Consider the following 57671-nt stretch of genomic DNA (forward strand, 5'->3'; position numbering starts at 1 on the left):
GTGATGCGTGACGAGGTGCTCGCGCAAGGCGTCGCGATCGCCCGATCGTTCGAGCAGGATCGCCTCGGCGAGGGCGGCACGACCGAGCGCTTGCGGCAGGGCGTCGGGGCTTCCGCGGACGACGTCGATGTCCTCGCGCGCGCCCGCGCGATCGCCGCTCGCGGCGCGCAAGAAGGCGCGGATGGCGCGGGCCGCCGCGATCTGGATCCGGATCTGCGCGCGGTGGAGGACGCCGTGCGGGGTCGCGATGGCTCGATCGAGCGCGGCGAGCGCCGCCGGGATGTCGCCCCTGCGCATGCCGATGAGGCCACGCTGCACGGCAGCGACGCATGTCATGAGGGGAGCGGGGCGGCCCTGCTCGACGAGATCGAGGTGCGCCTCGGCCTCGGCGAGGCGGCCGCGGTTGATGAGGTCGAACGAGGTGTTGACGACCTGCACCCCCGCGCCGACCCGGCGACCGACGAGACCGAAGAAGGCGAACACCCCGCCGAGCACGGCGCAGACCGAGACGAGGATCATGCTCCCCGCGGAAGGCAGCCCGGACAGGACGAACAGCGCGAGGCTCAAGACGCCCAGGAGCAGGAGGAGCCCGCCCATGACGACGAGCATCGTGTGGTAGCCATGGGTCGCATGGCGGGGCACGTTTTTCGGGGCAGGTGCGCTCATCGTGGAGGTCGGGCCGGCCGCGGCACTGCCCGCGGCGCGCCTTTGGCTCCATCCTAAGCCGAGATGCGCCCCGCGATGTGCACGATCCTCGACGGACCGATGGGAACGGAGCTCGCCGCGCGCGGCGTGCCCACGCCCGCGCCGCTCTGGAGCGCGCTCGCGCTCGATCGCGCGCCTGAGGTCGTGGCTGCGATCCATCGCGACTACGCGGCGGCGGGCGCGACGGTGCACACGGCGAACACGTTCCGGACCAAGCGGAGGAGCGCGGGCGAGCGCTGGGAGGAGCTCGCGCGGAGGGCGGTCGTGATCGCGCGGGAGAGCGTGCCGCCGGGGCATCGGATCGCGGGGAGCGTGGCGCCGCTCGAGGATTGTTACAGGCCGGATCTCTCCCCGACGAACCCTCGTCCCGAGCACCGTGAGCTTTGCGAGGTGCTCGCGGATGCGGGGGTGGATCTGATCCTCTGCGAGACGTTCCCGCACGTCGGCGAGGCGCTCATAGCGGTGGAGGAGGCTTTGCGGACGGGTTTGCCCGTGTGGGTGGCGTTCACCGCGGGGCCGGATGCGGATTTGCTGACGCCGGCGGAGGTCCTCGCGGGCGCGCGGGAAGCCGCGGAGCGGGGGGCGAGCGCCGTGCTCATCAATTGCACGAAGGCGACCCGGACCTTGCCGTACGTGGAAAAACTCGCCGAGGTGGGGATTCCTTTCGGTGTTTATGCGAATGCGGGCGCCGTGCAGGAGGGCATTGGTTGGGGGGAGGCTGCGCGCGGAGCGGAGCTTTATGCGGAGCTCGCGGAAGCGTGGATCCAGGCAGGGGCGACGATCGTCGGCGGGTGCTGCGGGACGGGCCCGCAGCACGTGCGGGCGATCGCGGATCGAATGCGGGCGAAAGGCTGAACCTCAGACCCGTTCGAGGATCGTGGCGATGCCCTGACCGCCGCCGATGCACAAGGTCACGAGCGCGGTTTGCGCGTCGCGACGCTCGAGCTCGTCGAGGGCGGTGCCGAGCAGCATCGCGCCGGTCGCGCCGAGCGGGTGGCCGAGCGCGATGGAGCCGCCGTTGACGTTCACGCGATCCGGGTCGATCCCGAGCGCGCGCGTCGTTTGCAACGCGACGCCCGCGAAGGCCTCGTTGATCTCCCACAGGTCGATGTCACGCGCCTCCATGCCCGCGGCGCGCAGCGCTTTCAGGCTCGCCGGCGTGGGCGCCGTGAGCATGATGAGCGGCTCGGTCCCGACGGTCGCCATCGAACGGATCCGGGCGCGTGGCTTCACGCCTTTCGCCTTCACGTACTGCTCCGAGGCGAGCACCACCGCCGCGGCCCCGTCGACGATGCCGCTCGAATTGCCCGCCGTATGGAAGTGCCGGATCTCCTTCGCCTGCGGGTATGCGGCCAGCGCGATCTGATCGAGCGTCTCGCCGTTCGGACCGGCCCCCGCGCTGCCGAGCGCGACGAACGAGGGCTCGAGCGCGGCGAGCCCCTCGGCCGTCGTGTTCGGCCGGGGAAACTCGTCCTGCACGAGGAGCGTCGCGCCCGTCTTCGGATCCGTCACCGGGATCAGCGATTTCGCGAATCGCTTCTCCTGGATGGCGCGCGCCGCGTTCTTTTGAGAACGCAAGGCCACGGCGTCGATGTCCTCACGCGTAAAACCTTCCAGCGTGGCGATCAGATCGGCGCTGATGCCCTGGGGGACCTGGAAGACGCGCTTGCGGAGCTCGAGGTTGCCGCCGTCCTGCCCGCCGCCGTCGGAGCCCATGGGGACACGCGACATGCTCTCCACGCCGCCGGCGACGACGAGGTCCATCGCGCCCGAGCCGACCGCCATGGCGCCGAAGTTCACCGCCTGGAGGCCCGAGCCGCAGAAGCGGTTGAGCGACACGCCTGGTATCTCCTCAGGCCACCCTGCTGCGAGCACCGCGTTGCGGGCGAGGTTCGCGCCTTGTTCGCCGACCTGCGAGACGATGCCCGCCATCACGTCTTCGACCTCGCGAGGATCAAATCCGGTACGCTGCGGAAGCGCCCGGAGCACCTGCGCGAGCAGTTCCTGCGGGTGGACGCCCGAAAGCGCCCCCTTCCCAGCCTTGCCGCGCCCTCGCGGCGTCCGTGCGGTGTCGATGATGTAGCTCGTTCCCATGTGGTCGCTCCCTTCGTATGACGTTCATCATATGATAATCATCATGTGTCCTGTCAAGGCGGCGTCGACGACGCCGTGCGGACCTCTTGCCTTGGAGACGTCGCGATGAAGCTCTTTCGTGCTCTCGTTTTGTCCCTCCCGCTGCTCGCCGCGCCCGTCCTTCGCGCGGGTGATGCAGAGGCTTGCGGCGGCTGCATCATCAGCCAATCCGAGTCCACGCAGGTCTCGAGCCACCGGATGATCCTCTCGATCTCCCAGCAGCAGACGACCCTCTGGGATCAGATCACCTACGCAGGCGAACCCTCGTCCTTCGCGTGGGTGCTGCCCATCAAGGGTGAGGTCGAGGTCGGGCTCTCGTCGGACGCCCTGTTCGGGATGCTCGATCAGTGGACGCGCGTGGAGATCCTCTCGCCCACCATCACCTGCACGCTGCCGCCGGGTTGCTTCGGCGGCTTCGACGGGGGCGTGGGCTTCGCGAGCAGCAGCAGCACGGGCGGCGGCGGCGTCGTGGTCATCGCCGAGGAGGTCGTGGGGCCTTACGCGACCGTACAGCTCAAGTCGCAAGACCCGAACGCGCTGACGAACTGGCTCACGATGAACGGCTACAACATCCCGCCCGACATCGCGCCGATCATCAACGCGTACGTGCAGGAGGGGTTCGACTTCCTCGCGCTCAAGCTCGTGCCCGGCCAGGGCGTCAACGCGATGCGCCCCGTGCGTGTCACCGGGCCCGGCGCGTCGCTCTCTCTGCCGCTGCGCATGGTCGCCGCGGGGACGGGTGCCACGACCCCGATCTCCCTCTGGGTGATGGGCGAAGGCCGGTACGAGCCGAAGAACTTCCCGCGCTTCGAGATCGGCGTCTCGGATCTCGTGTGGAACTGGGACACGGAATCGAGCAACTACAAAGAGCTCCGGCAAAACAACTTCGACGCGTCCGGCGGCAAGGCGTGGCTGATCGAGACGGCCGCGCCCTTCTCGAAGTACTTCGCCGAGGGCCTCCTCAACACGGCCCAAAACGACCCGGCGAACAGCGGATACGGGGACGATCCCGCAGGGCCGACCGCGCTGGAGGAGTGCCAGGCCGACCTCGACAAACTGTACGGCACGATCGACGACCAGAATCTGTGGGTGACGCGCATGTACGCGGAGCTCTCGCGTCCGGCGCTCGCGGCCGATCTCGTCGTGGGCGCGGCGGCGGAGCAGGTGAACGTCGAACGTTACCTTCAGGTTTCGAAGACCGCGGGTACGCCCCCGCCCTGCCCGCCGCCGCCACCGGGGTGCGAGGGCGCAGGAGGCGCAGGAGGGGCCGCGGGTGCAGGCGGAAACGGGAGCGGAAACGGGAACGGAAACGGGGACAGCGGCGGAGGATGCGCCGTCAGCGGCGCGTCGAGCTTGCCCGGAGCGCTCGCCCTCCTCGGCGGCGCGGCGCTCGTGTCCGCCGTGCGCCGCCGCCGCCGCCCTTGACGGCCGCTCGCTCGGTTCCTGCCCGCGAGGTTGACATGATGAATGTCATATGACATTCATCATGCATGAAGAAGGAGCCCCTCTCCAAGGCCGATCGCTGGGAGCGCACGCACGAGACGTTGCGGCTCACGGCGGCGCGTCTTTTGCGCACGCGAGGCCTCAGGCTGCCGTCGGTGGCCGACGTCATGAAGGGCGCGAAGCTCACGGTCGGCGGCTTTTACGGGCACTGGGAGAGCAAGGAGGCGCTCTTCGAGGAAGCCCTGCGCGACGCGCTGCGGAACAACTGGTCCGAGCTCGTACAAGAGTCGCGCGGGGAGACGGCGAAGGAACGGCTCACGTGGATCCTGCGCCGCTACCTCTCCCGCTCGCACCGTGACAACCCCGAGGCCGGTTGCCCGCTGCCCGCCACGCTCAGCGACATCTCCGTGCTCGGCGCGCCTTATCAGAAGGCGTTCGCCGAGGAGGTCGAGTCGCTCGCCGCGGAGCTCGGCGAGGTGGCCGGGCCGATCGGCGGCAAGCAGCTCGCGCTCGGGCTCTTCGCTTTGATGGTCGGCGGCCTGAGCCTCGCCCGCGCCACGGAGGGGACGCCCCTTTCGGACGCCATTCTCACCGCGAGCCGCGCGCTCGCCTACGCCGCCCTCGATCGCGCCGAGCAAAAGGCCTCGGAGAAGGACGAATCATGACGACGACCGAAGAGACCCCCTGGATGAAGAAGATGCGGGCGATCCTGAAGGGCGCCGAGCCGCCGCCGATCGCCAAGCTGATCGGCTTCGAGCTCGTCGACGTGGGCGCAGGCTCGGCGGTCTTCACGCTGGTCGGCGATCCGAGCAAACACGCGAATCCGATGGGCACGATGCACGGCGGCGTGCTGGTCGATCTCGGCGACGCCGCGATGGGCTTCGCCATGGCGAGCACGCTCGCGGAGGGCGAGAGCTTCACGACGGTGGAGCTCAAAGCGAATTATTTCAAGCCCGTATGGAAATCGCGCCTGCGCGCCGAGGCGCGGATGGTGAAGCGGTCGCGGTCGCTCGGGTACATCGAATGCGACATCGTCGACGAGGAGAAGGCGCTCGTATGCCGGCTGGCCAGCACGTGCATGGTGCTGCGCGGCGAAGCGGCTCAGGGTCGCTGAGCCGGTCCGCCTATTGGCAACCGATGCGGGTCGTGGCGAGGGCGACGTCGTCGAACCAGAGATTCATGTCCTGGCCGGCGTAGCTCTCCCATCCGAGCTTCAAATCCGTGACGTTCGGCTTCCAGTTCGGCTTCTGCGTGAGCCATTGCTGGTCCACGTCGGGCGTCGGGGTCCCGTCGATCACGAGGCCCGGGACCTCGGCGCCGTCGACCCAGGTCCGGATCGCGCCCGCGGCGCCGTCGACCTGGAACTCGATGCAGCGCCATTGATTCGCCGTGAGCGCGACGCTCATGCCGATGCCCGTGGGGCTGAGCGAGGGCAAGGTCGCGTCGTCGGATTCGCGGTTCCACATGAGGATCTTGCTCTGGCCGCCCATGCGGAGATCCTTGGGGCCGTCGTTCTCGTCGCGCATGGCCATGAACGTCGTGTGGCCGTCGCCCTGCGCGTCCGACATGCGCAGGTAGAAGCGGCCATAGACCACGTCGCCGAGCTCCGCGAACGCCGCGGTATGCGCGATGAAGACGTGATTGCAATAACCGCCCTTGCCCGTCACGAGCACGGAGTTCTTGCCGCTGTGCGCCTGGGTCGCGTCGACGGCGGCCGTGCCGGAGCCCATGCAGTTCGGCATGACGACCGCCCAGCGTGCCGGATCCGGCGCTTCGCCTGCTGTGGCGGCCTCGAAATCGTCGCAAAGGGGCAGATTCGAGCAATCGAACGCGGCGCCGCCCGCGCCGCCCGCGCCACCGGTGCCGCCCGCGCCGCCCGATCCGCCGCTCGCGGAGCTCGAGCTCGACGTGGACATGCCGCCCGCCCCGCCCTGCCCACCGCTACCGCCTTGGCCGCCGCTGCCACCCTGGCCACCGCCGCCCGCGCCGGTTCCACTTCCGCCTTCGTCGCAGGCGACGACCGGGACGGCGAGGACGAGGAACAGAAATACGTGAGGAAGGATCGTTCGTAGGTTCATCAGGGCTGCCTACCAGGGTTTCCCCTGGCAAGCGAGGCCGCCGGACGTACTGAACATTTGCTCATTGCCAACGGTAGGACCGTCGTTTACCTTGGCCCGGCTTGATCGGCGAGACTCTGGGCCAGAAGTACAAGCTCATTTCCCTGCTCGGACGAGGGGGGATGGGCGCCGTCTACGAAGCCGCGCACACCGAGACGGGCGCGCGGGTCGCCGTGAAGGTGCTCCATCACCACCTCGCCGAAGGGGAAGGGCTGCGCCGCTTTCGTCGGGAAGCACAGGCGGTCTCGCGCATCCAGAGTCCGCACATCGTCCGTATCCTCGATACTGGGACCGACGAACCGAGCAGAAACCTTTATTTCGTGACGGAGCTGCTCGAAGGCGAGGACCTGCAGCGGCTCATCGACCGGATCGGCACGCTTTCGCTGCGCGGCGCCCTCGGTATCGCGAGCCAGGTCCTCCGCGGGCTCGCCGCGGCCCACGCGGCGCGCGTGGTGCATCGGGACATCAAGCCGGCAAACCTTTTCCTCGCCCGCGAGCCGAATGGCACGCTGACCGTAAAAATCCTCGATTTCGGCATCGCGAAGGTCCGCGCCGAGCCACTCGGCCTCGGGCAGACGACGGACCTGACGGCCACGGGAAACCTGCTCGGCTCGCCGCTCTACATGTCGCCCGAGCAGGTGCAAAACAGCCGCGATGTGGATCATCGGACGGATCTGTGGTCGCTCGGGTGCGTGCTTTATGCGGCGCTCGCCGGACGGGCGCCCCATCAGCATCTTTCGTCGATCGGGCAGCTCCTCGTGGCCATTTGCGTGACGCCGGCGAGGTCGCTCGTGGAGGTCGCGCCGTGGGTGCCCGCGGATGTGGCCGCGGTCGTCGAGCGCGCACTCGCGATTCCCGCGGAATCGCGGCCCCAGAGCGCCGAGGAGATGCTTTCGGAGCTCGCGAGATTCGTTTCGCCCGGCGAGGTGCTGCGGGAGGATTTGCTGGCGACGGGAGACCGAGCCCGCGGGGTCGTGGGTTCGAGCACGCCGCCGAGCCCGCCTTCGTCGATGTCAACGCCGCGGTTCGTCGTGCCGCCCTCCTCGGAACGGCCGATTCGAGGGGACGAGCCAACGGCATGGGCGGGATCGATCACGGAGATGGCGCCCTCGGAGGGGCCGCGGTCGGCCGCGCGATCGGCGGTGCCAAAACTTCCGACGCGGGTGGCCGGGCGGCACGTGACGGTGGATCCACGCCGATTCCTCGGGGAGCAGAGCGAGCTCTGGACGTTCTCGCTCGACGTGCACACGCACCTTTCGAGTCTGATCGCGCGAATCTGGAAGGCATTACGCCGCGCAGGCGCGAAGGTGCCTCCGATGACGTACGGGACCGAATGGATCCTGTTCGAGCCGCGGACGAAGCGGTTCGTCGAGGACGACCCATGCGAGGGCGGAGAACGTTTGTCCCTGGAGGCCGCGGGGATCCGGCCAGGAGCGGTGCTCTGGGTGATGACGCCCGCCGAGCGCGGTACGGCTTGATCCGAAAGCCCGCTCGTCCGTGCGGCCGGCGAGGCAGGCGGGGCGTCTGTCCCGGCGGGAGCACGGCCTGCTCGGCAAGCGCTCGCTACTTGGTTCCCCGCTCCGAAGCCCCCATGCGTCGATGCGCGAAAAAACGTCCGAGGCGCGCGGTGCTCGGTCGTGGGGGCCGTGCTACCGCTGTCCCGCGTGAGTAAGCCCCGCGATATCGTCGTCGCCACGCACGGCCACTGCTTCGACGGCATGGCGAGCGCCGCCGTGTTCACCCACCTCGCGCGCTCCCTCGCCCCCAGGCAGCCGCTCTCGTTCCGGTACCGCTCGTGCGGCTACGGCCCCGGCATGCAGACGATCCCGGAAGGGTGGCTCGACGGCGAGGAGAACGCGATCCTGGATTTTCGCTACACGAAGAGCACGCGCCTCACGTGGTACTTCGATCACCACATCACCGCGTTCGGCTCGGCCGAGGAGCAACGCGAGGCGCTCGCCTCGGAGGACGCGTCGCACCACGTGTTCTACGAGCCCACGTACGGTTCGTGCACGAAGCTCATCGCAGACGTGGCGAGCAGCCGGTTCGGCATCCGGAGCGAGGCGCTCACGCCGCTCGTCGCCTGGGCCGACGTGATCGACGCGGCCCGTTTTCCCTCGGCGGAAGCGGCAGTCGATCGCGAAGAACCCGTGCTCAAGCTGGCGTCGGTCGTGGAGCACCACGGCGACGGGCCGTTCCTGAAGGACATCGTGCCGCGGCTGCTCGAACGGCCGCTCGAGGAGGTGGCGCGCGGAACGGACATCGCCGAGCTCTTCCGCCCGCTCGGAGCGGCGCGCGAGACGTTCATCCGCCGCGTGAAGCAGGTCGGGACGATGATGGGAAGCGTGGTGTTCGTGGATCTCAGCGACGCGCCGATCGACGCGGCGGCGAAGTTCGTCACGTACGCCCTCTTCCCCGAGGCCGTCTACTCCGTGACGCTCACGCGCCAGAAGCAGCACTGCAAGGTGTCGGTCGGGTACAACCCCTGGTGCGGCAAGGAGCGGCGGCACGACATCGCAGCGATCTGCCGGCGTTACGACGGCGGCGGGCATCCGGTCGTGGGGGCGGCGTCGTTCCCGCTGTCGGAGATCACGCGTGCACGCACCGTGGCGCTCTCGATCGCGCGGGAGCTCGACACGTGAGGTCGCGCGGCGCCCTCGCCTTCCGGCGCGCGAACGGGCGGCCACCGCTCGTGTACGGGCACCGCGGCGTACGCGGGGCGCGGCCGGAGAACACGCTCGCGGCCTTCGAGCTCGCCGCGGAGGAGGGCGCGGACGGGATCGAGCTCGACGTGCGCGTCGATCGGGACGGCGAGCTCGTCGTGCTGCACGATCCGACATTCGAGCGCGTGACGAGCGGCGCGGACACGCGGGCCGCGGCGGATCTGCCATACGAGGAGATCCGGCGGATCGACGTGGGGAGCGGGGAGCGCGCGCCACGGCTCACGGAGGTGCTCGCGCTGGCGCAGGCGCGCAAGCTCTGCGTCAACGTGGAGATGAAGCACGACGTGCCGGATCGAGCGGCCGTGGTGCGAGCAACGGCGCGCAAGCTCGGGGCCTTCGATCCACGCGTGCCGGTGATCGTGTCGTCGTTCGATCCGCGCATGGTCGCGGCGCTCGGCACGCTCGCGCCGCGGATCCCGCGGGCGCTCCTGGTGCATCGCACGCGCTGGTCGCGGGCCGCGCTCGAGCTCGCCCGGGGCCTCGCGCAGGCAGCGCACGTGGAGCGGATCCTCACGCAAGGCAGCACGGTGCGGCGGCTCTTGCAGAGCGGGCTCGTGGTGAACGTGTGGACGGTGAACGACACGCGCGAGGCGATGGATCTCGCAGCGCTCGGCGTCGACGGGATCATCACGGACGTGCCGGGGCTCGTCCGCGGGGCGCTTGGGTAGCCGCGTGGTCTACTTGTCGCAGGTGACGTAGAGCTTGCGCACGCCGCCGGGCTCGGTCTGCTGAAAGGCACCGGGCACGAGAGGCGGGTTCCACCGCGCTTCTTTGTACTGGAAGATCACGTCTTCCTCGGTGTGCGGGACGCGCATGCGGATCGAGCGCGGCAGCTCCGCGTCGCAGGCGCCGCCGATGGGCTGGATCGGGTCCTCGATGCCGTCGGGATCAACCCGCGGCGGCGCAGTGCGGGCGGCCTCGTGGTTCGAGAGCTCGGCCTGGTAGAGGTCGACGCCGCGCTGCGAGACGAGGACGGAGAGGACACGCACGCGCTGCTGAGACCAGGGTTTGTCCCAGTCCTCGGGCCGGATGCCGAGGTGAATCTCCTGCTGCGCGTCACGCGTGCTCGGCACGAGGACACGGTAAAACCCCTTGTCAGTGTCCCAGTTGATCGTGGGGGCGCCGGGCTGGTGCAGGAGGACGGGCGCCTCGCCGCGGAGGAGCGATACGAGCGCGTGCCCGGGGATGGGGACGCGGGTCATGCGCGCGAGGTTGCAGGGGCTCGCCGGGCCAAAGAGGAATTGCTTCTCCTTCACGTCGAGCATCTGGAAGCGTTCGCCGTCAGCCGTGAGGGTGTAGAGCATGGCCCCGAAGGGGCTGACCACGTCGAAACGGACGCGGTCGGGGTTCACGGCAAAGAGGTGGACCTCGCCGCGGACGCGGCCTTCAGGGGCGAAGCGGTCGATCTTGGCCTGGCCTTGGACGCCGTTGACGCACGCGTAGGTGGCCTTCATCCGGCCGAGCGCGTCGTCTCCCGTGGGAAAAACGGACGGAGGCGGACGCGTGCCGCACGCCGTGGCGAGGAGGGTGGCCGTGATGAGGGAAAACCGTGCGACGTGGGCGCGCATGCGGGCTGGACCGTTGCAGGAAAGTCCGAGCCCGTCAACGTGGCGGGGTTCCACAGCGTAGCGCCGGGGTTTCACCCCGGACCCCGACCAGGGGTTGTTCACCCCTGGACCCGAACCAGCGCAAGCGCTGGACCCGGGGTCGATGAACTGCGCGATGCGCAGTTCATCGAACAGGCCAGGTCAAGACCAGCGATGAGGAGCGCTGCTGTCTTGGCTGGCAAGATCGTGGAGGGTCTTGTCGCGGGCCCGTCCGAGAAACCGCGCATCGCGCGGTTTCTCGGCCCTCGGTCCAGGCCGTGCCTGGTCCGGGGTGAAGGGGGCGGACAGCCCCCTTCTGGGGTACGGGGCAAAGCCCCGCGACCGGCCCCCCACCCAGGGTCAGGAGGCGCGCAGCGCGTCGAGCAAATCGACGTCCGGAATCGCGATCGGCAGCCGCGCCCGGATCACCGCCACGTCGTTGTCCTCGCACAGACGCGCCACCGCGAGGCCGTCGTAGAGCGCGATCGGCGCCGTCCCCGGAACGGACGCTTCTTCCCGCGCGCCGGACAGCGTTTGCCCGGCCGTGAAGATCCATCCGACCGTGGCCGGCCCGTAGTGGTGGAGCGAGCCGCGCAGCTCCGTCACCCGCTCGCGACCGACCTCGCGGCCGTCGCGGCGGATCACGATCGCCACCCGGATCTCGTCGTTGCCCATGCGCAGGACGCCCGAGAAATGCGACTCACCGCCGGGCGCGCCGGCGCGGCGCACCGCGCGGAGCTGGCCGACGCCCATGCGCTCGAGCGCAAGGACGCAAACCTCGATGAACGCGTGGCCGGGCAGCTCGCCGAGCTTGCGGGCGAAGGCGCGGCGGGCCGCGTCGCGGTAGCGCTCCACCGCGGCGAGGGCCTCCTGCTCCAGGCGCGCGAGATCGCCGCCGAGCAGCCAGTCTGTCAGGGCCACGCGGCCGCCGGCGAAGCGGAAGCGCGGGCGCTGACCGGCCGCGATCCGGCGGGCGTTGTCGGCGCGCACGGCGGCGGCCACCTGCGACTGCACGAGCTGCGCGTCGCCCGAGAGGCGGCCGCGGCGCTGCGCCGTCTCGGCGATCTGCCGCAGGGACACGGCGCCGGCGTTGCGATCAAACGTCGACAGGATCGCGGCCACCGCGTCGGCGAGCTCGCGCCCGGCGAGATCGTCGAGCGCCGGATGACCTTCACCCGGGGTCAGCTCGATGACCTGCGGGCCGCGGTAGACGGCCTCGGTCGGCGCCACCTCGCGCACGATCTCGCGATCGCGGCCGATGTCCCGATCGCGGTCGCGGTCGCGGCCGATGTCGCGGTCCCGATCGCGGCCGACGTCGCGGTCGCGATCGCGATCACGTCCGTCGCGACGAACTTCGAACGCGGGCGTCGCCGTGTACGAGGGCAGCCCGCCACCGCTCGTGGGCAGGGCCTGGGCCTCGCCGTTCGTGCTGCGACCGCGGCGACGGCGGCGACGACGACGGCGGCCTTCTCCTCCGGGCTCGGCAGCGCCGCCACCGGCGCGCTCGTCGCCACCGCCGAGGATCGGCTGGTCGTCGTCTTCTTCCTCGTCGAACATCTCGGCGGCGCCGGCGGCGGCTTCCGCGCGCATCACGTCGTCGGGGCCGGCGGGGCCTGCGTCGATCTCGTCCTCTTCCTCCGCGCGTGCGTAGGATGGAGCCGAGGGACGGGGCATGGGCGGAGACAGCTTGGCGGGGACCGGGGACACGAGCGTCTCGTCGTCCTCATCGGCCTCTTCCTCGGCGGCGGGGGCGACCTCGGCGGGGGCGACGGGGGCGGCCGCGATCTCCTCGGGCGCCTCTTCCGTCTCGGCCTCCGCGGCCTCCGTCTCGGCCTCCGCCTCTTCTTCCTCGGCGACCTCCGGGGCGGCCTCTTCCTCGACCTCGTGCCGGGCGGCCTTGGCGGGCTCTTGCTTGCCGCCGCGCTTGCCCTTCTTGCCGTCGAGACCTGCGCGCAGCGTCTTCTCGTCCCACTCCCGCAGCGCGAAGACGCCGGGCTTGACCCGGATGAGCGGCGTGTCGGACGAGTCCTTCTTGAGCATCGCGGCGAGCCGGGCGCCCATCGTGACCTCGGGGCTCTTCCCGACGTGGCTGAGCAAGTTCTTCTCTATCGCGATATCGGTGATCTCTTTGTAGTGGAGCGGCCTGCCGACGAGGCGAAGCACCTCGGCCGCTGCATCGGTAAACGTCATCTTTTGTCCAGCCCTTCGGGCGCTCCCATCACTTGGGCGCTCCTCTTGGTGCGCGTCGCACGTGCCGTCCTAGTTTCGACGCCACGCGCTGGGCCTCTGCCCGCCACGACCGGGAAGCGCACATTCGCTCCCACTCGGCCGGACACGCTACTGAACAGCCGCATAACACGGGACGATCGACGAGTCAACCGCGGCAGCCCGAACGAACGTCCCGACCCGCACGAATACGACCCGTGCGAACACCCTGGACGGACTTTTTCCCGACGAACATGCGCCGCCCGCTTGCTACCGCTACGGCCGGTAGGTCTTCGGGGTCGCGAGCTTGCCCGGCAACCAGCGGAAAAAGTCGAGGATCGTGGACGAATCGAAGATGCCGTCCGACGAGTCCCACACGATGAACTCCACCGTCGCGATCTCGCCGGGAACGATCGGCGCCTCGGTGGTCAACCATCCCGTGCTCCCGCCGATGGAGCTCGGCGTGTTGTTGCAGGGCGAGTCGAAGTCGTCGTAGCCCGTGCCCGCGAGCTCGGATTTGCCCCCGGAGCAGAAATTGAAGCCCGGCGTGCCGAAGCAACCTGTCGGGCCGGCCACGCAACGATCGAAGAAATTCAGGTTCACGGAGCCGGGCGTGCCCTGGCCGTCGAACACCACGTTGCGGTTGTTCGCGATTCCCGACGCGTTCGTCTTCAACAGCACGACCCAGAGGTCGTTGAACGGCGAGCAGGCATACTCCGGGTACTCCGAGGACCAGTACGCATGATCAAACGCGAAACTGTTCGCGTTTGTAGGCGTACGCACCTGAATCTTGAGGTTGACCGGGTCGAACGCGGTGGACGCGTCGGGGACCGGGCATCCGGATTTGTTGGTCGGGAAGCCGGGGGGCGTGGCCGACTGCGTGTTGTTGTTCGTGCCGCCCTGCGGCGTGCCGAACTGGAAGTAAGGCTGGCTCGGCGTGGCCGCGAGGCCCGTCGAGAGGAAGACGAAGTTCTGGTTCGCCCGCGGGCCGAGCACGTTGCCCATCGAAGTGATGATCGCGTGCGACTGCGGAAACGGCGTGCCCGTGCCGTCCGCGAGCCGAAGCTCCGCAGAAATCACGCCCCAGCGCTTGTTCGCCCCGGTCGCATTCAGCGTCGTCGTCTGGCAAAGCTCGATCGACTTCGCGTAGTCGAGCGGATCCTGCGAGGTGTACGAAAGGCCCGTGCCGCATGCGATGTTCGGGTTGTCGCTCACGCCGTCGCAGTCGTCGTCCTTGCCGTTCGGGAACTCGAATGCGCCCGGGTTCACCAGCGGATCAGCGTCGTTGCAGTCGCCGTCGCAGACCGAGTAGCCATCCCCGTCGGCGTCCGGGCAGGGTCCGTCGGGCGTCACATCGACGGGGACGTCTTGCGGCACGTCCTCGGGCACATCGAGCGGAACATCCACCGGCACGTCTTCGGGCACGTCCTCGGGAACGTCTTCGGGCACGTCCTCGGGAACGTCTTCGGGAACGTCGATCAGCACATCCTCGATCACGTCGATCGGCACGTCCTCGATCACGTCGTTCGGCGCGTCCTCGACGATCTCCTCGATCACGTCGAACACGACATCCGGCGACACATCGGGCTCCGCGTCGGATCCGTCGGGCGAGACGTCGGGCTGCGCGTCTTCGTCGAGCGCGTCGGGGCCGGCGTCGTCTTCGTCCTCGTCCAGGGTGTCTTCGTCCTCGATGTCGGTGCGCGCGCCGCAGCCCGGCCCGAGCCAGACGGCCGGCGCGGCGAGCGCAACCAGAACGAGACCCCAGCGAAACGAAAAGCGCACGACCCAAGCCTCCCGAGAACACCCCCGGCGACGACACACACCGCCGCCGATCCGGAGAGTATCAGGAAACGCAGGAAACGTACGCCGTCCGCCTCGAACGGGAGTACGCTCGGGGGATGGAGCTCGGGCGGCTCCTCCAGGAGCTCATCCACGCCGCACGCAAAGCGGGTATCACCGTGCGCTCCGAGTCCTTCGACCCCTCGCTCTCCGACGGCGGCAAGAAGTGGCGCGGAGGGCTCTGTGTCATCCGCGGCAAACGGTTCATCCTCGTGGACGAACGCGCCCCGCTCGTCGACCGCATCGCCACCGTCGCCGCCTCGCTCGCCAGCGTCGACCTCGAGCACGTCTTCCTTCCCCCGATCGTCCGAGCGACCATCGGCGCTTACCAGCGCGAGTCCCCCGAGCGCCCCGTCCCGAATGCGACCGTCCCGCTGCCGCCCGTGCGCGCGCGGCTCCGCCGCCCCGACGACGAAGACCCCTGAATCCCACGCGGCGTCCACGCGCACGCTGAGCCAAAAGCGCCTCAATCGCCGGCGCGTGCAGGACGGCACGATCACGCTCCGGACCGCCGGGCGCGAAATCCACGGTCTCCGCGTCGCCACGATTGCGCGAAAAAGGAACGATTCCAGGATGGCACACGCGTTGCTCCGCAATGACGCGCGCCTCGGGCGCGTCGGGGGAGCTTGGGGGCCCGCCTCCTCCCGTACCCTTTTCGGGCCCAACGACGCTCTTCGCGCTTACTTCCCATGACGCAATCCCCTCCAAGGGTCACGCCTCCGCGGGCCACGCCAGCCCCCGAGAGACCCCATCGGCCCGATTCCACGCAGATGCCCACGCCCGGCGCGAACCGCCGTCCGCCGAGCGTGCCCCCGAGCGCCGAACCCGCGCGCACGAAGCGCCCCTCGTCGAGCGTGCCGCCACCCGCGCCCGGCCTCTCCGACGCCGCCGCCGCACTCTCCGGCGCCGCCGCCGCGCTCCATGATGCCGCCACCACGCTCGAAGGCGCGGCCGCCCGACTCGCGGCGATTCGACCCCGCGCGCGCACGAGCACGTTCTCGGGTACGACGCCCCCGGTTCCTGGCACACCGCCGGACCGCGATCGAACGTAGTGGACGTACTTTCGGCGTCTTGACGCGCACTTCCTTCCCCGTTCTCCTTCCGCCTCTTAGGAGGTCGGAAGATGCGGAGAACGATGAAGGCACTTGGAGCCATTCTGATCCTGGCCCTCGGAAGCGCGGCCGGTTGCAGCGGCGGAGGCACGGAGCCGACGGGTTCCGGCGCGAGCTCGGGCACGGCGGGCTCGGGGGGAATGGGTGGTGCCGGGGGCGGAACGGGCGGCGACGCTGGGACGGGCGGCGTGTTCGTGCCGGGATGCCCGTCCGGAATCGTCTGCGGCGCCGGCGATTGCTGCGCCGTGGGCTCGGAGTGCGTGATCGACGCCTGCCTGCCGGCCTGCGCCACGAACGTCCGTTGCGGCGCCGATCTCTCCGTTTGCTGCGGGCAAGGCGAGGTCTGCGTGGCGGACAAATGCGAGCAACCCGGCGGCAATTGCCTCGACTGGGCCGATTGCGCCGAGGGCGAGTTCTGCGAATCGACGCTCGGCGTGTGCTTGCCGCAGCCGCCCCCGGGCTCCGCGACCTGCGAATACAAGCCGCCGCCCGGCCCGCTCACGCCGGTGCTCGAATGGTCCTGGACGGAGAGTCCCATCTTCCCGGAGTTCCGCCAGGTCATCAACATGCCCGTCGTCGTCGACCTGGAGAACGACGGCACCCCGGACGTGGTGATCGTGACGTCCAACAACTTCAACGCAAGCCAGACGGCCTACCTGCGCGCCTTGAATGGCAAGGACGGCGTCGAGAAATGGGACGCGAACGTGGACGTGTACGCCGACGCGAACCGCGTGCAGCCGCGCGTGACGCCGGCGGCGGCGGACATCGACGGCGACGGGTTCGTGGAAATCGTGACCGGCAAGGCGGGCGGCGGGCTCATCGCGTTCGAGCACGACGGCAAGGTCAAGTGGACGTCCAAGCAAACGGACGGCACCACGGCCTGGAACGTCGGCCTCGACTCGGCCACGGTGGCGATCGCGGACCTCGAGGGCGACGGCAAACCCGAAATCGTCGTCGGCGGCGCGGTCTTCGATGCGGCGGGCGTCCTCCGATTCAACGGCGGCGCGTTCTTCGGGGCAAACACCGGCACCTACGGCGCCGTCAGCATCATCGCCGACCTCGACGGCGTGATGCCGCAGGAAATCGTGGGCGGCAAGAAAGCGCTCCGGGCCGACGGCACCACGTACTGGGAGCAAGCCGCGCTCGTCGACGGTTATCCCGCCATTGCGGATCTCGACCTCGATGGCAAGCCCGAGCTCGTCGTCATCGCGCAAGGCACCGTGCGCGTCCAGAACCCGACGACCGGCGCGGTCATCGCCACCGTCGCGATGCCCGGGACCGGCCTCGGCGGCCCTCCGACCATCGCCGATTTCGACGCCGACGGCTTGCCCGAGATCGCCGCGGCGAACGGCACGGCGTACTCCGTCTTCGAGTTCGAGGCCGGCGAGACGGCTACGCTGTCCGTGAAATGGCAAAAGACGACGCAGGACGGCTCGTCGAACCGCACGGGATCGAGCGTCTTCGATTTCCAGGGCGACGGCGCGGCCGAGGTCGTCTACAACGACGAATGCTATTTCCGCGTCTATGACGGCGCGACCGGGGATACGCTCTACGAGGAAAAGAACCCGTCGGCGACCATTCACGAGTACCCGGTCGTCGTGGACGTCGACGGCGACAACAACACCGAGGTCGTGCTCGCGGCGAACGACCTCAATAGCCAGAACAGCTGCCCCTACGGCATGAACGGCCTGCGGCACGGCGTCTACGTCTACGGCGACGCGGGCGACAACTGGGTCCGGACGCGCAAGATCTGGAACCAGCACGCCTATCACCTCACGAACGTGAACGCGAACGGCAGCGTGCCCTCCCCCGAGCCCGCGAGCTGGATCGGCCCCTTCGGCCTCAACAACTACCGCCAGTCGAACCAGGGCGCCGGCGTCTTCAATGCGCCCGACCTGCAGGTCAGCCTCGAAGCGTCGCTCGCCCCCTGCACGGACGGCTTCGTGGATCTCCGGGCGTTCGTGCAAAACAAGGGCACGAACGGCGTCCCGCCCGGCGTGAAGGTGAGGTTTTACCGAGGCGATGGCCCGAGCGGCACGTTCATCGGCGAGGCGACCACCACGAAGGCGCTCCTGCCCGGCCAGTACGAGCTCGTCACCGTGCAATACAAGCTGATGCCGAGCGACATCGTCATGTCGTTCTACGTCGAGGTCGACAAGGACGAGGGCGGGCAGAGCGGCCTGAACGAGTGCCTCGAGGACAACAACGGCACCACGCTCGGCGGCGTCGAGTGCGACAGCGCGAACTGATATCCCCTGCCTGAAATGAAAAGGGCGGACCCGCGTGGGCCCGCCCTTTTCATTTCAACGCGGGCCCTCTCCGGGCCCGCGCCTTTTCACGCGACCTTGCGCCGCCGCCCGAGCACAAGGCCGAGCGCGCCGAGCACCACGAGGAGCGATCCCGCGTGGCCCTCATCCGCACCAGGCGCCGTCCGGCAGCCGCAGCCGCCGTCGTCGGTCACGCCGCCGCCCGCGCCGGCCGAACCGCCATCGCCGCCGGCGCCACCGTCGCCGCCCGCGCCGCCTGCGCCGCCGGCACCACCCGCGCCGCCTGCGCCGCCTGCGCCGCCGCCTGCGCCGCCGCCGCCGCCCGCGCCGCCCTGGCCCTCATCGGCGCACGACGCGCTGCAACCGTCGCCGTCCGCCTGATTGCCGTCGTCGCACTCCTCGACGCCCGATTGCGCGAACCCGTCGCCGCAGCTCGCGTTCTCGCACGTCGACAGGCACGTGTCCGTGTCCTCGTCATTGCCGTCATCGCACGCCTCGCCCGCCTGCACCACGCCGTCGCCGCACGTCGGCAACGAGCAGTCGTTCTTGCAGCCGTCCGTGTCGTCCTGGTTGCCGTCGTCGCAGGCCTCGACGCCGTCCTCGACGAACCCGTCGCCGCAGCTCGCCTTCTTGCAACCCGAAACGCAACCGTCGGTGTCGTTCGTGTTTGCGTCGTCGCATTGCTCGACGCCCGATTGCACGAACCCGTCGCCGCAGCTCGCCGAGAGGCACGTGCCGAGGCACGCGTCCGTGTTCGACATGTTGCCGTCGTCGCAGGCCTCGCCCGGCCCGACGATGCCATCGCCGCAGCCCGGCAGCGAGCAATTGTTCCGGCAGGCGTCGTCATCGACCATGTTGCCATCGTCGCAGGCCTCGACGCCCGATTGCACGAAGCCGTCCCCGCAGCTCGCCGCCTTGCAGCCGACGAGGCACGCGTCCGTATCGTTCGCATTGCCATCGTCGCAAGGCTCGACGCCCATCTGGACGAACCCGTCGCCGCAGGTCGCCTGCACGCACTGATTCAGGCACGCGTCCGTGTTGCTCGCGTTGCCGTCGTCGCATTGCTCCACGCCGGCCTGCAAGAAGCCGTCGCCGCAGCTCGCCTGCACGCAGGTGCTCAGGCATGCGTCCGTGTTCGAAACGTTGCCGTCGTCGCATTGCTCGACGCCGGTCTGCGTTTGCCCGTCGCCGCACTTCGCGGTGACGCACGTGTTCAAGCACGCGTCGTTGCTGCTCTGGTTGCCGTCGTCGCACTGCTCGAAGCCCGCGCGGACGACGCCGTCGCCGCACTTCGCTTGCACGCAGGAGTTCAGACAGGCATCCGTGTTCACCATGTTGCCGTCGTCGCACTGCTCGACGCCCGTCTGCACGTACCCGTCGCCGCATTTCGCGGTCGTGCACGAGTTCAGGCAGCCGTCGTCGTTGTTCATGTTGCCGTCGTCGCACTGCTCGACGCCCATTTGCACGACGCCGTCGCCGCACTTCGGGGCCTGGCACGTGCTCAGGCAGGCATCATTGTCGTTCTGGTTGCCGTCGTCGCACGTCTCGACGCCGGCCTGCACGTAGCCGTCACCGCAACCGGCGTTCTTGCAGCCCATGACGCAGGCGTCGGTGTTCATCATGTTCCCGTCGTCGCACTGCTCGACGCCGGTCTGCACGTAGCCGTCGCCGCAGCTCGGATTCGTGCAGGCGTTCAGGCAAGCGTCGTTGTTCGACGTGTTCCCGTCGTCGCATTGCTCGCCTGCCTGCACGTAACCGTCGCCGCAGGCCGCGGGCTTGCAGGTGTTCGTGCACACGTCGATGTTCGACATGTTCCCGTCGTCGCATTGCTCGACGCCGGCCTGCACGTAGCCGTCGCCGCAGGCCGCGGTCTTGCAGCCCATGACGCAGCCGTCGGTGTTCGACGCGTTCCCGTCGTCGCATTGCTCGACGCCCGTTCGGACGAACCCATCGCCGCAGGCCGCCGCCATGCACGTCGCGAGACAGGCGTCGTTGTTCGACGCGTTTCCGTCGTCGCATTGCTCCGGCCCGTTCGTCAGGCCGTCGCCGCAATACGGTCCGGGGCCCGAGCAGTCGGCCTTGCACTTGCCGTATTGCCCGTTCGCCACCCCGTCGTCGCACATCTCGCCCGCGCCGAGCGCCCCGTCGCCGCAGACCGAGGCGGGCGCGTATTCGTAGGCGCCCATGTCGAACTCGGCGCCATTCAGGCCGTCACCGTTGAGCGGCCGGATCGTGCCCTCGATGTCCTTGTTCGGCGCGCCCATCGCCGTGCCCACGTCGATGCAGAAGCTCGACGGCTGGAGCTTCAGGTTCGTCGGCGCCCCGACATAGAGCGGGTTCGTGCTGATGCAGCCCGTCCCCGCCGTCACGCTCGAGTAATTCGTCGAGTTCCCCCACACGTTGGAATACGTGACGCCGGCGGTCGTCGTGCCCTGCCCCGTCTGCCGGTACACGCCCGTCGAATTGTTCGTCACGATCGAGTTCTTGACGTTCAACGTCGCGCTCGACCCCGTCGCCGCGTACACGCTGGCTGCGGTGCCGTTCCCGTTCATCGTCGCGTTTGTCACGTTCACCGTGACGGACGAGGAGTTCGACGTGTCCACCCGTACGCCGTCGTACGAGTTGTTCCGGACAATCGCATTCGTGAGCGAACCGCTGCCCTTCTGGACGAAGTAGGCGCCGTAATAGTTCGTGTGCAGCGTGATACCGTCGATCGCTTGCGTCCCATCCGGGATCCACAGGCCGTAAAACGCCTCCGTGATCACCGCGTTCGACAGCACGTTCCCCGTCGACGACGCGAACAGATGCACGCCCCACCATTGCGCCGTGCCCGTCGACGACGACTCCAGCAGCACCGGCTGCGCGGTCGTCCCGCCGGCCTTCAGCGTGCCCTTCACGAGCAGCTCGACCTCCGTCGTGTCGGTCCCCGCCCCCATCGCGTCCGTCGTCGCGAACCGCACCACGACGCCGGGCTCGATCGTCAACGTCACCCCGGGCGCCACCGTCAGATCGCCCGTCGCCGAATACGGCGAGCCCGCCAGGTTCAGCGTCGTATTCGTCCACAAGGTTCCGAGCAGCCCGCTCGTCGGGTCACTCGTGTACGGCAGCGCGCCGATGTCACCGCCCATCTCACCGGCGAAGCGGCACGGCGAGTTCGACGTGATCCGCAGGTTCGACGGCGCCGACGTATACAGCGGGTTGCTGCTGAACGCCCCCGTCCCCGCCGTCACGCTCGAATAATTCGTCGAGTTCCCCCACACGTTGGAATACGTGACCACGGCGTTCGTCGCGCCCTGCCCCGTCTGCCGGTACACGCCCGTCGAATTGTTCGTCACGATCGAGTTCTTGACGTTCAACGTCGCGCTCGACCCCGTCGCCGCGTACACGCTGGCTGCGGTGCCGTTCCCGTTCATCGTCGTGTTCGTCACGTTCACCGTGACGGTCGAGGAGTTCGACGTGTCCACTCGCACGCCGTCGTACGAGTTGTTCCGGACAATCGAATTCGTGAGCGAACCGCTGCCCTTCTGGACGAAGTAGGCGCCGTAATAGTTCGTGTGCAGCGTGATACCGTCGATCGCTTGCGTCCCGTCCGGGATCCACAGGCCGTAAAACGCCTCCGTGATCACCGCGTTCGACAGCACGTTCCCCGTCGACGACGCGAACAGATGCACGCCCCACCATTGCGCCGTGCCCGTCGACGACGACTCCAGCAGCACCGGCTGCGCGACCGTCCCGCCGGCCTTCAGCGTGCCCTTCACGAGCAGTTCCACTTCCGTCGTGTCGGCCCCCGCCCCCATCGCGTCCGTCGTCGCGAACCGCACCACGACGCCGGGCTCGATCGTCAACGTCACCCCGGGCGCCACCGTCAGATCGCCCGTCGCCGAATACGGCGACCCCGCCAGGTTCAGCGTCGTATTCGTCCACAAGGTTCCGAGCAGCCCGCTCGTCGGGTCACTCGTGTACGGCAGCGCGCCGATGTCACCGCCCATCTCACCGGCGAAGCGGCACGGCGAGTTCGACGTGATTCGCAGGTTCGACGGCGCCGACGTATACAGCGGGTTGCTGCTGAACGCCCCCGTCCCCGCCGTCACGCTCGAATAATTCGTCGAGTTCCCCCACACGTTGGAATACGTGACCACGGCGTTCGTCGTGCCCTGCCCCGTCTGCCGGTACACGCCCGTCGAATTGTTCGTCACGATCGAGTTCTTGACGTTCAACGTCGCGCTCGACCCCGTCGCCGCGTACACGCTGGCTGCGGTGCCGTTCCCGTTCATCGTCGTGTTCGTCACGTCCACCGTGACGGTCGAGGAGTTCGACGTGTCCACCCGCACGCCGTCGTACGAGTTGTTGCGGATGATGGCGTCGACCAGGCTCCCGCTGCCCTTGTTGAGGAAATAGACGCCGTAATAGTTCGTGTGCGCCGTGAGGCCGTTCAACGTGAGCGCGCCGTCGCTCACGCGGATGCCGTACGACGCGTTCTGCACGACGAGCCCCGTCGTCGTCAAGACGGCCCCGGCCGTGTCGACGACAACGCCGTACCACTGCGCCGTACCCGTCGTCGTGGACCGAAAGTTCACCGGGTTCGCCGCGGTCCCCTGCACCTCCAGCGTGCCGCGGATCGTCATCTCGACTTCGGTGGAGTCGATGCCCGTCATCAGGCCGTCGGTCGTGGCGAACTGCACTTCGACGCCGGCCTGGATCGTGAGCTTCGAGCTCGCAGGGACGATGATGTCTCCCTGCACGAGGTAGGGGCTTCCGGCCACGGTCCACGTCTGGTTGACGATGTTGCCGCCCGGGATCGTCGTCGCGGCCTGGGCGGCGCGTGGACACGCGAGCAAAATCACGGCCCATAAAAGGGCGATCAAGGGAAATACGAGCGCTATCGGGCGCTTCATGACTGGCTCCTCGCAGGAACGTTCGCGCGGGCGCGGGGCACTTTCCCCCTCCAGCCCGACGGTCCCGCGACGCTACCCCAAGCAGTTCTCCGACTCAACGACCTCCATCGATCCCCGACTTGCCTCCGGGCCGCTTCCGTGCCCCAATGATCTTGAAGCGATGCGCGCAGAAGACGACGAGGAGCCCGGGGAAGAGACGGGCACATTTGGTCCCCTTTTCGACAACCGCGGCACGATGGCCGTTCTCGCCGCGTCCGACGAAAACCTCCCCGCGCCGCCGCCCCGCGCCGCGTTCCTCGTCGCCTACGACCGGCTCGCCGAGCTCGCCTCCGCGGCGCGAAAGCCCTCGTTCGCCGTCGCGCTCGTCGACCCTCGCGCGCGCCTCGTCGGCGCCGTCCTCTGCGAGGCGGGCTCGCCGCTCACCATCGGCCGGCACACGAAATGCCGCTTGCAAGTGCCCTCGTCCGCGATCTCGCTGCGCCACATGGCCGGGCTCGTGCTCGCCGACGGCGGCGCGCCGAAGCTGCAGGTCTGGGACCTCAACACGAAGCTCCCGTTCCGCGCCGAAGACGGGCAGGAAAGCGGCGCGCTCTCCTCCGACGGCCCCACGTATCTCTCGATCGGCGCATACGCGCTCTGGTTCTTGCCATGCTCGCCGGCCGTCCCGTGGCCCGCGCGCGCGGGCGACGCGTGGACCTCGATGCCGCCGCGTACGTTCGTCGATCGACGCGCCCCGACCGCGGCCGACAAACGCGCCGGCGTCGACGCATTGCCCCCGCCGCGCCTCCGCGGCGGCCCGTATCGAGGCCTCGAGGAGCCCTCGCGTGTCACCACGCAGGCCTCGCCGCTCCTGCTCGGCGACGACGAGGAGCCCGAGATCGCCTGGGGCACGATCCGCCTGCAGGCCGGCATGGCGAAGGCGAAGCGGCGCGTCTCGGCGGAGCGGCTCGAACAAGGCCTGCTCATCGGCCGCTACGAGCGCTGTGGCCTCTCGCTCGGCGAGATCGACAGAAACGTCTCCCGCGTGCATTTTCTCCTCGTCCGCATCGGCGCCGACGTCTGGGCGATCGACACGGGCAGCACGAACGGCGTGCGCCGGAACGGCCGCGCGATCGAGGCCGAGGTGCTGGCCGACGTGGATCGCCTGGAGTTCGGCTCGCGCATGATCCTCGACTGGCAGCGGCTCGAGCATCCGGAGGCGTGATGACCGAAGGCATCTCCGCCGTCCCGATCGTGGACCTCGATCCGCTCGTGCGAGGTGGCCCAGACAAACTCATCGCGGCGCGGGCGATCGACCAGGCTTGCCGCGGCTCGGGGTTCTTTTACGTCGTGGGCCACGGCGTGGACGAGGCCCTCGCAGCGCGCCTCGACGCGCTCTGCCGGTCGTTTTTCGCGCAGGATCTCGATCGCAAGATGGAGATCCGCATGGAGAAGGCGGGCCGCGCGTGGCGGGGGTATTTCCCTGTCGGCGGCGAGCTCACCTCGGGCAAACCCGACCTCAAAGAGGGCATTTATTTCGGCGCCGAGCACGGAGGCGACCACCCGCGCGTCCGCGCCCGCGTCCCCCTGCACGGGACAAACCTCTTCCCCGACCTCCCCGGGTTCCGCGAGGCTGTGCTCGCGTGGATGGCCGAAATGACCCGCCTCGGGCACGTCATCCTCGAAGGAATGGCCCTCGGCCTCGGCCTGCCCGCTTCGTATTTCGCGGATCGTGTCGCGGCGGATCCCACGATCCTCTTCCGGGCCTTCCATTACCCGCCTCCGGAGGGCGACGCCGAGAGCTGGGGCGTCGGGGAGCATACCGATTACGGGCTCCTCACGATCCTGCGGCAGGACGACGCCGGGGGATTGCAGGTGAAATCGGGCGGCCGCTGGATCGAGGCGCCGCCCGTGCCCGGATCCTTCGTATGCAACATCGGCGACATGCTCGATCGAATGACGGGCGGGCTTTATCGATCCACGCCGCACCGGGTCCACAATCGCTCGGGGAGAAACCGGCTCAGCTTGCCGTTTTTCTTCGATCCAGGCTGGGACGCGGAGATCCAGGCGATCGATACGAGCCGTGCGGACGGCCGAGCGGACGAGCGGTGGGACCGGCAAAACGTGCACGAATTTCGAGGAACCTACGGGCAATGGCTCCTCGGCAAGGTCGCGAAGGTTTTCCCGGATCTCGGGCACGCGGCGGGTGTGACATGAAATTCTTCTCGCCTCGCCCCGATTTCCAGAGCTTCCCGGCCCCCCTCGCGGCGAACGCAGAATGCAAGCAAGAGGCCAGGACCGTAAAATTCCGCGTCCTCTCGCGATGTCCCAGCGTTCGTGCTATCCGGTAGGGCCTTCGAGAACCACGACCGCATGCGCGCCCGACGCCCTCACATCGCGGAACTCACGACCCAGACCCTGCAATCCCTGCTCACGGGTCCCACGCCGCCCGTCGTGCTCGTCCCGGTCGGCTCCGTCGAGCCGCACGGCCCGCACCTGCCTCTCGGGACGGACACGATGATCGGCGACGCAGTGGCCGATCGCGCCGTTTCTTTGCTCGAAGCGCGAGGGACGGTCGCCCTGATCGGGCCGAGTGTGCCTTATGGAGTCACGCGTTTCGCCGAGGGTTTCGCCGGCGCCGTCACGGTCACGGAGGAGGCGCTCCGTGCGTTTCTGCGCGCCGTGATCGAGGGATATCTGAAAGCCGGGTTTTGCCATGTTTGCCTGGTTTCCAATCACCTCGAGCCCGCGCACGACGCCGCGGTGAGGGCATCGATCGAAGGGCTGCCCGCGGGAAGCGCCTCCGTGGCCTCGCCGCTCTCGCGCCGCTGGGCGCGCACGCTGTCGGCGGAGTTCAAGAGCGGCGCCTGTCATGCGGGGCGGTACGAGACGTCCATCCTGCTCGCGGCTGCCCCGGACACGGTCGACGAGGCCCGCATGGCGGAGCTCCCTGCGCTCGGAATCAGCCTCTCGGACGGTATCCGTCAGGGCAAGACGAGCTTTCTCGCCATGGGGATCACGGACGCGTATACGGGCGCGCCTGCCGAGGCCACGGCCGAGGAGGGGCGCGATTCGATCGAGCGCCTGGCGACGATGGTCGTCGGCGAAGTGGAAGACGGTCTCGCCGCGAAGGCCCTCGGGGGCGAAGCTTCGCGGAGTCCATGAAGTACCAATAGGGGGGGAAATGACGAAAGCACAGGAGTCCGGCGGCGACGACCGCTGGCAGCGGACGCTCGTCCAGATGATGCAGGGGCAGGCTTACCGCGAGCTCGCCGCGGCGCACCTTTTCGGCCACGGCCTGCAATTCGTCCCGGAGATGCGCTGGCGCAAGCTCTTCACCTGGCACATCCGCGAGGAGCTCGAGCACTACGAGGCCGTGGCGCGCATGTACCAGGATTTCACGGGCGAGAGCGTCGAGCCCGTCGTGAATGCGCGCCTCGCCGAGCGCCCCGTGCCCCTCGCCGCGAGCTTCTACGAGCTCGCGATGGCGCAGTTCCTTTACGACCGCGGCGGCTTCTGGCAGCTCCGCGAGTACGAGGAATGCAGCTTCGAGCCATACCGCAAGGTGGTCCGCAAGATCGTCGAGGAGGAGCGTGGACACCAGGCGCTCGGCGAGCGGCTCGTCGTGGAATTGACGCGCACGGGGCGATACGACGCGGACAAACAGATGATTTTCGAGCGATGGCTCAGGCAGGGGCTCCTCTCGTTTGGCCGGCCGGGCAGCGAGGGGGCGCGATACGCCATCACGATGGGGCTGAAAAAGCGTGATCCCGCGGAGGTGATGCAGGACTTCCTCGACGACATCACCTCGGCGATGCGCCTGTGCGGCCTCGTGCTCCCGCCGCTCGCCACGCTCGGGATCGAGGGTCCGGAGAAGGTGCACGCGCCTCCGCCGTCGGGGCCCGTGAGCGCCATGCCGCGGACCGAACGCAGCGCGGGCCAGCCCCCGGTCTAGCCTCTCCGGCGACGACGGCGGCGCGAATCCGCTGCCATTCCCGATTTGCGCGATTCCGCGCACCGAATACCACAATACCATTCGCCCGCGGCATGCGAATGCCTCCACCGAGGACGGCGTGCGGCCGCGCAAAACCCGATTCTCTCGGCGTACCCGCGCGGGGCCGGGTTCCAGCGCAACGTCGGGCTCCTCCACCGCATCATCCTTTGCGTGCTCGGACCCGTCCTCTTGCCGTTCGAGATCGTCTCCGCTCTGGCGGCGATGGTGTTCGTCGGCCGTCCGGCATCGCGTGTCGTCGCATTCGTGGGTACGTCCACGCGCGTGGCCCCGAATGCGACGTCGAATGGAGAGGTGGTAACAAAAATCTCCAGTGCGGCTTGCTTGTCCGAGGTCGCTTGGTAACACTTAATGCATAGGAGCTGCTGACGAGAAGGCGCTCCTGAATGACGCAGTTCGCTTCGGATCGGAGCGCCCCGCGGAGATGCATTGCGCAGCTCCTCGAAGGCGAGCCAAGTAGCAATAGCTAACGACACACCTGCTTCGATACGGGGGAAAGAAACACACCATGAAGAAGCTGCTTTCGTTTGCGTTCGCCGCCGCGATGATCGCGCCCTCCAGCGCCGCCATGGCCCTCTCGGAGGGAGCCGCGTTCGAGGTCTACGTCAACGACGACTTCGCGGGGACGATTTATCCCTACCTTTACAAGGACGCGGGGAAGGCGTGCCTCTACGTGTCCGAGTGGTACAACCAGGGCTACCTCATCAGCGAAGAGTGCGACCTGCTCGAGCGCAAGACGAAGGGCTACCTGAGCTGCCTCGGCAACAGCTACATCAACTTCCCGACCACGGTCGCGAGCGACGTGTATTGCCGCGGCTTCAATGACTGGGGCCTCTCGCTCCAGATCGAGTACATGCACGTCGGCGAGCACTACGACGGGTTCGCGGGCGTCGTGAAGTACGCGGGTTACCCGTACGTCAACACGATCGAGGCCTGGGAGTACTGATATCGCGGTAGGGCCGGCATTCCGGCCTGACGTGGCGAACCACGGGCGCCGCCGCTCACCCCGGCGGCGCCCGTTTCTCTCGGCCATGACCTGAAATCATCCTTTTGCCCGACAGGCGATGTCGAGGAGCACGATGCACCTGCCCACGAACCAGAAAAAGCCTTTCTTTCGCTCCCCTGCCGGATGGGCCACGCTCGGGACCGTGCCGGTCCTCGCCCTCGGCGCTTTCCTTCTCTGGCCTTCCGCTTCGCAAAGCCACGCCGCCGACGCGCTCGACGCGTCGCCCGACGTTCGCGCGAAATACGTCAATCGTGGCCTCTTCCGCTCCGGGGACGAGGAGCCGGGTGATGTAGAGGCGAGGGCGATCACCGGCCGCGTCTATTCAATCGACGGACAGCCCCTCGCAGGCGTGCAGGTCTCGGCCACGAGCTTCGCCATCGCCGGCAACCTCCCGACGACCGCCGCCTCGCTCGAGACCGACGCCGAGGGCCGCTTCGAGATGCGCCTGCCCGACGGCAGCTACCAGCTCGTCGCGAACAAGAGCGGATACGGGCCCTCGTTCGTGCCCGCGCAGACCGGCGAGAGCGTGAGCCTCGTGATGACGAAGAGCGGTATCGTCCGGGGCCGCGTGCTCGACGCCGATCGGGCGCCGATGCAACGTTTCGTGGTCGACGTGCTCACCGCCGCACCCGATAGCTTCGCCGCACCCATGCCGCTCTGGTCCAAGCGATTCGAGGTGACCGACGGCACGTTCGAGGTCGACCAGCTCCCGGCCTGGCCCGTCGTCATTCGCGCGACCGCGGTCGACCACGCCCCGGCCTTCTCGAACGCCATCTACATCGAAAAGCCGGGCGACACGCGCGAGGTCGAGCTCGTCCTCGGCGAGGGCTGCGTCCTCGAAGGGACGGTGAAAGACGGCGCCGGGCGCCCGCTCGTGGACGTCTTCATCGACGCCGAGGCGCGCTTCGCCGGCGGCGTGAGCGAGGTCTCGATGGAGGCTGCGAGCCGCGCCGAGAGCGACGAGAATGGCCATTTCCGCATCGAGCACGCCCCCTCGGGCAAGGTCGTCATCCGCGGCTACGACGGCGAGCACGCGCCGAGCACGGTCGTCGTCGAAATGACCGATTGCAAGCTCGCCAAACCGCTCGAGCTCGTCATGTCGGACGGCGGCAGCATCACCGGCGTGGCGCGCAAGGGCGACGGCACCCCGCTCCCCGGCGCGCGCCTCACGCTCATGCAGCGCGCGATCGGCTTCGTCAACGTGATCGCCGACGAGGAGGGGCAATTCCGGTTCGATTCGATCCCGCCGGGCAATACGCGCCTCGAGCTCCTCCATGGCAATCAGCGCACGTCGACCTCGGTGCGCGTCGAGGAAGGGGGCGTCACGGAGCGCGACATCACGATTCACCCGACGGGCCAGGGCGAGATTCGCGGCCGGATCACGGCGGGCGGCACGCCCCTCGTGGGCGTCCAGGTCCTCGTCGCGGCGAACCGCGGTCGCGAGCAGGGGCTCGACATCCGGTATCCCGTGACGGACAAGGACGGCGTTTACAAGCTCGCGGGGCTCCCCGAAGGCCATTACGCCGTGAACGTGGTCACGTCCGCGAAGACCGAGGGTGTCCAGGTCGAGACGGGCCAGGTCGCCGTCCTGGACCTCGATATCGCCGAGCCGCAGAAGAGAAGCGCGCGCGAAGAAGTGGAATGAACGGAAAGGCGCAGCGCGGGCGAAGGCGGCTCGTCGTCGCTCTCGCCCGCTGCGCGTGTGCGATCCAGCCGGTCCGTGATAGGCTGCGTGCCTCGCCATGCCGGAACCCTTGAAAAACAGGTTTACCTTCGAGCTCGGCACGCCCGAGGGCACGCTGCGCGCAAACCTCGCCATCCCCGCCGAACCGATGCGACTGTCGGACCTCTCGCGGCTGGTGATGCCGCTCGACGAGCAGATCGTCGCCCTCGGCGTCAAGAAACACCTGCCGACCCTCGGGGCGGTCTCGTGCAAGAAGGGCTGTGATTCCTGCTGTTACCAGCTCGTGCCCATCTCGCCGCCCGAGGCGTTCATGATCCACGACCTCGTCGCGGCGATGCCCGAGGCGCGGCAGGAGGAGGTGCTCACGCGGGTCGTCGACGCCGAGGCGACGCTCGAATCATTCGGCCTCGACGAGGCTGCGTTCGCGGAGATGTCGAACGACAACGAGCTGCGCAAGCTCCTCATCGCGTGGCATCAGCAGGGCGTCGCTTGTCCGTTCCTCGAAAACGGGGCGTGCACGGCGTACGCCTCGCGCCCCTCGGGGTGCCGCGAGTATCTCGTGACGTCGCCGGCGGAGAACTGCTCGAAGCTCGGCGAGGCCACGGTGCGAAGGCTGCCGGTCTCGATTCGCATGTCGCTCGCGCTCTCGCGCGTGGCCGCCCGCCTGCTCGGCGGCGATCCCACGATCTTCCCGCTCACGCTGGCCATTGCCTGGGCCGAGGCGCACGAGGAAGAAAGTCAGCGCCGATTCGACGGCTTCATGCTGGTGAACATGCTGCTGGAGGAGCTATCCGGGGGCAAACCGGCGGACAAACCGTCCTGAACGAGGTTCGTCCGACGGCGGGGTGCAGGGAGATCAGGGCGTCACGAGCCCCGTGAACATCGTGGCGCCCGTGTTTCGCTGGGCGTTCTTGAACGGGGCCGCGAAATCGTCGTTGTCCCGCACGGTGGCCATGACCTGGATGAAATAGAATTTCCCGGCCTGCAGGATACCCTCCGGGAGGGTAACGTTCGGGCTCTTGACGTACACGTGCGCGACGTTGCGGCGGGTTGAAAGGACGCCGTCCGCGTCCGTGAGATCCGTCGTATCGACGACGGTGACGCGATATCGCGTGGGGGTGCCGAGCGACGGCGCGGTCCACGTGATTTCCGGCGTCGTCCCCACGCCCGTCGTCACCTGATCGTAGGGCGTATCCTTGCCGGCGACCTTGATGTTCTGCGGGAGGCCGAGGGTCGGCGTGAGCGGCTTGCCCGTGATCTCCTCCACCGGCGCGGAAACGGTAAAATTGCCGCGGAGTGACTCCGACGTGTTCTCGGGCAGGAGCGTTCGGACGCTCTTCGAGAACGTGATGGTCACACCGCCGAACGTTTGCCCGTCCGTGAACGGGTCCCCATACGAATAGGTATGCGCGTGGTCGCCGGCGAGAACCATGGTCCCCGCGTCGCAGCCGCTCGGGCATGCGGCTGGATCGCAGAGGTTGCCGTGGCAGGCCGGGTCCGGGTTCGAATAGACCGTCCCATGGATCACGCTGAGACCGAGCAGCGTGGCGAATGTGCCGATTGCGGGCTCGGGCACGCTGGGCTCGTGGTCGACGCTGAAGCCGACGGCATGGAGGGTGAGCGGGGTGTTCGGAAGCAGGGCGTTCCAGGCCGAGCCCTTGTAGTCCAGATCGAAGCTCTTCTGCGGGGCCGGCGAGAAGGTGCCTTTTGCAACGCTCGTGCCCCCGTTCGTCATGGTGAACGGCATGGCCTCCATGCTCTCCGCCGTGGCACCGTACGTGTAGCCGTTCCACGGATTGCCGTCCTCCGTCGGCGTACCGACCTGCTTCGTCACGTTGTGCAGGACCGTGACCTCGTCCCCTTTGCTCCCGTCGATGAGCGTTGGGTCGGTGAAGAACTGGACGAACGTGTCCTGCGCATTGATTTTCCAGGTGGAGAGCTGGGTGGCTCCATTCGCGGGGGGATTGTCCTCCGGGGGGCTCGCCGGGGCGGCAACATAGGCGAGGGCCGTGCCGTTTTGCGAATAGATCAGGATCTCGTCGTCGAGCCCCTGGATGTTGCCCATGTCGTCGACCGTGGACACCTGCAAGGGCACGCCGAGGGTCGCGTCGATCGAGATGTACGTCGGCTGCGACATCGGCGCGGGATCGGGCCGTCCGCTGTAGAGATAGCCGATATCGAGCGTCCGCGCGTCGGTCGCGACAAACCACCGAACCGGCGGCGCGTTCGGGAACTGGGACGAAGGCTTGCCCTCGAGGGCGAGGAGATACGTCCCCATGGGGACGCCGGGGATGCTGATGTTGCCCTGGGCGTCGATCGTGCCCGGGTAGGATTGCAGCGTCCCGCCTTGATCGACGAGGGCCTCGATTTTCGTCCAGGACTTGCTGGGCAGGGTGACGTCGCCGGTGGTCGGCCGGTAAAGGTCCACCGCGGTACCCGTCACGCCATCGCCGCCGGTGCCGCCATTGCCACCGCTTCCGCCATTGCCACCGCTTCCGCCATTACCGCCGTTTCCGCCACCGCCACCGCCGCAAGCCGCCGTCGCCGTGAGGGCCAAGAGGGTGCCGAGAGAGAATAAGCTGTAGGTTCGCATAAGTGCTCCTTGCGGTCGGTGATGGTAGCGACGCACCGGAGAATGTGGTAGGGATTTCGTGTCCGGGGCATGAATCGGACGGTCCGTCGACCGCGGACTCAGCGGCCGAGCACGAGCGCCTCATAAGGACGCAGCACGGCCTCGCCCTCACGAATTGGGAGCGGCTCGGGGTACGTGGAGGCCAGGGCGACGCCGCAATCCCCCGGGATCCGCACGCGACGCGTGGCATCGTCGAAATGCAGGAGGACGTCGACGACGTCGTCGCCGAACGACCGGCGATAGGCGAGGACCTCCGGCGGGAGCGCATGCGCGGGGTAGAGACCGAGCGCGCCGGCCTGGAGCGCCGGGCGGGTTTTCCGAAGCCGGAGCAGGCGCCTGTAGCAATGCAGGATCGAGGCGGGATCACGCTCCTCCGCCTCGACGTTGGTGGTCTCCGAAGCGGCGTGGATCGGCAGCCACGGCACGACGCCGGGTGCGGTAAAACCCGCGTTTGGAGAGGCGGACCATTGCATCGGCGTGCGACAGGCGTCGCGGTTCAAGAGGACACCGGCAGCGTGGAGCTTGCGCGCGACGACGTCCGGGAGGAACCGGTACATCCGCGCGAGCGGATCCTTCGCAGTGGCAAGCGGCAGATCGAGGTCCCGCATGCCGATCTCCTCGCCGTAATAGACGAAAGGAATGCCGCGGGCCGTGAGCTGCACGGCGGCGCTGAGCTTTTCGCGCTCGGGGTGGTATCCGAGCCGCTCGCCGCGCCGGGAGCGATCGTGGTTGCCGAAGACCCACGTAGGCACGAGCGGCGCCGGCATCTCGCGCTCGAATTCGAGGACGAGCTCACGGAATCCGGCGGCCGTGAACGGCGCGCGCATGGCCTTGAACAGAAAGACGCTGTGCAGGCCGTCGCCGCTGTCGACGGTCGGGGAGTCCGCTCCGGCGCAATAGCTGCGCAGCGTGCTCGGCTGCCCGAAGACCTCGCCGACCAGGAATCGCGGCGGATCCTGGAATTCATCGGCCACGCGCCGGAGCGTGCGCGCGAAGGCGATGGTCTCCGGATGGTGGAGCGTGCGCCGATAGGATTGCAAGAACCCGTCCGGATCGTCCTCGGTCGGGAGGAGGCGCGTCGAGAAGGGGTTGTCCTCGAAACTTTCGTCCTTGAAGAGCGCGTGGAAGATATCGAGCCGCAGGCCATCGAAGCCGAACGCGAGCCACCGCCGCACGACGCCCAGCATGGCCTCCTGGACTTCGGGGTTGCGATAATCGAGGTCGGGCTGGAACGGCAAGAAGCTCGCCCAGTACCATTCCTGCGTTCGTTCGTCCCAGTGCCAGCCGCGCGGCCCGACGAGGGAGCGCCAGTTGTTCGGGGGCGCCTTGCCGCCGGGCTTTTTGCCGGGCCGCCAGAGATACCAGTTTCGTTTCGGGTTCGTTCGGCTGGAACGGGATTCGCGGAACCAGGGGTGCTCGATCGAGGTATGGTTCAGGACCATGTCCGCAATGATACGCATCCCGCGCGCGTGCGCCTCGTCGAGCAAACGCCGCACGTCGTCTCGTGTGCCGTACTCGGGGGCGACGGCGTCGTAATCGGAGACGTCGTAGCCGAGGTCCTGCTGGGGGCTTCCATAAAACGGACAGATCCAGAGCGTCTCGACGCCGAGATCGCGGAGATAGTCGAGCTTCCGCACGATCCCCGGCAGATCCCCGATTCCGTCGCCATTCGTGTCGAGGAACGAGCGGGGATAAATCTGATAGACGGTGGTCCGCGCCCACCAGGGCGGAAGCTCGGCTCTTTGCATGTCGTTTTACATCCCGCAGGCGGGGAACTGCCCCTGTCCGGGCGAATCGCCGGCCTCGACGAAGGGGATCCCGCTGTCTTCGAGCACGCTGCCGTAGACGTCGGTCACGCGGACCGTGTACGGCCCCGGGCCCATGCCCTTGTCCTCGACGAAATAGTTGTAGTCGAGCCGCTGGACCTCGTGCCAGGCGCCGTCGTCGCCCTTCCACTCGAACTTGGCAATCGCGTTCCGGTGGTTGCGGATCTGCACCGCGGTCCACCACTGGTTCGAGCCTTCCTTGAAATGGTAGACGATCGGCCCGGGAGCGTCGCAGGGGACGAATTGCCAGGAGATCGCGATCCGGCCGTCTTCGAGCGGCGCGAGCATCGCAAACGCGTCGGGCGAGAGGTCGATGTCGCCGTGCACGCACTCGGGGCAAAGATCGACGATACGCACCGTGACCTCGCCGTTCGGCCCCTTCACCTGCGCGCACGCGCCGCAGACGCCCGAATTGGCGTAATCCTCGGCGTTCATGGCCCCGACGAGCAGCGGAGAATCCGAGGAGGCGTCGAAGCTGCACGCGCCGGAGCCGTTCGCGGCGTAATAGGTGCCTTCGCCCTCGAAGGTCGGCGCATTGTCACAGGCGCCGAACCCGGAGCCGGTGCTGCCCGCGCCCGAGCCGCCATTGCCGTTGCCGCTGCCGCTGCCGCCGCTCCCGCTGCCGCCGTTGCCGCTGCCGCCGCTGCCTCCGTCGCCGTCTCCGCCGCTGCTGCCGCCGCCGCATCCGACGACGAGCGCGAGGGCCGCCGCGAGGCCTACACCATAGGAAATGCCGAGCGATCGGATCGTTCGATAAGCCATGCCACGACGGTACCACTCCGGCGGCGCGCCTGTCCATCCGGCAGGAACTTGGCCCGCGCATCCGAGGCCTGTTAGCGGGCCGTTCATGCGGGCCTCATCGTTCCTCGCCACCGTGGCCATCGCGAGCCTCGCGACGGGTTGTCCGTTGCTGGAGCCGAGCGTGGGCCAGGAATTGGCCTCTCCCGCGCCGGATTCTCTCCCGAAACCCGCGCCGCTGCCCGCCCTCGCCGCACAGGCGCCCGCGCCCGCGCCGCCCCCTGCCCCGCCGCCGGCCGCGCCCGCGCCGGTACCCGCAGCGCCGACCGAGGCGACCGTGGATACGCCGGATCTGCCGCCGGATCCGGCCGCGCCCGCGGATCTCGCGCTCACCGAACCCGAAGCGCCCGCCGTGCCCGAGGAGCCGGAAGAGCCGATCGAACCGGTGAAAGAGCCGCCGAAGAAGCCCGCGGCTGAAGTCTTCGAGCTCGCGAGCATCGCGAAAGAAACCTGGATCTACGCCGAGCCCCGCTGGCGGAGCCGCCGCATCGGGTATCTGCGGGCCGGCGCGATCGTAGAACGCGACGAAAAACCCAAGAGCCGCGCGAATTGCGAAGGCGGCTGGTACCACATCAAACCGCGTGGCTACGTGTGTGTCGGGACGAACGCGACGCTCGACATTCATCACCCCGTGGTGGAAGCCGCCGCGGTGCGGCCGTCGCGCGACGGTTTGCCCTACACGTACGTGATGTCGCGAAACCCGGCACCGCATCTTTACGCGCGCCTGCCGACCGACGCCGAGCTGCGCGTCGTCGAGCCGGATCTCGCGGGCCATCTGCGCAAGGTCGCGCAGACGGCGCTCGATGCGCAATTCGTCCCGCCCCCGCCGCCCGATCCCACGCCGGGCGCCCTGCTCTACGGCCTCGCGGCGCCGCCGCTCGCCGGCGTGTCCCGCGGCGCCGATACACTCGTCGTGGGGCGCGCCAAGGCCCGGTCGGGGTTTGCCTTGCTGTCGACGTTCGATCACGAGGACCGTCGTTATGGCCTGACGACGGAGCTCGCCGTCCTTCCGCTCGATCGCACGCGGGTTGTCCGGACGTCCCCGTTCCAGGGTTTGCCCCTCGACGAGGTGACCCTGCCGGTGGCCTTCGTGAAGAGCCGGCACGCCATGCGATACACCTCGGCGATCGGCGGTCTCGGAGGCGCCACGAAGCTCGGCCATCGCGAAGCCGTGCCGCTCACGGGAAAATCGATGCGCTCGGGCGGCGCGACCTACCTCGAAGCACGCGACGGATCATGGGTGCGCGAGGATCAGGTGGTGCGGATCGATCCGATGACGCGACCGCCGGGCTGGGCGCTCGCGGGGCAGAAATGGATCGATGTTTCGATCCTGAAGCAAAGCCTCGTGGCCTACGAGGGGACGAAGCCAGTCTACGTGACGCTCGTGAGCACGGGCGCGGACGGGCTCGGCGATCCGAAAAAGACGCATTCGACGATCCAGGGCGTCTTCCGCATCCACACGAAGCACGTGAGCGTGACGATGGACGGCGACGAGGTGGGCGACGAGTTCGACCTGCGCGACGTGCCGTTCGTGCAGTACTTCAACGAGGGCTACGCGCTCCACGCGGCCTACTGGCACGACGATTTCGGGACGCCCCGGAGCCACGGCTGCGTGAACCTCGCGCCGAGGGACGCCGCGTGGCTGTTCGGCTGGACAACCCCGGAGGTGCCCGCGACGTGGCACGCGGGGCTCTCACTGCGGGGCGGGACGGTCGTGTATACCCATCCGTGACCGTTCGCGGCGGGACAGCCCGTTCGTAGACGAAAGCGGTTCGCGGCGACGCGCGGCCCGCGCTACCCTTCCGTACCCCACGCGATGCGGCTTCGTGCTCTTCTCGGCTCGTCGGGTCCGATCACGCTGGCGGTGCCTGACATCGCGCGCGGGTTTCGCGCGGCGCTCCTGGTGCTGCCCGCGTTTTATCTCGCGTCGACGTACGCGCACCCGGAGCTCACGTGGACGGCGCTGGGCGGCTGGCTCGGCACCCTGGCCGACCCGGGCGGCTCGCGCGCGACCCGCGCGAAGGCCCTCGTCGCATTCGCGATCGCCGGGGCCGCAGCCGTCTGGCTCACGGAGGCCTGCGCGGGCTCCCCCGTGCTGTCGACGCTCGCGCTCGCGGGAATCGCGTTCGCCGCGGGGCTCGTACGCGCCGCGGGGCCCACGGCCTCGCTCGCCGGGCTGATGGTCGCGCTCGCCGCGGCCATCGCAGCCGGGCACCTGTCGCCGGTGCCGCTGCGCGACGCCCTGTATTTCGGTCTGGGCGCGACGCTCGCCGTCCTGATCTCCTCGGTGGTATGGCCCATCTGGACGCACCTCCCCGTACGCCGCTCGCTCGCGCGTGTGTACGAGGAGCTCGCCGCCTACGCGTCCGCGGCCGGGAGCGCGGCGATGCTCGAAATCCCGCGCGACGATCCGTCCTGGGGCGCGCTCCTCCGGCGACACCACCGGCGCATCCGCGACGCGCTCGAAGCCGCGCGGGAAATGGCCCTCGCGATGCGCGCGCGGCGCGAGGGAGACACGCGGCTCGGCCGCAATACGAGCCTCTTGCTCGGAGCGGCGGAGGCGCAGTTCCCGCGGCTCACCACGCTCGTGGAAGAGCTCGAAGGCCTCCCGAAGGGGGCGCGCGCCGAGCCAGCCATGCGTCTCGGGGAGATCACGTCCGCCTATGCCGAGATCCATCGTATCCTCGGGGCACGCGCGCTCCGATCACGCCCGAAGGAGCGACCCGCCCCGCGGCCGCCTGCGGCCGACGCGACGACGTCAAGGGCAGGCGCGCTCGCCGCGCACCTCGCGTCCGAGGCGCGCGCCGCGCTCGAGCTGACGAAGCACATCGACGAGCCGCTCGGGACGCGCGCGCTCGAATACGCACCGCTGCCGCCACGCGCGGACGAGCGCGCGCCCCTGGGGGAGCTCCGCACGGGCCTCCGCGCGATACGCGATGCGCTCTGGCCGCAATCGGTCCTTTTGCATCACGCCCTTCGATCCGCGTGCGCCGTCGCCGTGGCGTCCCTCGCGGGCTCCCTCGCGCTCCCAAGCCATTCCAACTGGGTCACCCTGACGACCCTCGTCATCCTGCAACCTCATATCGGCGCCACGATCGAGCGCGCCCTCGAGCGTGTCGTGGGGACGGTGCTCGGCTGCATGCTCGCAGCCGCCATCACGCTCACCGTTCGATCGCCGATCGTCCTCACCACGCTCATGGTTCCGCTGCTCGTGGCCGCCGTCGCGACGCAGCCGCAGAGCCGCGGACTCTTCACGGTGTTCCTCACGCCTGTGTTCGTCCTGCTCGCGGAGCGGCACCTCGGCGATTGGGAGACCGCCGCGGAGCGCGTGGCCGCCGTGGCCCTCGGAGGCGTCATCGCGGTCGTGGCCGGCACGATCTTCTTGCCCTCGTCCGAGCGAAAACGTCTGCCAGACGCGCTCGCGTCGATGCTCCGCGCCGTCTCGACCTACGCGCACGAGGTGCTGACGTCAGCGACGAACCGAGGAGCGCCGGGCGCGGAAGAACGCGTGGCGGCGGCGCGGCGGTCGGCGGGCGTGGCGCTCGGCGAAGCGGAAGTCTCGCTGGAGCGCCTGCTCGCGGAGCCCCTGGGCGACAAGAAAGCCGCGGCGGACGCAATGCTCCTCGTGACGTACGCGCGGCGGCTCGGCTCGGCGCTCACGGCGACCGATATGTTGGTGAAGGAAGTGCCGCCCCAAGCGGACGAGCTCACGCGGGTCGACGCCTATGTCGCGGCGGTGCTGCGTGACGCCGCGGCGCACGTGCGCGGAGAGCGTCCCGAGCGCATGGCGACCGCACCCGAGATCGTGGATCACGACCCTCTCGAACGGGTGGTGCGCTCGGCCGGGCTCGTGGCGAGCTTGGCCAGGCACTGAGCATTGGTCTCATCGCGAGGCGTCGCGCCGGGGCGCTGCCCCGGGCCCCGCGGGGGCTGTTCGCCCCTCGACCCGAACCAGGGCAAGCCCTGGACCATTTGGGGAAGAACTGCGCGATGCGCAGTTCTTCCCACAGGCCGGTGGCAAGACCAGGAAGGTGCGTTGCACGCTGGCGACGGGCATGTTGCCCGTTGAACCGTCAGCGCTGCTGTCTTGGTTGGCAGGATCGTCGTTGGTCTTGACCCGGCTCGTTCGATGAACTGCGCCTCGCGCAGTTCATCGACCCCGAGTCCAGCGCTTGCGCAGGCCCCGGGTCCAGGGGCGGATAGCCCCGGTGGGGTCTGAGGCAAAGCCCCAGCGAAGCGGCTTCCAGATGAGACCAATGCTCAGGCCTCCGCGGGGCCCGGGGCAGCGCCCGGCGCGGCGGCTCGTGATCAGAGGCAGGCGGTGATGTCGAGCTCGCCGATGGCGAACGGCCGCTCGCTTTGATCGAAGACATTCGCTTCGGTGGTCGAGGTCACGCTCCAGCCGTAGGACAGGATTTCGCCCGTCGCCTCGTCCGAGTAAAGCCGCAGGTAGGCCGTGCCGACGATGCTCGGCGTGAAGACGCCGGCGACGCGGCGGCTGTCGGGGTACGCCGTATTCTGGCCGTGCTCGGTGCTCGTCGAGTCGACGATCGGCAGCGCCCACTGCTTCTGCCCCGTGCGGTACGGCGTGTAGAACCCGGCCGGCGGCGTGATGTCAATCGGCTCGCCGATGATCACGGCGGCATGGCCGGCGTACGACCCGGTGGCGTTGATCGCGAAGATGTGGCCCGCGTCGACGTCCGCGATGTTCGTGATTTCGACGAAGTTCGTGGGCGCGCTACCATCCACCGGGACGATTTGCTCGTACCACTGCGCGGCGCTCAGGGTCGAGACGTCGAAGCAGTACAGCCACTGGCTGCTCGTCCAGGCGAGAGCGTTCTTGACCGCCTTGGTGACGAAGCTGCCGCCGTTGCCCGTGCTCGTGCCGATGAGGGCCTGTGCATGGGCGTCGATGGAGGCGTTGAGCACGGGATCGGCCTGCGCGTCCGAGGGGAAGCAGAGAGCCGTCGCGACCGCAGCAGCACCCAAAAGACCGAGCTTATTCATGTTCACACCTCAGGAGGAACGACCGTGGTGGTCGTCAGGAAAGACGAACGATGGTCAACCGACGAGTGGGCATCAGGAAGTCGAAATATGCGCACTCGATAGACCTTCGTCTATACACCGATATCAACGCGAAGGCTATGGTGGTTGTGGGAGGGGCGTTCTATTTCATCCGCCATCGGAGCGAAAGCGCCTGCCGGACGCGCGCACGTCCCGCTCGCACGCGTGGTGCGCTTGGCAGGCTCGTGGCGAGCTTTGGCTGGATGGGATCGAATGAAAACGCTCCCAGGAGGGCGCGTCCTGCCGGGCGCGCCCTGGGAGCGTTGAGCCACGCGGCTGGGCGCGTGGATGGAATTCGTTCAGGGGCTGACCGTGAGCTCGCCGATGGCGAACGGACGCTCGCTCTGATCGTAGACGTTGAGGTCGTTCGTCGCGGTCACGCTCCAGCCGTAGGACAGGATCTCGCCCGTCGTGGCGTCCGAGTAGAGCCGAATGTAGGCCGTGCCGGGGACGTTGGCCGTGAAGCCGCTGGCGGACCGGCGGCTGTCGGGGTACGAGGCATTCTGGCCGTGCTCGCTGCCCGTGGAGTCGGCAATCGGCACGGCCCACTGCTTCGTCCCCGTGATGTACGGCGTGTAGAACGCGTTCGGCGGCGTGATGTCGATCGGCTCGCCGATGATCACGGCGGCGTGGCCGGTGTACGACCCGGTGGCGTTGATCGCGAAGATCTGGCCCGCGTCGACGTCGCCGATGTTGTCGACCTCGACGAAGTTCGTGGGCGCAGCACCGCCCGGCGGGACGATTTGCTCGTACCACTTCGCGGCGCTCAGGGTCGAGGTGCCGAAGTAGTACAGCCACTGGCTGCTCGTCCAGCCGAGTGCGTCCTTGACCGCCTTCGTGACGAAGCTGCCGCCGTTGCCCGTGGTGGTGCCATTGTTCACATACGCGGTCACCAGGTCCAACGCCGCGCCCGAAACGTCGCCGTCGCCCACGGCGCGCGCGTCAGAGGAGAAGCAGAAAGCCGTCGCGAGGGCAGCGGCACCGAAGAGACCGAGCTTATTCATGTGCACACCTCAGGAAGAACGACCCGACTGGTCGCCAGGAAAATGGAACGATGGACAACCGAGAGTGGGCATCTTCCAAATCATGGGATGCGCACTCGATAGGCGGCTCGTGTATACCTCAGTGTCAAGGTAAAGGTCAAGCGCCAATCTGGAAATCGATACGCGCTCAAACGACCCCTCACCCGGTGCGCCAGCAGCACGAAATCGACGCGATGCAGCACGCCGTTACCGCGGGCACACACGACGACGAGGCGCTGGGCGGAGCATGCTATAGATGAGACGTGGGGCGACGCCCGGAAGAGACGTCTCGCGCCCGCAACGTACATTACACGTGCGCCCGCGCACGAACCCGATGACGCGTAGACACCTACGCGTGCCGGTTCCACGGCCCGGACGCAGGCGACGAGGGCGCGCGGCTCAGCCTCCGCCCCCCGCTTCCGTCTTCTTCCGCGCATAGAGCAGCCGCAACGCATGCACGGCGCCGACATGGTACACGGTACCGTGCGCCTCCGCCGGAAACGGCACATAATGCCATATCAGCCCCGCAGGTGCATGCTGGCGTAGAATTCCCGCCATCCGCTCCGTTTCCTCGGTATTGTCCTCGACACCGCCGACCGTCAGGTACAGCGTCTTGCCCTGCGCCGATAGCACCTTCAAGCGCGGCTCGGCCCGCGCGAGCAGGAAACCATCGTTCCACCAAAGGCTCGGGCTCACCGCGAGGTACGTCCCGAACAACGCGGGATCCTCGAAAAACGTCTCCAGGACGAACAGCCCCGCCAGCGATTCCCCCATGAGCCCGCGCTCCCCGCTGCTCCGATAATCACGCTCGATCCGCGGCACGAGCTCGTTCTTCAGGAAGGCGCGAAACCTGGCCGAGCCGCCGACGCGCGGCGCAATCGTCTTGTCCTTCTCGTTCTCCGTGGGGCCCGTCAGGTCGCGCCTTCGCTCGGTATTTTCGATTCCGATGACGATCAACGGCCTCATGATCTCGTTCGCCACGGAGACCTGGACGATGCCGGTGATGTGATGAAAATCCTCCGCCGCGCCGCCGTCGAGCAGGTACATCACGGGATATCGCTCGCGGCTCTCCGCATAACCCGGCGGCAAGTACACCGTGATCCGCCGCTTTTCGCCGAGCGCGGCCGAGTCCATGACGAACGATTGACCAATGACGATGGCGTCGTCCTGCGGCACGGGCGCATGGCTCGGCTCGGGGCAGCGGGCGGCGCAGCCGAGGAGGGGCAGGCAGGAGGCGAGGGTCGCCGCAAAGAGGAGGTGGCGCATGGAGGCGCCACCATACCCTCGTCGCTCGCGCCACGAAAGCTCACGCTCGGGTCGCCGTCGTACACACGTCCACCGTGCCGGCAATGTTTCGCCTGGGCGAGACGGCCGCGCCAATGCTGCGCGAGCAAGATCCGCGCGAATTGGGCATTGGCTGCGCACGTGCTCGTTACGTCCAGCGTCCATACGGAAACGTACCGCGTGGCCTCCGTTTTGCCAGGCGCCGTGGCCCGTAACTTTCGGCACCAAGGAGCTTCTCGTGCCTACCCATTTTTCCATTCCCGACGCCATCGCCAATGACGTCCGCCGTATCATCGCCGACACCCTCCGCCTCCCCGTGGAGCAGGTGGCGCTCGACGCGCGGCTCGACGAGGCGCGCCTCGGCATCGATTCCCTCGGGCTCATCAAGCTGAACGTCGCGCTCGAAGAGGCGTTCGACATCACGCTGCCCGATTTCACCACGCCCGAGCAGCCGCACATCCGCTCCGTGGGCGACGTGGCCGCGCTCGTCGCCCAAAAGGTCTCCGCCCAGGCAAACAGAGGTGTCCGATGATCCCCGCCGCGCATACCCACCCCGAGCGCGAGGCGATGGAGCGTTCGCCCGCAGAGCAACGCGAGCACGAGCGCCGCGTCGTGGCCGAGCATTATCAACACGACGTCGAGATCTTCTCGATGGTGCTCGATAGCCGCCTCGCGTATGCGACCGGCGTCTTCGTGAGCCCCGACGAGGACCTCGAGACCGCCCAGGCGCGCAAATTCGCACGCATCCAGGCCAAGCTCGACATTCAGCCCGGCGAGCGTGTCCTCGACGTCGGCTGCGGATGGGGCAGCAATCTCCTCTACCTCGCCGAGCATACCCAGGGCGAATTCTTCGGGATCACGCTGAGTGAACGGCAACGCGAGGAGGCTCTCCGCCGCGCGCGCCTCGCCGGCGTCGCGGACCGCGTGCACATCGACGTCAAGCACATCGAAGATCTCGCCCTCGAGCCCGCCTCGTTCGACGTGGTGCTCTTCAGCGGCAGCATCGTCCACATGCACAACCGCGAGGAGATCCACCGCACGGTCGCACGGCTCCTCCGCCCCTCCGGACGCTTGCTCATCTCCGATTGTTATTATCCTGCCGAGCACCGCGGAGATCGCGAGAGCACGGCGACCGATTACATCTTCGTCGAGGCGCTCGGGTATTGCCGCCTGCTCCACCTGAGCGAGGAGCTCGCCTTCATCGAGCGCGCGGGGCTCGACATCTGCCACGTCGAGGACCTCACGAGCTCGTACGCGCTCACGCTGGAGCGCTGGATCGACAACGTGCGCAAGAACCGCCGCCGCATCGAGGCGATCTCCCCCGGTTTCTCGCGGCTCCTGCAGCAGTACATGACCGTCGCCAAGCTCTCGTTCGCGCGGCGGACGGCGCTCGAATACATGATCCTGGCGACACGAGGCCGGCCGCGGGTCGAGTCCGCGTGGTTCCCCATCGTCCCACCCGCGCATGAAAAGGGGGCGAGATGAACACGAGGACCATCGCCGGGCTGCTGCGCCATCGCGCCGGATCGAGGAGCGACGAGATCGCCATTCGATTCAAGGAGGATACGGGATTCGAGGCGTGGACCTGGCTCCGATTCTGGGAGGAAGCGGTGCGCGTCGCGGCCGGGCTCCGCGAGTCCGGCGTGCGGCCCGGCGACCGCGTGCTCGTGCTCGTGCCCGAGGTGAAGGCCGCGGTCACGACGCTCTTCGGGATCTGGTCACTCGGGGCGGTACCCATTCCCATCGGACTCCCGTTCCGGCTGACCCACATCGAAAGCTTCCTGGAGCAGCTCCGCAAGACCGCGGAAAAACTCTCCGCGCGGGCGCTCGTCACCTCGCGCGCACTCACGGCCTTCGCCGGCGCGCCGGGACCGGTCCGGGTCCTCTGCGCGGAGGAGCTGTCGATCACGCCGCACGGGTTTTCGCCCGATCCCGACGCAGCGCCCGGCCCCGCGTTGATCCAGCTCACGAGCGGGAGCACGGGACATCCGCGCGGCGTCGTCCTCGGGCATGAGCGCCTGATGCTGCACATGGCGTGCATGAGCGAGGCGCTGCCGAGCCACGCGGAATCGGTGGCCGTCTCGTGGCTGCCGCTGCACCACGACATGGGCCTCATCGGCGGGCTGCTCTTTCCGTTCTACAATGGGTTTGTCGCGAACATGCTGGCACCGCAGGATTTCCGGGCCCGGCCGCTCGCCTGGCTGGAGGCGATGTCCTCGCTGCGGGCGACGATCTGCGCGGCGCCTCCCTCGGCGTATGCGCTCGTCCTGCGGCTCGCGCGACGCGCGGCGGAGGCGGGGCTCGACCTTCGGCCCTGGGAATGCGCGATGATCGGCGCGGAGCCCATTTCACCGGGGCTCTTGCGGCGCTTCGCCGAGGCATTCGGCCCCGTGGGGTTCCGCGCGGAGGCGTTTTTCCCGGTGTATGGCCTCGCCGAGGCCACCGTCGCCGTGAGCTTTCCGAAGCTCCTTGCGCCGTCGCGCTTCGCGGTGGTGGATCGCGAAACGCTCGAGCGGACGGGACGCGCCGTCGCGATCGAGCCGGGCCCGCACGCGCTCGAGCTCGTCTGCGTGGGGAAACCGATTCCGCAGACGGACGTGCGTATCACGGGCGAAAACGGCGAGGCCTTGCCCGAGCGGCACGTGGGCGAGATCGAGGTCCGCGCGCCGACCTTGATGCACGAATACCTCGACGACCGGGCGGCGACCGCGGCGGTGTTCCGGGACGGTTATCTGCGCACGGGAGATCTCGGGTATGTCGACCGGGGCGAGCTCTTCGTCACGGGGCGGAAAAAGGACCTCATCATCAAGGGCGGGCACAACCTGCTCCCCTCGGTGATCGAGGAGATCGTCTCCGAGGTCGAGGACGTGCGAAACGGGTGCGTCGTGGCCGTCGGCGTACGCGCGGCGGCGGACGAGACCGAGCTCGTCTACGTGATCGCGGAGACGAAGCTCGATCCAACCGCCCACGACGCGCTCGGCGAGCGGGTGCGCGCCGCGCTGCTTTCGCGCGGAATCGGGGTCGATCGCGTGGTGTTCGTGCCCCCCGGGACCTTGCCGAAGACCACGAGCGGCAAGCTCAGGCGGCGCGCGGTCGCCGAGGCGCTCTCGCAAGGACGCTCGCTCGAATCAACCTGACGTGCGCGCGACGAGTTCGGAGATCCTCTCCATCATCGTCTCCAGGTGCTCCGCGAGGGAATGGTTTGCCCCCGGGATCACCTCGAGCGTGACCGGGCCGGGAAGCTCGCGCGCGAGCGTGCGGACCGCTTCGATGTCCCCCCATTCGTCACGATCGCCCTGGATCAGGAGCAGCGGCTTCCGTGTCTCGTGGAGATAGGAAAAATCGTAAACGTTGATGGGAATCCCGATGCCGATCAGCGCACGGGCCCGCGGATCCGCCGCGCCGGCGCGCAGGCCGACCCAGGCGCCGAAGGAGTAGCCCGCGACGAGGAGGCGGGGGTGCTCGGGGGCGAGGAAATCGATCGCCGCGCGGGTATCGTCCACCTCGCCCACGCCGTCGTCGAAATGGCCCTCGCTCGCCTCGACGCCCCGAAAATGGAAGCGCAGGACCGTGGCCCCCGCGGCGTGGAGGGCGCGCGTGGCCCGGGAAACGACCTTGTTGTAGAAGGTGCCGCCGGACTGCGGGTGAGGATGGCAAACCACGGCCGCCGCCCTCGCGCTCGGGTGGCGCTTGAGGACGGCCTCGATGCGGCCAGCCGGGCCAGGAAGGAAAAATGTGCCGTCGGGGGGGCGCATGCAGCATCCATAACATGCCGATTGTCGCGGGTCGTGAGGGCGCGCGCCGCGACGCCCCTTCCCCGCGCTCGCCATCCGGGCTACACACGCCCGAGACCATGACGCCCCAAGAGCCGCTCTCGCTCGACGCCCTCACCGCCATCGACGGCCTCCTCACGGACGAGGAGCGCATCATCCGCGACACCGTGCGCAGGTTCGTGCGCGAGCGGTATCTGCCGCGCGCCGCCGAGCTCTTCGCGAAGGAGCAGTTCCCAGAGGACCTCATCCCCGAGATCGCCGCGATGGGCCTGCTCGGCGCCTCCCTCCAGGGATACGGCTGTGCCGGCATGAATGCCGTCTCCTACGGGCTCGCGCTCGCCGAGCTCGAGTACGGCGACAGCGGGCTCCGGAGCTTCGTCAGCGTCCAGGGCTCGCTCGCGATGTACCCGATCTGGCGCTTCGGCTCCGAGGAACAGAAAAACAAATACCTGCCGAAAATGGCCGCCGCCGAGCTCATCGGCTGCTTCGGCCTCACCGAGCCGGATGCCGGCAGCGATCCCGGCTCGATGAAGACGCGCGCGCGGCTCGACGGCGATTCGTACGTGCTCACGGGGACGAAGATGTGGATCACGAGCGCGCCGATCTGCGATCTCGCCGTGGTATGGGCGAAGGTCGACGACGGCGACGCCTCGTCCATCCGCGGGTTCATCGTCGAACGCGGGACGAAGGGCTTCGAGACGCCCACGATCCACGGCAAGATGAGCTTGCGCGCGAGCCCGACGGGCGAGATCGTGCTGAACGAGGCGCGCGTGCCCAAGGAAAACGTGCTGCCCGGCGTGGTGGGGCTCAAGGGACCGCTCTCCTGCCTCACGCAAGCGCGCTTTGGCATCTCCTGGGGCGCGCTCGGCGCCGCGCGCGCCTGTTACGAGGCCGCGGTCGCGTACACGCGCGAGCGCGTGCAGTTCGGAAAACCCGTGGCGGCAAAGCAGCTCGTGCAGGAGCAAATCGTGGAGATGGCCATGGACATCGCGAAAGGCCAGATCCTCGCGCTGCATTACGGTCGCCTCAAGGACGCCGGCGCCATCACGCCCGTTCAGGTCTCCTTCTGCAAGAAGAACAACGTGGGCCTCGCACTGCGCGCCGCCCGCAAGGCGCGCGGCCTGCTCGGCGGAAACGGGATCCTGCTCGACTACCCCGTCATAAGGCACGCGCTGAACCTGGAGAGCGTCTACACCTACGAAGGCACCGACGAGGTGCACACGCTGATCCTGGGCAACGCGCTGACCGGCCATAACGCATTCTGAGCGAGCGCCGAGGGCCGCGATCCCGCCCAAAAAGAATGCGCTCGGCGGGCGACCTCTGGCATGATGGAATGCGAGGTCCTTGCCATGTCCACGCGCTCCCCTTCCCCGCCCCGGCGTAGCTTTTTCGGCCGGGCCGGCCGCGCCGCCCTGCTCGGCGCCGTCGCCTTCGCCGCCCTCCCCTCCGGAACGGCCCTCGCTGTCCCCAAGCTGCGAAAGCAGTTCGACGGCCACGGCGATTTCAAGCTGATCGGCAATACGCTCGGGTACGAGTGCGGAAACGTCGGGGTCGCGCCCCTCGTCGGCCAGGTGATCTGCAACGGCAGCGGCGACGGCGCGCCCGATATCCACTGGCGCGCGGACGAGCCCGCCGGCAGCGCCAGCGCGTCCGAGAGCGTCACCGTGGCCGATCAACGCTCGACCGCCGTGCTCACGCTGCCGCCCGGCGCGACCGTGACCTACGCCCGACTCTACTGGGGCGCGCGCTGGGACAACAATGGCACCGCCGACACGAGCGTGACGCTCGAGCGCCTCGGCTCGTTTTCCCAGGCGATCACCGCCGACGACAGCCTCGTGGGCACGAACGTCTCGGGCGGCGTGACCGAGTATTTCTACCAGTCGACCGCGGACGTGACCTCGCTCGTGGCGGCCCAGGGCGGAGGCGCATACCGGCTCTCCGGCGTCGACTCGATCAGCTTCGTCGGCCTCGTGCAGGACCGGCTCTTCGCCGGGTGGTGGCTCGTCGTGTTCTACGAGCTGCCCTCGGAGAAGCCGCGCCACCTCGCGCTGCACGACGGCTTCGATCGGATCGGCGTCACGCCGCAGACGCTCGCGCTCTCGGGCTTCACCGTCCCCGGCGCGGCCATCGACGGCAAGCTCGCCGTCATCGCCTACGAGGGCGACGTCGCGAGCTCCGCCGGCCAGAACGATTACCTGCGCTTCGGAACGGGCGTGCTCAGCGCCGCCAACGACATCATCGACGCGCAGAACCCGATGGGGAACTTCTTCAACGCCTCGCGATCGTGGCTCGGCGCGGCCGTCGCGACGGACGGCGATCTGCCGAAGCTCACGGGCGGGCCCGGCAGCATGAGCGGGATCGATCTCGACGTCGTCGACATCTCCACGAAGATCACGCCGGGCCAGAAGACCGCGAACGTGCAGGTCGGCAATGCTTCGGGCGCAAACGATATCTTCTGGATCGGCGGCTTCGTCTCGTCGATCACCACGCTCCTGCCCGATTTCTCGACGTCGACGAAGACCGCGTCGGACGTGAACGCCGGCAAGCTCGTCGTCGGCGACGAGCTCGAATACGCGATCGCCGTGACGAACAGCGGCAACGACACGTCGATCAACACGCGTCTCGACGACCAGTTGCCCCTCGGCGTGTCGTTTGTCCCGGGCTCGCTCGAGATCGTGCAAGGCGCGAACGCGGGGCTGAAGACGGAGCAGGCGGGCGACGATCAGGGCGAGTACACAGCCGCGACGCGCACGGTCACGGTGCGCCTCGGCGCAGGCGCGAACGCGATCTCGGGCGGCGAGATGGCCCCAGGCGAGACGGCGCTCGTGCGCTTCCGCGTGAAGGTCGAGCCGAACGCGCCCGCGACCCTCTCGAACCAGGCGACGCTCAGCGGCGAAGGCAAACAAGGCGCGCCGTACACGTCGTTCCCGACCGACGGCAACGGCGTGTCGCCGGGCAATCCGCCCACGGTCGTGGTGATCGAGGAGTGCACGACGAACGCCGATTGCGGCGGCGCAACGCCGATCTGCGACACGTCGGGCGATCCGAACGAGTGCGTGGGCTGCACCGAGGACAGCCAGTGCCCCGGCGACAAACCCGTTTGCCACCCGGCGCAGAAGGAATGCGTCTGCGTGCCCTCGGGCATGGAGACGTGCGACACGATCGACAACGACTGCGACGGGACGATCGACGAGGGCTGCAACGACACCGACGGCGACGGGCTACCCGACGACGTGGAGACGATGATCGGCACGGACCCGACCGATCCCGACACGGACAACGACGGCGTGCCCGACGGGCAAGAGCCGCTGCCCGGCGACGACACCGACGGCGACGGGCTCATCAACGCGCTCGATCCGGACAGCGACGGCGACGGGATCTTCGACGGCACGGAAATGGGCCACGACTGCAGCGGTTCCGGGACGAACCCCGCCGCAGGCAACTGCGTGCCCGACGCGGACATGGGCGCGACGACGACCGATCCGCTCGACCCCGACACGGACAACGGCGGCATCCCCGACGGCGAGGAGGACAAGGACAAGGACGGCGCCGTCGATCCGGGTGAAGGAGACCCGAACGATCCGAGCGACGACACGGTCAGTTCGGGCACCGGCGGCATGGGCGGCGCAGGTGGCGCAGGTGGCATGGGCGGCGCAGGTGGCGCAGGTGGTGCCGGTGGCGCAGGCGGCGCAGGCGGCGCAGGCGGCGCAGGCGGCTCCGCGGGCGCAGGCGGCGCAGGCGGAAGCGGCGGACAAGGCGGAGCCGCGGGCAGCGGCGGAGAAGCGCCCCCGAGCGGCTTCATAATCACCGGCGGCGCGTGCTCGACCGGCAAGGCGCCGTCGTCGACGGATCCGCTCGCCTGGGCCCTCGGCCTCGCAGGCGCGGCGCTCGCGCTGCGAAGGCGCCGGAGCCGTTAGCCCGACCCCCGTCCCCCTCTCCCCCATCGGAGGGGGGCGTGGGGCGCGATCGTGGCGAACCCACCACACGTGAAATCGACTTCGCGTCGTGCGCGCGAGCTTCCGCGGCGTCACGATCGCAGCGGAAATGCAGGGCCCAGGGCCCTACGCCCGCGTCGTTTTGATGGATGACCCCAAGAGTCTCACGATGCACAATGTCGGACCGAGCGTGGCAGTAGCTCGTGCTCGGTTTCCACGCACATGGAACAAGCTCCACACATGACGTCTCCGTCGCGGCTCGTTCTGCGCTTCATCTCGGGAAAGTACCAGGGTGGCGAGATCCCGCTGCAGGACGCGCAGGAGCTCGTCGTCGGACGCGCGAGCGACGCGGGCATCGTCCTCGTCGAGGAGATGGTCTCGCGAAGGCACGCGCGCTTCTTGCTCTCGAACACGGATCTCACGATCGAAGATCTCGGCTCGACGAACGGCACGTTCGTGAACGGCGAGAAGATCCAGAAGAGCACGCTCAAGGAAGGTGACCGCGTGCTCATCGGCACGAGCATCCTCAAGGTGGTCTCGGCCGACACCGCCGTCGCCGCCGCCGGCTCGCGCCGCAAGATGGAGCCGCCCCGCCCCTCCGTGGCGCCCCGCGGCCCCGCACGCTCGATGTCCGGCGCGATCGAGGAGATCCCGCTGCCCGACCTCCTGCAGCTGCTCGGCACCTCGAAGAAGAGCGGCGTCCTCGTGATCACCTCGGACGACGACGTCGGAAAGATCTTCCTGCACCGAGGCATCGTCACGTACGCCGAGATCAACGCCGACGACGTGCCGCCGCTCAAGGCGGCCATCCGCATCCTCGCGTGGACGCGCGGAACGTTCGACTTCGATCCGCCCGAGGAGCGCACGCTGCCGGTGACGATCAATCTGTCCGTGCAGGAGCTGCTCATGGAGGGCCTGCGGCAGATCGACGAGCTCAACGCGCTCCGGCACAAGCTGCCGGATCTCGATACGCGGCTCACCGTGCCGCACCCGCTCGGGCCCTCGCTGCGTGAGCTCTCGCCGACGGAGATCGAGGTCTTCCAGCTCGCGTACAACCACGGGCACCTCGCCCTCGTGCTGAACAAGAGCCAAGCGACGGATCTCGACACCACGCAAGCCATCATCAAGCTGATCAACGCCGGCTATCTGCGGAAGGGCTGACGCGCCCGGACAAACGCGCGTCCGGACAAACCGTTGTCGCCCCAAAGAAAAAGGCCACGGGAGCGAATCCCGTGGCCTTTTCGTTTCGAGTGATCTCCTCACCCCCGGCCCCTCTCCCGAAGGAGAGGGGTGGGGGGAAGGCGTCTTCGATCAGTCGTAGATGCCCTTCATCGTCGGGTCGGCAAGGCCGTACGCCGCGAGGGCCTGACGGATGAAGAACGGCACCTCGGCGTAACGCGAGAGCTTGACGCAAGCGCGGTTCGCCGTGCAGGTGCAGCCCGTGTTGTCGGCAGCGGTGCAACGATCGGCCGACGACTGGATCGTCGAGTCGAACTTGACGAGCGGCGCGCCGTAGTTCGGCGACGTCGCGTCACTGTTGGTCCGCGCCTTGTACCAGTCGACCGTGCCGTCGTTGTTGTAGTCGACCTCGTCGACCACGTACGCCTGCTGGAGCAGATCGTTCGCGTACTGGAGGACGCGCGCCGAGATGCCCTTCTGGACGGTCTTCTCGTACTTCGTGCCCGCGAAGAGGGTCTCGGTGCCGATGGTCTTGGCGACGTACACCTTGCCCGTCGGATCGTGGAACTCGATGCGAGCGTCGAACTCGGGATCGCCGTCCACGCCCTGCTCCCACAGGCGGAGCATGTTGATCCACCACTGCTGCTGGTTCTCGGGCAGATAGTTCATCGTCCAGGCGATCAGGAACTTCTGCTGCTCCCAGCCGATCTGACCGTCGATGGGCATGAGCGTGTCGACGTTGATCGACTCGCCCTCGAAGACGCCCGGATCCCAGCCGACCGCCGAGCAGACCGTCGAGCCGTCGCCGGGGAAGCAGACCTGCGGGCCCTCCGCCGGCCACCAGCTCGTCCAGCCGAGCGGCGTCGTCGGGAACTTCTGCGGATCGGTGATGGGCGTGTTGTTGTTCGCCTTGACCCACGCGCCCTTGAGCATGTCGTCGCCGGTCAGGTTGTTGCCCAGCCACCGGCGATAGCCATCGGGGAACACGTCCGCGAGCGAGACCGCGCGGTAACGAGCGTCGAGGAAGTCCTGACGCGAGGCGCTGATGAAGTTGTCGACCGACTCGGTGAACAACATCGAGGCCCACGCCTTGTCGTAATACGACCCGGCGTTGATCGTGTACTCGGAGTCGTAGTCGTTGCCCTTGTCGTCCGCGAGGGCGTTCTCGAGCGGCCTGCCGCCGATGCCGATCGCCGCGGGACCCGCGGGGCTGTTGTCCGAGCGATACCCCGTGGCGCCGTTCGGCACGACGAGGACCGTGGGACCCGGCTGCGAGTAGATGTCGTCCGTCGAGCGGAGGACGAGATCGTTCGCGACCTTGTGATGCTCGCCGTACTGCGGGCGAGCGACCTGGCGCGCGAAGTGATCGAACGCGAGGCCCGAGGCCAGGATGTTGTCCTGGTAGAACTGCTTCGCGATCGAGGGCCACTCCGAGTTGAAGTCGAAGCCGGACTCGAGCGCGAAGTCACGGTAGATGTTCACGAGCAGGCCGAGGCCCTTGGCCGCGTCGCGCATCTTCGTGTTGTACCGCTCGAGCGTGCGCATCGCCGAAGCGCGGACGCTGAAGCTCTGCCGGTTGCGGCGGTAGTTGTCGAAGATGTGCCCGACTTCCTGCTGCGTGATGAAGAAGTTGAAGAGCTCGTAGACGTCCGCGCCGTTGTCGTGGCGGTAGACGGCGACGTTGCCGAGGTCGGCCCAGCGGTCCGTGGCGAAGCCGTAGGGGACGCGCGTGCGCTTCGTCGCGTCGACGGAGCTCCAGCGACGGCTGAAGTCCGCGCCGTTGTCGCGCATCGACTGCCACGGCATGTAGTCGACCTTGCGCGTCTTGCACTTGGAGTACTCGCCGTTGACCTTGACGATCAGGCCGTCGAGCAGCGGGTCCCACTTGCCGAGGCGCCCCTCGTCCCAGTCGGCCGGCTTCAGGCGCTGAACCTGCTCCTCCGTGAGCGAGGTGCAGCTAGCCGCGTCGAGCATCTTCCACGTCCGCTGGAGCTGGGAGTAGTGGATGTTCGCGTTGCCGTTCGACGTGTACTGGTAGCCGATGATGCCGCCGAAGCCGTCCATCTTGTCGAGGGTGGCGCGGCCGAGCGGTTTGTCGGCGTTCATGTCCGGGTCGGCATGCACCGCGACCGTCTGGCCGTAGAACATGCGCGCCGCGGCGAAGTCGTACGCGGAGAGGCCGATGAAGTCCTGCGTGACCTCACCGCCGTACTCCATGATCGACTGGTGCATGAACATGGAGAGGAGCTGATCACGCTCGTTCGCCGTGACCTGGTCGAAGTAACGCGGCCCGACGCAGTTCTCGCTCTCGGCCTCGCTCTTGAGGTCGTTGCACGCCGCCGTGACCTTGCCGTTCTTCGTGCGGAGCTGCCAGTACTGCGGGCGGAAGCCCCAGGCGTCCGACGAGCTCACGAAGTTGTGGCGCAGGCCGATGGAGTGACCCATCTCGTGCGCGATGACCGAGTAGTGCGCCTTCTGCGCGATCCAGTTGCGGATCGCCTCGGCGCGGTCGAGCTGGTCCTGCCTCGAGTTCGTCATCGGATCCGCGAACGTGCCGTACGGCGCGCCCGTGCGCGGATTGATGGCGTCCTTGAACTTCGACTGGATCGCTTTGTCGAGCGAGGTGAGGCCGATCGGCGAGGGGAAGGTCGCCTGCATGATGCACATGCCACGCTCGGCGAGGGCGACCTCCTTCAGGCGCGCGATGTCACGCTGCACCTGCGGGTGATTGCCGCGCAGAGGCGAGGCGAAGTTCATCACGGCGTCGTTCACCGGGAGCTTGTCCGTGCCGGCGAGCTGCTGCATCGCCTTCGTCGTGAGCTCCGCCTCCATCGGCGAGCCCGCCGCGCGCTGGCGACGCGCCTCGTAGACCGGGCGGTTGGCCGAGGGCGCGAGCGCGTCGGCGCGCACGTCCTTGACCATCTGCTTCACGTTCTCGAGCGACTCGGCGAACTCGGGCTTCGTGACGATCGAGCCCTCGCCGCTCTCGACGGCCTTCATCTTGTCCGGCATGACGCCCGCGCCGCCGAGCACGCGACGCGAGAGGTCCGCCTGGCTCATCTGCGGGAGCACGCCCGTGCCGCCCGCCGCCTCGCTGGCGACCGCCCAGTCCTTGACGTACGTGCCCTCGGTAACCTGGTCGGTCGAGAGCTCGCCGTTCAGGTACCGCATCTGATCGACGAGGCCCTGGCTGAAGAGGTCCGTGACGTGCGACCAGACGTTCGCGCTCGCCGCGATCTTCTCGCCCGTGAGCGGATCGTCCGAGTCCGTCATGATGCCCCACGGCGAGGGCGTCTGCGGCGTCGGGATGACGTTGATCTGGTGGTAGCGCAGGTCGCCCATGCGCACCGAGCGCCCCGCCGGGCCGCAGGCCGGATCGTCGGTGTCGAGGACCGGGCTGTGGCAGAGCATGATCATCTGCTGCATCTTCGCGACAGCGATCACGCCCGGATCGATGCCGCGCTCGGCGCCGAGCTGATCCGCGATCGCCTCGCAGTTGCGACCGTCGTTCGTCTTGCCGGCACGGCAGGCGTCGACCTCGTGGGAGAGCTGGATCAGATCCCAGTTGTCGTCCATCTGGCCGTGGTACATCGGGAACTGGCCGTCGCACGCCCCGGGATCACCGCCCGTCGCCTTGCACTCGGCGTTGCGCGCGGACATGACCGCGGCGCGCATCGCGACGTCCCACTCGTGCGTCGCCCAGTCGGTCGACTCGTAGTACGACTGGTCCGACTCCGCGGTGTAGTACCAGGGCTGCGGGACCTCCTTGCGCAGGCGATACGGCAGCGTGCAGCGCTGCTTGAACTCGTCGCAACGCGAGCCCGCCACGCCCGTCCGCTGCGTGACCTCTTCGCACTCGTCCTCGGTGCCGTTGCCGTCCGCGTCGCGGTGCGGATCGTCGCCCGCGAGCGTCTTTTCGGGGACGAAGCACGCAATCTCGCCCGTCATCTTCTCGGGATCAGCGTAGTAGTGGCTGCGCTCCCAGATGTTGTAACGCGCGGCGAAGCGGTACCACTTGTCGTCGCTCATGCCGTAGTTGCGGGCGTAGCCCGAGCGATCGACGGTGAACGCGCCGTACGCGCTGAAGCGCTTGCCGTCCCAGTTGACCGGCTCGTAGTCGCGATCGACCACGCGGCGGAAGGACTGGCGAATCGTGAGCTCGACGGGGTTACAGGTACCGGAGGGCGCCGAGCCGCCGAAGAAGTCGTTGTCGAGGTAGCAGGCCGGGAACTTGTCGATGCCCCAGCCGAGGTGGCTGAGGTCGATCATCTTGGGCTTCGCGAACGCCTTGTTCGTGACGTCGAAGTAGCCCGTCTCGGGATCGAAGTGCGGCGCGTCGGGATCGTTCGGATCGCTGACGTAGTAGTCGAGCGGCTCGTAGTCGACGCCGCCGTAGACGCCGAGCATCGACAACGTGTCGTAATCGTACGAATCCACGTTGAGGTTCTTGCTCCAGTCGACGCGGAAGTACTCGCGCTCGTACCAGGGCCTGTCCGAGCCGTTCTCGACGAGGACGTTCAGCTCCTCACCCGTCGTCGGGTTGTACTCGTAACGAATGTCGAAGTGCGACTGGATGGGGTACGCGACCACGATCACGCCCTGATCCGTCGACGGGCCGACGCCCTTCTTGCCGTCGGTGTCCTGGATGCGCTCGTAGCTCAAGCGCCCGATCAGGAGGTCCTCCGTGATCTGCCACTTCAAGCGCGCGACGGGCTGCGCGTACGTGGACGTGAACAAACCGTCCTGCGCCGCGCCGTAGCCAACGTCGACCACCGTGCCCTGTGTCCAGAACTCGGGGTTGTCCGCGTCGCTGTGCAGGTCTTCACCGACGAAGAACGACTTCGCCAGCGCGTTCGCCTGCACGCGGTTGATGGGGTCTCGCTCTTCGGCGCACCCGAGCGCCCCACCAGCGAGGAGCCCGAGGGTGGCCACGAAGGCGACCCGTATCCTCATCCATCTCATCGAAGGTCCTCCTTGCACTGCCGATCCGAAGCCCGCCAAAAGCCCACGCGAGCGGGTCCCTACCCGATCAGCGGGACTGAAAGCACGTTTGATGCCACATCGAATTTCCGGGCGTTTTCAAGCACTTGCTTGTTGAAGCACGGGGCCCCGCCCGGATCCCCGTTAAAGCTCTGACACGACGATCGCTAACTCTCGCCCTCCCCCCGCCCCCCGAGGCGCGTGTGTTGCGACATCCGTAGCTCGACCGCGCGCGCATGCGCATCCAGGCCCTCCGCACGCGCGAAGTTCGCGATGTGGGGCCCATGACGGAGCAGCGCGGGCGCGCCGTAACGAATGATGCTCGCCCGCACGACGAAGTCGTACACGCCGAGCGGAGAGCCGAAGCGCGCAGCCCCGCCCGTGGGCAGGACGTGCGAAGGCCCCGCGAGGTAGTCACCAGCCGCGACCGGCGTCATGCCGCCGAGCAGCGCAGCACCTCCGCCTTCGACGGCGTCGAAGAGCGCCTCGGGATCAGCGACGTGATACGCGACGTGCTCGCCCGCGACGAGCGAGGCGATCTCCGCGAGGCGCGCAAGGCTCGGGACGACGAGCGCGACGCCACGCGTGCGCATCGCTTCACCCGCGATGGAGTCGCGCGAGAGCGCCGCGAGCTGCGGTCCGAGCTCGGCGACGACAGCTTCGGCGAGCGCGCGAGACGTCGTGACGAGGACACACCACGCAGCCTCGTCATGCTCGGCCTGCGAGAGGAGATCGGCCGCGACGATGGCGGGCTCGGCCGTGTCATCGGCGAGCGCGACGATCTCGCTCGGCCCCGCGATGCCGTCGATGTCGACGTCGCCGTAGACGAGCTTCTTCGCGCAAGCGACGTAGATGTTGCCGGGTCCGACGATCTTGTCGACGCGCGGCAAGCTCGCCGTGCCGTACGCGAGCGCGGCGATGGCCTGCGCGCCGCCCGCGTCGAGGATGCTCGTGACGCCAGAGAGGTGCGCGGCCGCGAGGAGGCGATCGTCGGGCGCGGGCGTGGCGAGGACGATGTCACGCACACCAGCCACGCGCGCGGGGATCGCCGACATGAGCACGCTCGACGGATACCGAGCCTTGCCGCCGGGCGCATACACGCCGACCCGCGCGAGCGGGCGCACGCGCATGCCGAGCTCGACGCCGTCTTCTTCGTAACGGAAGCCGGTCTCGCGCTGATGCTCGTGGTAGCGGCGGATGCGATCGGCCGCGAGCTCGAGCGCGGCGCGGAGGTCCGGCTCGAGGCGCGCGAGCGCGGCGGCGCCGTCGAACGTACGGATCAAAAGCGATTCGGGACGACGACGCTCGAACCGCTCGACGTAGCGGAGGACCGCTTCATCTCCCTCGGCGCGGACGGCCGACACGATCGCTCGAACATCTTGCTCGACCGCGCCGAGATCATCGGCGCCGCGCGCCACGAGTCGGCCGAGGCTCGCGGCGAACGCTTCCGTTCCGTCGATGTGAATGGGGAT

General features: G+C 68.3%; 41 protein-coding genes (2 of these 41 cut by a window edge). 25 read left to right on the plus strand and 16 right to left on the minus strand.

From position 1 onward, the window contains the following. Positions 1-666 carry the 5' portion of a hypothetical protein gene (locus KEG57_RS26605; RefSeq protein ID WP_272458885.1) on the minus strand. 1260 nt of this gene lie to the left of the window's left edge, so the window shows 666 of its 1926 coding nt (coding positions 1-666); it begins with the start codon at positions 664-666; its stop codon lies off the left edge, out of view. Between the two features lie 63 nt (positions 667-729). On the opposite strand from KEG57_RS26605, the gene KEG57_RS26610 reads away from it, so the two are divergent. Continuing rightward, complete coding sequence (locus KEG57_RS26610; RefSeq protein ID WP_272427165.1) at positions 730-1560, plus strand: homocysteine S-methyltransferase family protein; 831 nt, start codon at positions 730-732, stop codon at positions 1558-1560. 3 nt (positions 1561-1563) lie between these two features. Here KEG57_RS26610 and KEG57_RS26615 read toward each other — a convergent pair whose 3' ends face one another. Continuing rightward, positions 1564-2799, minus strand: a complete 1236-nt coding sequence (locus KEG57_RS26615) for an acetyl-CoA C-acetyltransferase (protein ID WP_272427164.1) — start codon at positions 2797-2799, stop codon at positions 1564-1566. Positions 2800-2904: 105 nt separating this feature from the next. Between KEG57_RS26615 and KEG57_RS26620 the strand changes: the two genes are divergently transcribed. From KEG57_RS26620 to KEG57_RS26630, 3 genes are all read left to right on the plus strand, one after another. After that, a complete protein-coding gene (locus KEG57_RS26620) occupies positions 2905-4263 on the plus strand; it encodes a DUF2330 domain-containing protein (RefSeq protein WP_272427163.1) in 1359 nt (452 codons plus the stop codon). 65 nt (positions 4264-4328) lie between these two features. After that, a complete protein-coding gene (locus KEG57_RS26625) occupies positions 4329-4946 on the plus strand; it encodes a TetR/AcrR family transcriptional regulator (RefSeq protein ID WP_272427162.1) in 618 nt (205 codons plus the stop codon). Next, on the plus strand, positions 4943-5395 hold the full coding sequence (locus tag KEG57_RS26630) for a PaaI family thioesterase (protein ID WP_272427161.1): 453 nt from the start codon (positions 4943-4945) through the stop codon (positions 5393-5395). The genes KEG57_RS26625 and KEG57_RS26630 overlap by 4 nt, the downstream gene beginning before the upstream one ends. Before the next feature lie 10 nt (positions 5396-5405). Here KEG57_RS26630 and KEG57_RS26635 read toward each other — a convergent pair whose 3' ends face one another. Next, entirely contained in the window at positions 5406-6359 is a 954-nt protein-coding gene (locus KEG57_RS26635) for a hypothetical protein (protein WP_272427160.1), read from the minus strand. 101 nt (positions 6360-6460) lie between these two features. On the opposite strand from KEG57_RS26635, the gene KEG57_RS26640 reads away from it, so the two are divergent. The 3 genes from KEG57_RS26640 to KEG57_RS26650 all read left to right on the plus strand — a co-directional run bounded on the left by KEG57_RS26640 (position 6461) and on the right by KEG57_RS26650 (position 9789). Next, on the plus strand, positions 6461-7876 hold the full coding sequence (locus KEG57_RS26640; RefSeq protein WP_272427159.1) for a serine/threonine-protein kinase: 1416 nt from the start codon (positions 6461-6463) through the stop codon (positions 7874-7876). A gap of 186 nt (positions 7877-8062) precedes the next feature. Continuing rightward, positions 8063-9040, plus strand: coding sequence for a hypothetical protein (locus tag KEG57_RS26645; protein ID WP_272427158.1), 978 nt, complete (start codon positions 8063-8065; stop codon positions 9038-9040). Continuing rightward, a complete protein-coding gene (locus KEG57_RS26650) occupies positions 9037-9789 on the plus strand; it encodes a glycerophosphodiester phosphodiesterase (protein ID WP_272427157.1) in 753 nt (250 codons plus the stop codon). Before KEG57_RS26645 ends, KEG57_RS26650 begins: the two co-directional genes overlap by 4 nt. Before the next feature lie 9 nt (positions 9790-9798). Here KEG57_RS26650 and KEG57_RS26655 read toward each other — a convergent pair whose 3' ends face one another. The 3 genes from KEG57_RS26655 to KEG57_RS26665 all read right to left on the minus strand — a co-directional run bounded on the left by KEG57_RS26655 (position 9799) and on the right by KEG57_RS26665 (position 14694). Next, a complete protein-coding gene (locus KEG57_RS26655) occupies positions 9799-10689 on the minus strand; it encodes a LolA family protein (protein WP_272427156.1) in 891 nt (296 codons plus the stop codon). A 378-nt stretch (positions 10690-11067) separates the two neighbouring features. After that, the gene (locus tag KEG57_RS26660; protein WP_272427153.1) at positions 11068-12897 is read right to left on the minus strand and encodes an HTH domain-containing protein; all 1830 of its coding nucleotides are present in this window, start codon (positions 12895-12897) and stop codon (positions 11068-11070) included. Positions 12898-13188: 291 nt separating this feature from the next. After that, positions 13189-14694 (minus strand): MopE-related protein, encoded by a 1506-nt coding sequence (locus tag KEG57_RS26665; RefSeq protein ID WP_272427151.1) that lies wholly within the window; start codon positions 14692-14694, stop codon positions 13189-13191. Positions 14695-14810: 116 nt separating this feature from the next. Between KEG57_RS26665 and KEG57_RS26670 the strand changes: the two genes are divergently transcribed. The 3 genes from KEG57_RS26670 to KEG57_RS26680 all read left to right on the plus strand — a co-directional run bounded on the left by KEG57_RS26670 (position 14811) and on the right by KEG57_RS26680 (position 18112). Continuing rightward, positions 14811-15176: a hypothetical protein gene (locus KEG57_RS26670; RefSeq protein ID WP_272427150.1), complete on the plus strand. Its 366-nt coding sequence runs from the start codon at positions 14811-14813 to the stop codon at positions 15174-15176. A 345-nt stretch (positions 15177-15521) separates the two neighbouring features. Next, complete coding sequence (locus tag KEG57_RS26675) at positions 15522-15803, plus strand: hypothetical protein (protein WP_272427149.1); 282 nt, start codon at positions 15522-15524, stop codon at positions 15801-15803. Between the two features lie 83 nt (positions 15804-15886). After that, positions 15887-18112, plus strand: a complete 2226-nt coding sequence (locus tag KEG57_RS26680; RefSeq protein ID WP_272427147.1) for an FG-GAP repeat domain-containing protein — start codon at positions 15887-15889, stop codon at positions 18110-18112. 86 nt (positions 18113-18198) lie between these two features. Here KEG57_RS26680 and KEG57_RS26685 read toward each other — a convergent pair whose 3' ends face one another. After that, positions 18199-23025 carry a DUF4215 domain-containing protein gene (locus KEG57_RS26685; protein ID WP_272458886.1) on the minus strand — a complete coding sequence of 1609 codons (4827 nt, stop codon included), beginning with the start codon at positions 23023-23025 and terminating at the stop codon, positions 18199-18201. A gap of 160 nt (positions 23026-23185) precedes the next feature. Here KEG57_RS26685 and KEG57_RS26690 point away from each other — a divergent pair, with 160 nt between their 5' ends. The 7 genes from KEG57_RS26690 to KEG57_RS26720 all read left to right on the plus strand — a co-directional run bounded on the left by KEG57_RS26690 (position 23186) and on the right by KEG57_RS26720 (position 30529). Further along, complete coding sequence (locus KEG57_RS26690; RefSeq protein ID WP_272425356.1) at positions 23186-24229, plus strand: FHA domain-containing protein; 1044 nt, start codon at positions 23186-23188, stop codon at positions 24227-24229. After that, positions 24229-25221 carry an isopenicillin N synthase family dioxygenase gene (locus tag KEG57_RS26695; protein WP_272425355.1) on the plus strand — a complete coding sequence of 331 codons (993 nt, stop codon included), beginning with the start codon at positions 24229-24231 and terminating at the stop codon, positions 25219-25221. Before KEG57_RS26690 ends, KEG57_RS26695 begins: the two co-directional genes overlap by 1 nt. A gap of 156 nt (positions 25222-25377) precedes the next feature. After that, the gene (locus KEG57_RS26700) at positions 25378-26169 is read left to right on the plus strand and encodes a creatininase family protein (protein ID WP_272425354.1); all 792 of its coding nucleotides are present in this window, start codon (positions 25378-25380) and stop codon (positions 26167-26169) included. A gap of 19 nt (positions 26170-26188) precedes the next feature. Further along, positions 26189-26959: a Phenylacetic acid catabolic protein gene (locus tag KEG57_RS26705; protein ID WP_272425353.1), complete on the plus strand. Its 771-nt coding sequence runs from the start codon at positions 26189-26191 to the stop codon at positions 26957-26959. 565 nt (positions 26960-27524) lie between these two features. Beyond that, positions 27525-27962, plus strand: coding sequence for a hypothetical protein (locus tag KEG57_RS26710; RefSeq protein WP_272425352.1), 438 nt, complete (start codon positions 27525-27527; stop codon positions 27960-27962). Positions 27963-28095: 133 nt separating this feature from the next. Then, a complete protein-coding gene (locus KEG57_RS26715) occupies positions 28096-29667 on the plus strand; it encodes a carboxypeptidase-like regulatory domain-containing protein (protein ID WP_272425351.1) in 1572 nt (523 codons plus the stop codon). 109 nt (positions 29668-29776) lie between these two features. After that, positions 29777-30529, plus strand: a complete 753-nt coding sequence (locus KEG57_RS26720) for a YkgJ family cysteine cluster protein (protein WP_272458887.1) — start codon at positions 29777-29779, stop codon at positions 30527-30529. Positions 30530-30562: 33 nt separating this feature from the next. Here KEG57_RS26720 and KEG57_RS26725 read toward each other — a convergent pair whose 3' ends face one another. The 3 genes from KEG57_RS26725 to KEG57_RS26735 all read right to left on the minus strand — a co-directional run bounded on the left by KEG57_RS26725 (position 30563) and on the right by KEG57_RS26735 (position 34926). Further along, entirely contained in the window at positions 30563-32299 is a 1737-nt protein-coding gene (locus KEG57_RS26725; protein ID WP_272425349.1) for a hypothetical protein, read from the minus strand. Positions 32300-32397: 98 nt separating this feature from the next. Further along, positions 32398-34086, minus strand: coding sequence for an alpha-amylase family glycosyl hydrolase (locus tag KEG57_RS26730; RefSeq protein ID WP_272425348.1), 1689 nt, complete (start codon positions 34084-34086; stop codon positions 32398-32400). Positions 34087-34092: 6 nt separating this feature from the next. Beyond that, on the minus strand, positions 34093-34926 hold the full coding sequence (locus KEG57_RS26735; protein ID WP_272425347.1) for an expansin EXLX1 family cellulose-binding protein: 834 nt from the start codon (positions 34924-34926) through the stop codon (positions 34093-34095). An 85-nt stretch (positions 34927-35011) separates the two neighbouring features. Here KEG57_RS26735 and KEG57_RS26740 point away from each other — a divergent pair, with 85 nt between their 5' ends. Both KEG57_RS26740 and KEG57_RS26745 read left to right on the plus strand, forming a co-directional pair. Beyond that, positions 35012-36694 carry a L,D-transpeptidase gene (locus KEG57_RS26740; RefSeq protein ID WP_272425346.1) on the plus strand — a complete coding sequence of 561 codons (1683 nt, stop codon included), beginning with the start codon at positions 35012-35014 and terminating at the stop codon, positions 36692-36694. A gap of 84 nt (positions 36695-36778) precedes the next feature. Then, positions 36779-38836 (plus strand): FUSC family protein, encoded by a 2058-nt coding sequence (locus KEG57_RS26745; RefSeq protein ID WP_272425345.1) that lies wholly within the window; start codon positions 36779-36781, stop codon positions 38834-38836. A 434-nt stretch (positions 38837-39270) separates the two neighbouring features. On the opposite strand, the gene KEG57_RS26750 is transcribed toward KEG57_RS26745, so the two are convergent. The 3 genes from KEG57_RS26750 to KEG57_RS26760 all read right to left on the minus strand — a co-directional run bounded on the left by KEG57_RS26750 (position 39271) and on the right by KEG57_RS26760 (position 42314). Further along, positions 39271-39969 (minus strand): hypothetical protein, encoded by a 699-nt coding sequence (locus KEG57_RS26750; protein ID WP_272425344.1) that lies wholly within the window; start codon positions 39967-39969, stop codon positions 39271-39273. Positions 39970-40325: 356 nt separating this feature from the next. After that, positions 40326-41030, minus strand: a complete 705-nt coding sequence (locus tag KEG57_RS26755; RefSeq protein ID WP_272425343.1) for a hypothetical protein — start codon at positions 41028-41030, stop codon at positions 40326-40328. Between the two features lie 417 nt (positions 41031-41447). Beyond that, positions 41448-42314 carry an alpha/beta hydrolase gene (locus KEG57_RS26760; RefSeq protein WP_272425342.1) on the minus strand — a complete coding sequence of 289 codons (867 nt, stop codon included), beginning with the start codon at positions 42312-42314 and terminating at the stop codon, positions 41448-41450. A gap of 256 nt (positions 42315-42570) precedes the next feature. Here KEG57_RS26760 and KEG57_RS55725 point away from each other — a divergent pair, with 256 nt between their 5' ends. Genes KEG57_RS55725 through KEG57_RS26775 form a run of 3 tightly spaced genes read left to right on the plus strand, consistent with a single transcriptional unit; the run spans position 42571 to position 45469 of the window. Beyond that, the gene (locus tag KEG57_RS55725) at positions 42571-42864 is read left to right on the plus strand and encodes an acyl carrier protein (RefSeq protein ID WP_272425341.1); all 294 of its coding nucleotides are present in this window, start codon (positions 42571-42573) and stop codon (positions 42862-42864) included. Further along, entirely contained in the window at positions 42861-43817 is a 957-nt protein-coding gene (locus KEG57_RS26770; RefSeq protein ID WP_272425340.1) for an SAM-dependent methyltransferase, read from the plus strand. The genes KEG57_RS55725 and KEG57_RS26770 overlap by 4 nt, the downstream gene beginning before the upstream one ends. After that, positions 43814-45469, plus strand: a complete 1656-nt coding sequence (locus tag KEG57_RS26775) for an AMP-binding protein (RefSeq protein ID WP_272425339.1) — start codon at positions 43814-43816, stop codon at positions 45467-45469. The genes KEG57_RS26770 and KEG57_RS26775 overlap by 4 nt, the downstream gene beginning before the upstream one ends. On the opposite strand, the gene KEG57_RS26780 is transcribed toward KEG57_RS26775, so the two are convergent. Then, positions 45461-46087 (minus strand): alpha/beta hydrolase, encoded by a 627-nt coding sequence (locus KEG57_RS26780; RefSeq protein ID WP_272425338.1) that lies wholly within the window; start codon positions 46085-46087, stop codon positions 45461-45463. The two genes, KEG57_RS26775 and KEG57_RS26780, sit on opposite strands and share 9 nt — an antisense overlap. Positions 46088-46185: 98 nt before the next feature. Here KEG57_RS26780 and KEG57_RS26785 point away from each other — a divergent pair, with 98 nt between their 5' ends. The 3 genes from KEG57_RS26785 (at position 46186) to KEG57_RS26795 (ending at position 51201) form a co-directional block, all read left to right on the plus strand. After that, positions 46186-47370, plus strand: a complete 1185-nt coding sequence (locus tag KEG57_RS26785; RefSeq protein ID WP_272425337.1) for an acyl-CoA dehydrogenase family protein — start codon at positions 46186-46188, stop codon at positions 47368-47370. Between the two features lie 84 nt (positions 47371-47454). Then, the gene (locus tag KEG57_RS26790) at positions 47455-50022 is read left to right on the plus strand and encodes a DUF3344 domain-containing protein (protein ID WP_272425336.1); all 2568 of its coding nucleotides are present in this window, start codon (positions 47455-47457) and stop codon (positions 50020-50022) included. A gap of 258 nt (positions 50023-50280) precedes the next feature. Further along, positions 50281-51201: a DUF4388 domain-containing protein gene (locus KEG57_RS26795; protein ID WP_272425335.1), complete on the plus strand. Its 921-nt coding sequence runs from the start codon at positions 50281-50283 to the stop codon at positions 51199-51201. A 150-nt stretch (positions 51202-51351) separates the two neighbouring features. Here the strand turns inward: KEG57_RS26795 and KEG57_RS26800 are convergent, their stop codons facing one another. Further along, a complete protein-coding gene (locus tag KEG57_RS26800; protein ID WP_272425334.1) occupies positions 51352-56181 on the minus strand; it encodes a zinc metalloprotease in 4830 nt (1609 codons plus the stop codon). A 185-nt stretch (positions 56182-56366) separates the two neighbouring features. After that, positions 56367-57671 carry the 3' portion of a histidinol dehydrogenase gene (hisD, locus tag KEG57_RS26805; RefSeq protein ID WP_272425333.1) on the minus strand. The gene runs 3 nt beyond the window's last position, so 1305 of the gene's 1308 nt are visible here — the last part of the coding sequence; its start codon lies beyond the right edge, outside the window; its stop codon occupies positions 56367-56369.

Source organism: Polyangium jinanense, from assembly GCF_028435365.1.

Excerpts from the sequence above, each read along its gene's own strand:
- KEG57_RS26750 (WP_272425344.1), bottom strand. The coding sequence starts at position 39,969 with ATGAATAAGCTCGGTCTTTTGGGTGCTGCTGCGGTCGCGACGGCTCTC.
- KEG57_RS26780 (WP_272425338.1), bottom strand. The coding sequence starts at position 46,087 with ATGCGCCCCCCCGACGGCACATTTTTCCTTCCTGGCCCGGCTGGCCGC.
- KEG57_RS26760 (WP_272425342.1), bottom strand. The coding sequence starts at position 42,314 with ATGCGCCACCTCCTCTTTGCGGCGACCCTCGCCTCCTGCCTGCCCCTC.
- KEG57_RS26670 (WP_272427150.1), top strand. The coding sequence starts at position 14,811 with ATGGAGCTCGGGCGGCTCCTCCAGGAGCTCATCCACGCCGCACGCAAA.
- KEG57_RS26635 (WP_272427160.1), bottom strand. The coding sequence starts at position 6,359 with ATGAACCTACGAACGATCCTTCCTCACGTATTTCTGTTCCTCGTCCTC.
- KEG57_RS26690 (WP_272425356.1), top strand. The coding sequence starts at position 23,186 with ATGCGCGCAGAAGACGACGAGGAGCCCGGGGAAGAGACGGGCACATTT.
- KEG57_RS26630 (WP_272427161.1), top strand. The coding sequence starts at position 4,943 with ATGACGACGACCGAAGAGACCCCCTGGATGAAGAAGATGCGGGCGATC.
- KEG57_RS26725 (WP_272425349.1), bottom strand. The coding sequence starts at position 32,299 with ATGCGAACCTACAGCTTATTCTCTCTCGGCACCCTCTTGGCCCTCACG.
- KEG57_RS26740 (WP_272425346.1), top strand. The coding sequence starts at position 35,012 with ATGCGGGCCTCATCGTTCCTCGCCACCGTGGCCATCGCGAGCCTCGCG.
- KEG57_RS26700 (WP_272425354.1), top strand. The coding sequence starts at position 25,378 with ATGCGCGCCCGACGCCCTCACATCGCGGAACTCACGACCCAGACCCTG.
- KEG57_RS26795 (WP_272425335.1), top strand. The coding sequence starts at position 50,281 with ATGACGTCTCCGTCGCGGCTCGTTCTGCGCTTCATCTCGGGAAAGTAC.
- KEG57_RS26660 (WP_272427153.1), bottom strand. The coding sequence starts at position 12,897 with ATGACGTTTACCGATGCAGCGGCCGAGGTGCTTCGCCTCGTCGGCAGG.
- KEG57_RS26785 (WP_272425337.1), top strand. The coding sequence starts at position 46,186 with ATGACGCCCCAAGAGCCGCTCTCGCTCGACGCCCTCACCGCCATCGAC.
- KEG57_RS26730 (WP_272425348.1), bottom strand. The coding sequence starts at position 34,086 with ATGCAAAGAGCCGAGCTTCCGCCCTGGTGGGCGCGGACCACCGTCTAT.
- KEG57_RS26800 (WP_272425334.1), bottom strand. The coding sequence starts at position 56,181 with ATGAGATGGATGAGGATACGGGTCGCCTTCGTGGCCACCCTCGGGCTC.
- KEG57_RS26705 (WP_272425353.1), top strand. The coding sequence starts at position 26,189 with ATGACGAAAGCACAGGAGTCCGGCGGCGACGACCGCTGGCAGCGGACG.
- KEG57_RS26610 (WP_272427165.1), top strand. The coding sequence starts at position 730 with ATGCGCCCCGCGATGTGCACGATCCTCGACGGACCGATGGGAACGGAG.
- KEG57_RS26735 (WP_272425347.1), bottom strand. The coding sequence starts at position 34,926 with ATGGCTTATCGAACGATCCGATCGCTCGGCATTTCCTATGGTGTAGGC.
- KEG57_RS26775 (WP_272425339.1), top strand. The coding sequence starts at position 43,814 with ATGAACACGAGGACCATCGCCGGGCTGCTGCGCCATCGCGCCGGATCG.
- KEG57_RS26620 (WP_272427163.1), top strand. The coding sequence starts at position 2,905 with ATGAAGCTCTTTCGTGCTCTCGTTTTGTCCCTCCCGCTGCTCGCCGCG.
- KEG57_RS26790 (WP_272425336.1), top strand. The coding sequence starts at position 47,455 with ATGTCCACGCGCTCCCCTTCCCCGCCCCGGCGTAGCTTTTTCGGCCGG.
- KEG57_RS26625 (WP_272427162.1), top strand. The coding sequence starts at position 4,329 with ATGAAGAAGGAGCCCCTCTCCAAGGCCGATCGCTGGGAGCGCACGCAC.
- KEG57_RS26680 (WP_272427147.1), top strand. The coding sequence starts at position 15,887 with ATGAAGGCACTTGGAGCCATTCTGATCCTGGCCCTCGGAAGCGCGGCC.
- KEG57_RS26715 (WP_272425351.1), top strand. The coding sequence starts at position 28,096 with ATGCACCTGCCCACGAACCAGAAAAAGCCTTTCTTTCGCTCCCCTGCC.
- KEG57_RS26615 (WP_272427164.1), bottom strand. The coding sequence starts at position 2,799 with ATGGGAACGAGCTACATCATCGACACCGCACGGACGCCGCGAGGGCGC.
- KEG57_RS26695 (WP_272425355.1), top strand. The coding sequence starts at position 24,229 with ATGACCGAAGGCATCTCCGCCGTCCCGATCGTGGACCTCGATCCGCTC.
- KEG57_RS26655 (WP_272427156.1), bottom strand. The coding sequence starts at position 10,689 with ATGCGCGCCCACGTCGCACGGTTTTCCCTCATCACGGCCACCCTCCTC.
- KEG57_RS26675 (WP_272427149.1), top strand. The coding sequence starts at position 15,522 with ATGCCCACGCCCGGCGCGAACCGCCGTCCGCCGAGCGTGCCCCCGAGC.
- KEG57_RS26710 (WP_272425352.1), top strand. The coding sequence starts at position 27,525 with ATGAAGAAGCTGCTTTCGTTTGCGTTCGCCGCCGCGATGATCGCGCCC.
- KEG57_RS26685 (WP_272458886.1), bottom strand. The coding sequence starts at position 23,025 with ATGAAGCGCCCGATAGCGCTCGTATTTCCCTTGATCGCCCTTTTATGG.
- KEG57_RS26755 (WP_272425343.1), bottom strand. The coding sequence starts at position 41,030 with ATGAATAAGCTCGGTCTCTTCGGTGCCGCTGCCCTCGCGACGGCTTTC.
- KEG57_RS26745 (WP_272425345.1), top strand. The coding sequence starts at position 36,779 with ATGCGGCTTCGTGCTCTTCTCGGCTCGTCGGGTCCGATCACGCTGGCG.
- KEG57_RS26770 (WP_272425340.1), top strand. The coding sequence starts at position 42,861 with ATGATCCCCGCCGCGCATACCCACCCCGAGCGCGAGGCGATGGAGCGT.